General features: G+C 59.4%; 47 protein-coding genes (2 of these 47 only partly in view). 19 read left to right on the forward strand and 28 right to left on the reverse strand.

Going from position 1 to position 57,671, the window contains the following annotated elements; all coding sequences use genetic code 11:
* Both K3819_RS14555 and tssI read right to left on the reverse strand, forming a co-directional pair.
* Positions 1-464, reverse strand: partial view of a lytic transglycosylase domain-containing protein gene (locus tag K3819_RS14555; protein ID WP_064596421.1) — the 5' portion only. 112 nt of this gene lie to the left of the window's left edge; only the first 464 of its 576 coding nucleotides appear in the window; it begins with the start codon at positions 462-464; the stop codon falls past the left edge of the window.
* Position 465: 1 nt separating this feature from the next.
* Positions 466-2,661, reverse strand: coding sequence for a type VI secretion system tip protein VgrG (tssI, locus tag K3819_RS14560; protein WP_221397290.1), 2,196 nt, complete (start codon positions 2,659-2,661; stop codon positions 466-468).
* Between the two features lie 265 nt (positions 2,662-2,926).
* Here tssI and K3819_RS14565 point away from each other — a divergent pair, with 265 nt between their 5' ends.
* Positions 2,927-4,228: an OprD family porin gene (locus K3819_RS14565; protein ID WP_221397291.1), complete on the forward strand. Its 1,302-nt coding sequence runs from the start codon at positions 2,927-2,929 to the stop codon at positions 4,226-4,228.
* A gap of 155 nt (positions 4,229-4,383) precedes the next feature.
* On the opposite strand, the gene K3819_RS14570 is transcribed toward K3819_RS14565, so the two are convergent.
* From K3819_RS14570 to K3819_RS14625, 12 genes are all read right to left on the reverse strand, one after another.
* Positions 4,384-5,004, reverse strand: a complete 621-nt coding sequence (locus K3819_RS14570; protein WP_085610228.1) for a hypothetical protein — start codon at positions 5,002-5,004, stop codon at positions 4,384-4,386.
* A gap of 44 nt (positions 5,005-5,048) precedes the next feature.
* Positions 5,049-5,987, reverse strand: a complete 939-nt coding sequence (locus tag K3819_RS14575; protein ID WP_221397292.1) for a carbohydrate kinase — start codon at positions 5,985-5,987, stop codon at positions 5,049-5,051.
* Positions 5,988-6,000: 13 nt separating this feature from the next.
* A complete protein-coding gene (gene xylB, locus K3819_RS14580) occupies positions 6,001-7,497 on the reverse strand; it encodes a xylulokinase (RefSeq protein ID WP_221397293.1) in 1,497 nt (498 codons plus the stop codon).
* 69 nt (positions 7,498-7,566) lie between these two features.
* Positions 7,567-9,039: a mannitol dehydrogenase family protein gene (locus K3819_RS14585; RefSeq protein ID WP_221397294.1), complete on the reverse strand. Its 1,473-nt coding sequence runs from the start codon at positions 9,037-9,039 to the stop codon at positions 7,567-7,569.
* A gap of 16 nt (positions 9,040-9,055) precedes the next feature.
* A complete protein-coding gene (locus tag K3819_RS14590) occupies positions 9,056-10,159 on the reverse strand; it encodes an ABC transporter ATP-binding protein (RefSeq protein WP_221397295.1) in 1,104 nt (367 codons plus the stop codon).
* 23 nt (positions 10,160-10,182) lie between these two features.
* Positions 10,183-11,013: a carbohydrate ABC transporter permease gene (locus K3819_RS14595; RefSeq protein ID WP_007957423.1), complete on the reverse strand. Its 831-nt coding sequence runs from the start codon at positions 11,011-11,013 to the stop codon at positions 10,183-10,185.
* Positions 11,014-11,021: 8 nt separating this feature from the next.
* Entirely contained in the window at positions 11,022-11,948 is a 927-nt protein-coding gene (locus K3819_RS14600) for a carbohydrate ABC transporter permease (protein ID WP_221397296.1), read from the reverse strand.
* 169 nt (positions 11,949-12,117) lie between these two features.
* Complete coding sequence (locus K3819_RS14605) at positions 12,118-13,428, reverse strand: sugar ABC transporter substrate-binding protein (protein WP_221397297.1); 1,311 nt, start codon at positions 13,426-13,428, stop codon at positions 12,118-12,120.
* 226 nt (positions 13,429-13,654) lie between these two features.
* The gene (locus K3819_RS14610) at positions 13,655-14,560 is read right to left on the reverse strand and encodes an AraC family transcriptional regulator (protein WP_085610235.1); all 906 of its coding nucleotides are present in this window, start codon (positions 14,558-14,560) and stop codon (positions 13,655-13,657) included.
* Between the two features lie 75 nt (positions 14,561-14,635).
* On the reverse strand, positions 14,636-15,481 hold the full coding sequence (locus K3819_RS14615; protein ID WP_221397298.1) for a phosphatidylinositol-specific phospholipase C domain-containing protein: 846 nt from the start codon (positions 15,479-15,481) through the stop codon (positions 14,636-14,638).
* A gap of 153 nt (positions 15,482-15,634) precedes the next feature.
* A complete protein-coding gene (locus K3819_RS14620) occupies positions 15,635-16,924 on the reverse strand; it encodes a glycosyltransferase (protein ID WP_085610237.1) in 1,290 nt (429 codons plus the stop codon).
* Positions 16,925-17,089: 165 nt separating this feature from the next.
* A complete protein-coding gene (locus K3819_RS14625; protein WP_085610238.1) occupies positions 17,090-17,455 on the reverse strand; it encodes a response regulator in 366 nt (121 codons plus the stop codon).
* Positions 17,456-17,719: 264 nt separating this feature from the next.
* On the opposite strand from K3819_RS14625, the gene K3819_RS14630 reads away from it, so the two are divergent.
* Genes K3819_RS14630 through K3819_RS14650 form a run of 5 tightly spaced genes read left to right on the forward strand, consistent with a single transcriptional unit; the run spans position 17,720 to position 24,264 of the window.
* Positions 17,720-21,211 carry a response regulator gene (locus K3819_RS14630; protein ID WP_221397299.1) on the forward strand — a complete coding sequence of 1,164 codons (3,492 nt, stop codon included), beginning with the start codon at positions 17,720-17,722 and terminating at the stop codon, positions 21,209-21,211.
* Positions 21,211-22,044 carry a protein-glutamate O-methyltransferase CheR gene (locus K3819_RS14635; RefSeq protein ID WP_064596454.1) on the forward strand — a complete coding sequence of 278 codons (834 nt, stop codon included), beginning with the start codon at positions 21,211-21,213 and terminating at the stop codon, positions 22,042-22,044. The genes K3819_RS14630 and K3819_RS14635 overlap by 1 nt, the downstream gene beginning before the upstream one ends.
* The gene (locus K3819_RS14640; protein WP_064596456.1) at positions 22,041-22,634 is read left to right on the forward strand and encodes a chemotaxis protein CheB; all 594 of its coding nucleotides are present in this window, start codon (positions 22,041-22,043) and stop codon (positions 22,632-22,634) included. Before K3819_RS14635 ends, K3819_RS14640 begins: the two co-directional genes overlap by 4 nt.
* Positions 22,628-23,842, forward strand: a complete 1,215-nt coding sequence (locus K3819_RS14645; RefSeq protein ID WP_064596458.1) for a hybrid sensor histidine kinase/response regulator — start codon at positions 22,628-22,630, stop codon at positions 23,840-23,842. Before K3819_RS14640 ends, K3819_RS14645 begins: the two co-directional genes overlap by 7 nt.
* Positions 23,843-23,886: 44 nt before the next feature.
* Positions 23,887-24,264, forward strand: a complete 378-nt coding sequence (locus K3819_RS14650) for a response regulator (protein ID WP_007954537.1) — start codon at positions 23,887-23,889, stop codon at positions 24,262-24,264.
* Between the two features lie 38 nt (positions 24,265-24,302).
* Here the strand turns inward: K3819_RS14650 and K3819_RS29460 are convergent, their stop codons facing one another.
* The 4 genes from K3819_RS29460 to K3819_RS14670 all read right to left on the reverse strand — a co-directional run bounded on the left by K3819_RS29460 (position 24,303) and on the right by K3819_RS14670 (position 29,791).
* Positions 24,303-24,884 (reverse strand): hypothetical protein, encoded by a 582-nt coding sequence (locus K3819_RS29460; RefSeq protein WP_260328915.1) that lies wholly within the window; start codon positions 24,882-24,884, stop codon positions 24,303-24,305.
* Positions 24,885-25,437: 553 nt separating this feature from the next.
* Positions 25,438-27,108, reverse strand: a complete 1,671-nt coding sequence (locus K3819_RS14660; protein WP_221397301.1) for an ATP-binding protein — start codon at positions 27,106-27,108, stop codon at positions 25,438-25,440.
* Positions 27,105-28,607 carry an ATPase domain-containing protein gene (locus tag K3819_RS14665; RefSeq protein ID WP_085610243.1) on the reverse strand — a complete coding sequence of 501 codons (1,503 nt, stop codon included), beginning with the start codon at positions 28,605-28,607 and terminating at the stop codon, positions 27,105-27,107. The genes K3819_RS14660 and K3819_RS14665 overlap by 4 nt, the downstream gene beginning before the upstream one ends.
* A 128-nt stretch (positions 28,608-28,735) precedes the next feature.
* Entirely contained in the window at positions 28,736-29,791 is a 1,056-nt protein-coding gene (locus K3819_RS14670; RefSeq protein WP_085610244.1) for a tetratricopeptide repeat protein, read from the reverse strand.
* Positions 29,792-29,983: 192 nt separating this feature from the next.
* Here K3819_RS14670 and K3819_RS14675 point away from each other — a divergent pair, with 192 nt between their 5' ends.
* From K3819_RS14675 to K3819_RS14685, 3 genes are read left to right on the forward strand one after another with little or no spacing between them, the layout of a single operon-like run.
* Positions 29,984-32,119 (forward strand): FUSC family protein, encoded by a 2,136-nt coding sequence (locus K3819_RS14675; RefSeq protein WP_221397302.1) that lies wholly within the window; start codon positions 29,984-29,986, stop codon positions 32,117-32,119.
* Positions 32,109-32,309, forward strand: a complete 201-nt coding sequence (locus K3819_RS14680) for a DUF1656 domain-containing protein (protein ID WP_039768281.1) — start codon at positions 32,109-32,111, stop codon at positions 32,307-32,309. Before K3819_RS14675 ends, K3819_RS14680 begins: the two co-directional genes overlap by 11 nt.
* 4 nt (positions 32,310-32,313) lie before the next feature.
* Positions 32,314-33,294 carry an HlyD family secretion protein gene (locus tag K3819_RS14685; RefSeq protein ID WP_085610246.1) on the forward strand — a complete coding sequence of 327 codons (981 nt, stop codon included), beginning with the start codon at positions 32,314-32,316 and terminating at the stop codon, positions 33,292-33,294.
* Positions 33,295-33,354: 60 nt separating this feature from the next.
* On the opposite strand, the gene K3819_RS14690 is transcribed toward K3819_RS14685, so the two are convergent.
* The 4 genes from K3819_RS14690 to K3819_RS14705 all read right to left on the reverse strand — a co-directional run bounded on the left by K3819_RS14690 (position 33,355) and on the right by K3819_RS14705 (position 40,315).
* Positions 33,355-34,776, reverse strand: a complete 1,422-nt coding sequence (locus K3819_RS14690) for an efflux transporter outer membrane subunit (protein WP_039768284.1) — start codon at positions 34,774-34,776, stop codon at positions 33,355-33,357.
* The gene (locus K3819_RS14695) at positions 34,773-37,964 is read right to left on the reverse strand and encodes an efflux RND transporter permease subunit (RefSeq protein WP_064596472.1); all 3,192 of its coding nucleotides are present in this window, start codon (positions 37,962-37,964) and stop codon (positions 34,773-34,775) included. The genes K3819_RS14690 and K3819_RS14695 overlap by 4 nt, the downstream gene beginning before the upstream one ends.
* A 15-nt stretch (positions 37,965-37,979) precedes the next feature.
* Positions 37,980-39,233 carry a multidrug efflux RND transporter periplasmic adaptor subunit MexE gene (gene mexE / locus K3819_RS14700; RefSeq protein WP_221397303.1) on the reverse strand — a complete coding sequence of 418 codons (1,254 nt, stop codon included), beginning with the start codon at positions 39,231-39,233 and terminating at the stop codon, positions 37,980-37,982.
* Positions 39,234-39,499: 266 nt separating this feature from the next.
* A complete protein-coding gene (locus K3819_RS14705; protein ID WP_085610248.1) occupies positions 39,500-40,315 on the reverse strand; it encodes a helix-turn-helix domain-containing protein in 816 nt (271 codons plus the stop codon).
* Positions 40,316-40,454: 139 nt separating this feature from the next.
* Here K3819_RS14705 and K3819_RS14710 point away from each other — a divergent pair, with 139 nt between their 5' ends.
* The 6 genes from K3819_RS14710 (at position 40,455) to K3819_RS14735 (ending at position 46,209) form a co-directional block, all read left to right on the forward strand.
* The gene (locus K3819_RS14710) at positions 40,455-40,643 is read left to right on the forward strand and encodes a DUF1656 domain-containing protein (protein ID WP_085610249.1); all 189 of its coding nucleotides are present in this window, start codon (positions 40,455-40,457) and stop codon (positions 40,641-40,643) included.
* A gap of 12 nt (positions 40,644-40,655) precedes the next feature.
* Entirely contained in the window at positions 40,656-41,564 is a 909-nt protein-coding gene (locus tag K3819_RS14715) for an HlyD family secretion protein (protein WP_085610250.1), read from the forward strand.
* Complete coding sequence (locus tag K3819_RS14720) at positions 41,564-43,567, forward strand: FUSC family protein (protein WP_221397304.1); 2,004 nt, start codon at positions 41,564-41,566, stop codon at positions 43,565-43,567. Before K3819_RS14715 ends, K3819_RS14720 begins: the two co-directional genes overlap by 1 nt.
* Before the next feature lie 42 nt (positions 43,568-43,609).
* Positions 43,610-44,515, forward strand: coding sequence for a transcriptional regulator GcvA (gcvA, locus tag K3819_RS14725; RefSeq protein ID WP_221397305.1), 906 nt, complete (start codon positions 43,610-43,612; stop codon positions 44,513-44,515).
* 75 nt (positions 44,516-44,590) lie between these two features.
* A complete protein-coding gene (locus K3819_RS14730) occupies positions 44,591-45,418 on the forward strand; it encodes an EamA family transporter (RefSeq protein WP_064596476.1) in 828 nt (275 codons plus the stop codon).
* A gap of 29 nt (positions 45,419-45,447) precedes the next feature.
* Complete coding sequence (locus K3819_RS14735) at positions 45,448-46,209, forward strand: SDR family oxidoreductase (RefSeq protein WP_221397306.1); 762 nt, start codon at positions 45,448-45,450, stop codon at positions 46,207-46,209.
* Between the two features lie 37 nt (positions 46,210-46,246).
* Here K3819_RS14735 and K3819_RS14740 read toward each other — a convergent pair whose 3' ends face one another.
* Complete coding sequence (locus tag K3819_RS14740; protein ID WP_221397307.1) at positions 46,247-47,215, reverse strand: AraC family transcriptional regulator; 969 nt, start codon at positions 47,213-47,215, stop codon at positions 46,247-46,249.
* Positions 47,216-47,316: 101 nt separating this feature from the next.
* On the opposite strand from K3819_RS14740, the gene K3819_RS14745 reads away from it, so the two are divergent.
* A complete protein-coding gene (locus tag K3819_RS14745) occupies positions 47,317-48,567 on the forward strand; it encodes an MFS transporter (protein WP_221397308.1) in 1,251 nt (416 codons plus the stop codon).
* A 74-nt stretch (positions 48,568-48,641) separates the two neighbouring features.
* On the opposite strand, the gene hxsA is transcribed toward K3819_RS14745, so the two are convergent.
* From hxsA to K3819_RS14770, 5 genes are all read right to left on the reverse strand, one after another.
* The gene (gene hxsA / locus K3819_RS14750) at positions 48,642-49,250 is read right to left on the reverse strand and encodes a His-Xaa-Ser repeat protein HxsA (protein WP_221397309.1); all 609 of its coding nucleotides are present in this window, start codon (positions 49,248-49,250) and stop codon (positions 48,642-48,644) included.
* Positions 49,247-50,482, reverse strand: a complete 1,236-nt coding sequence (gene hxsC / locus K3819_RS14755; RefSeq protein ID WP_221397310.1) for a His-Xaa-Ser system radical SAM maturase HxsC — start codon at positions 50,480-50,482, stop codon at positions 49,247-49,249. Before hxsC ends, hxsA begins: the two co-directional genes overlap by 4 nt.
* Positions 50,482-51,969 carry a His-Xaa-Ser system radical SAM maturase HxsB gene (hxsB, locus tag K3819_RS14760; protein WP_221397311.1) on the reverse strand — a complete coding sequence of 496 codons (1,488 nt, stop codon included), beginning with the start codon at positions 51,967-51,969 and terminating at the stop codon, positions 50,482-50,484. Before hxsB ends, hxsC begins: the two co-directional genes overlap by 1 nt.
* A complete protein-coding gene (gene hxsD / locus K3819_RS14765) occupies positions 51,966-52,265 on the reverse strand; it encodes a His-Xaa-Ser system protein HxsD (protein ID WP_221397312.1) in 300 nt (99 codons plus the stop codon). Before hxsD ends, hxsB begins: the two co-directional genes overlap by 4 nt.
* Before the next feature lie 345 nt (positions 52,266-52,610).
* On the reverse strand, positions 52,611-53,525 hold the full coding sequence (locus tag K3819_RS14770) for a LysR family transcriptional regulator (RefSeq protein WP_074690647.1): 915 nt from the start codon (positions 53,523-53,525) through the stop codon (positions 52,611-52,613).
* 270 nt (positions 53,526-53,795) lie between these two features.
* On the opposite strand from K3819_RS14770, the gene K3819_RS14775 reads away from it, so the two are divergent.
* The 3 genes from K3819_RS14775 to K3819_RS14785 form a co-directional block, all read left to right on the forward strand.
* Positions 53,796-54,818 carry a zinc-dependent alcohol dehydrogenase family protein gene (locus K3819_RS14775; RefSeq protein WP_064381679.1) on the forward strand — a complete coding sequence of 341 codons (1,023 nt, stop codon included), beginning with the start codon at positions 53,796-53,798 and terminating at the stop codon, positions 54,816-54,818.
* Between the two features lie 544 nt (positions 54,819-55,362).
* Positions 55,363-56,817: a hypothetical protein gene (locus tag K3819_RS14780; RefSeq protein ID WP_221397313.1), complete on the forward strand. Its 1,455-nt coding sequence runs from the start codon at positions 55,363-55,365 to the stop codon at positions 56,815-56,817.
* 49 nt (positions 56,818-56,866) lie between these two features.
* A protein-coding gene (locus K3819_RS14785; protein WP_221397314.1) for a PLP-dependent aminotransferase family protein crosses the window boundary here: on the forward strand, positions 56,867-57,671 show its 5' portion. The gene runs 626 nt beyond the window's last position; only the first 805 of its 1,431 coding nucleotides appear in the window; its start codon is at positions 56,867-56,869; its stop codon lies off the right edge, out of view.

Consider the following 57,671-nt stretch of genomic DNA (forward strand, 5'->3'; position numbering starts at 1 on the left):
TTGTACGCTTCAGCAATCGGATCGGCTGCGCCGTTTTTTTTCTGGCGTTGAATCAGCAATTCCAGATATCGGGTGCCAGCACGAATGTTGGTGGCTTCATCCAGAAAACCGGGGCTGTCATGGAATTTGTCGGCCTCAAGATACAGTTTTGTTTCCGGCGAACGCTCTGCTCTGGGCTTGCTCAGATCTTCTATTCTGTACAACTCCCGAACAGCCCCCTTCAATAACTGCATCAGTCCCCGCGCCGTGCTTTCGCTTGATTCGGCTTTGGCATCAAAACGAGACTCCATGTAAATCTGGCAAATGATGGTGTCGTCATCGATCGACGATTGATTGTTCTTGGCGACCAGTGCCCGGATCTCTTTCAGGCGTGCACTGTCGTCCACCGGCAGCGCAGCAGACTTTTGCACGGTCGTGGGCGTCAGCACGGCTTTGCTGGTGGCCAGCGGTTGGTTCTTTGCCACGTCAGGCATCCCAGTGTGGATTGAGGGGAGGTACGTCATCGTAGACTTCGATTGTCGCGGTCTCGGCTTCGAGGCTGCTGATCTTGCGCGTCTTGCCATGCTCATCCGTTCGCCCGACGAGGTTCTGACCCGAAGTGGTTTTGATCACATAGGGAAAGTTGCGCAAGGGCAGACCGCTGTTCTGATCCGTGATGATGAAATCCATGTCGTATTCGATGGCTTCCAATACTTCCTTGCGGGCGAGCAGGTTTCCGCTTTTATCGCTGGAGGCCGGTAAAGGAATCAATGGCGCCAGAATCGCAACTCCGGAACCCACACCCGGCGCACCGCCGGTATTGGCCTTCACCTCGGCACCACTGATTGTCACACCACCGGCATCGACCTTGACGAAACTGCCGCCAGCCTTGGCCGTCAGCTCCATACCACCCTCGATCACGACCTTGTCGCCGGCGTGGTAATGAATCTCCGAGCCCGCTTCAACGAACTGACCGGTGCCGACCTTCACATGCTGGGTCACGCCGACGGTGAGGTGATCGTTAGCGCGCATTTCGCTCTTGCGATCCAGGTGGGTGATGCGGTGTTCCTCGACTTTGAATTCACTTAAAACATTGGCTTCGACCGTGTCATGCCGTTCGTTGCCGACGCGAATCTTCTGATCGTGTTCAATGTTCTCGTCCCAGTCGCGCTGGGCGTGGATGTAGATCTGTTCCGCGCCTTTCTTGTCTTCGATGCGAAATTCGTTATAGCCCTTGCCGCCCGGTGAGCTCAGGGTCTTGAAGGTGCTGCGGGTCTTGTTCGCCGGCAGATCGTACGGAACGACGTTTTCCTTGTGGTACAGGCAGCCGGTCACCAATGGTTGGTCGGGGTCACCTTCGAGGAAGGTCACCAGCACTTCCATGCCGATGCGTGGGATGGCGATGCCGCCGTACGCTGCGCCGGCCCAGCCGCTGGCGACGCGCAGCCAGCAGGTGGTCTTGTCGTCGGCCTGGCCGTCGCGATCCCAGTGGAATTGCACCTTTACGCGGCCGTACTGGTCGCAGTGGATTTCTTCGCCGGCGGGGCCGGTGACGATGGCGGTCTGGCTGCCGAGGACTTTCGGTTTCGGGTGTTCGAGGGCAGGGCGGTAGTGGGCGTCCCACGGGGTGGCCACGAATGAGTTGCGGTAGCCCTGGTGGAAATCGGTCTTGTTGTCGGTGACGTCGCTGGTGACGTTTTCGCCCAGCACTTGCGGCTGTTTGCCTTCGTGGAAGACTTCCAGCAGCAGCCACAAATCGTTCCACTCGGCGCGCGGGTGTTCGGCCAGGGTCATGAAGTGGCCGCTGGTCAGGGTCGGTTCGTCACCTTTGCCTTCGGCGAGTTTGTAGTCGCTGCGATGGCGTTCCAGCGCGCGGGTCGAGAGGAACTTGCCGCGCTCACGCGTGGTGAAACGGCCGGGGTAGTCGTAGTCTTCCAGGTCCGGCATGAACGCGGATTTGACGGCACTTTCGGGCAGGATCTTCGGTTTTTCGAAATCGTAATCGCGGCGGCTGACGCGGGTGGTGCGGGTTTCCAGGCGCAGGTTGAAACGCTTGATCACCGGTTTGTCGGCGGTCATGCCGGAGTCTTGCTGGTAGTTGACCGGTTTCAGTTTGCGGAACACGGTCTGGTCATCGCCGAACACCAGCTTGTGGCCGCTGCTGCTGTGCTGGAAGTGAAAGTGAATGCCTTCCTCTTCGCACAGGCGCTGGATGAAATGCAGGTCGGATTCGTCGTACTGCACGCAGTAGTCGCGTTCCGGGTATTCGGCGCCGAGCTGGAAGCTGTAGGCATCGGCCAGGATGCCGCGATCTTCCAGAACGCGGGCGATGATCTTCGGCACCGTCAGTTGCTGGAAGATCTGCTGGTCATGGTTGTGCCGCAGGTAGGCCAGTTGCGGCACCAGGCTGAGGCTGTAACGGGTCAGGGTCTTGCCGGAATCGCCTTGCTCGATGCGATACACCAGACCATGAATCTTGCCCTCGCCAGTGGCGCCGAAGGTCAGGCAGCCAGGCTTGTGCAGGAGTTCTTCAAGGTTGAGGTCGGGACGGGCGCTGACCAGTTCGAGGTCGAAACGGAACGGCTCGTTGAGGGCTTCGCGACCGGTGAAGCTGAGGACTTGCAGGTCGGCCGAAGCGCCTTCAATGGCAAACCTGATGTGAGTGGCATTGGCGTCCAGCATGCTTTGAATTCCATCCTTGAATAAGCAAGAAACAAATGTAGCGGGATTCACGCATTTCGCACAATCGGAAAATCCTGCGCACGGATGTCAGCGGAACAACCAGTCAGTTTCAGACTAAAGTCGCCTGTAGCACGTCAAAGCCATCTGCCATCATTGCCGTTCACCCCCGCGTATTCACTTCCTCCCGGTTCTTCACTGGTCCGGGACGGGAGCTATTTCTGGTTGTTTGCGCCTCTGCGCAATCGTTGTTCTGTTGGAGTTTTCAATGCGTCCCCCATTTCCCCTCATCACCCCGCGCCAGTCGCTTGGCTTCGGAGCCTTTGTGCTGTGCGCCGGTTTTACCGCGCAGGTCCAGGCCAGCGGTTTTTTCGAAGACACCACGGCGAAGATCGAGTCGCGCACGGTGTACTTCAACCGCGATTTCCGTGACGGGCACACCTCGAGTGATCAGGGCGCGTCCAAGCGCGAAGAGTCGGCGCAGGGCTTTATTCTCAATCTGCAATCGGGCTACACCGAAGGCACTGTCGGTTTCGGGATCGATGCGCTGGGCATGGCGGGTTTCCAGCTCGATTCCAGCCCGGATCGCAGCAACAGCGGCCTGTTGCCGTCCAGTGGCGAGAACCCGCGCGGTTCGAAAGGTCAGTACGCAAAAATGGGCCTGACCGCCAAGGTCAAAGTCTCGGATACGGTGCTGAAATACGGCGCGTTGCTGCCGGATCTGCCGCTGCTCAAGTACAACGACGGCCGTCTGCTGCCAACCATGTTCAACGGTGCGATGCTGACCTCCAAAGAGGTGAAGGACCTGACCTTCATGGCCGCGAGGCTGGACAAGTACACCGCCCGGGATTCGAGCGATTCGCAAGACATCCGCGTGCACTGCAAGAACAAGCGCTATGCCTGCAACACCACCGCCGATCATTTCGACATGTACGGCTTCGACTACAAGATCAACGATCGCCTGACCGCGCAGTACCACTACGCCGAGCTGGAAGACATCTATCGCCAACACTTCGTGGGTTTGTTGGCCAATCAGCCGCTGGGTGACGGTGTGCTGAAAGCCGATCTGCGTTTGCTGAAAAGCGCCGACAGCGGTGATGCGAAAGCCGGTTCCATCGACAACCGGGCGCTGAGCGGCATGCTGTCCTACGGCATCAGCGGCCACACCTTCAGTGCCGGTTGGCAGCGCATGAACGGTGACAACTCGATGCCGTATCTGGATGGCAGCAACCCGTACCTGGTGAACTACGTGCAGGTCAACGACTTCGCCGCCGCTCAGGAACGCTCCTGGCAGCTGCGTTACGAGTATGACTTCAAGGCGATCGGCATCAACGGTTTGAGTTTCCTGACCCGCTACGTGAACGGCGATCACATCAAGGTCCCGGGCAGCGATCAGGAAGGCAAAGAGTGGGAACGCGACAGCGAGTTGAAATACGTGATTCAGAGCGGGACGTTCAAGGATGTCAGCCTGCGGTTGCGTAATGCGACTTACCGGACGAACTACGAGAAGTTTGCCCGGGATGTGGATGAGACCCGGTTGATCGTGAGCTACAACTTTTCGGTGTTGTAACCCATAGGTTGGCGGTGTCTGAACTGACGCCTTCGCGGGCAAGTCGAATCGTCGCACCGCCGCTCCCACAGGGATCTACGGTAACCACAAATTTAGTGAATGACGTAGAACCTGTGGGAGCGAGCCTGCTCGCGAAGGCGTCATTGCGAGCTCCGCTATAGCCAATGCCAGAACCGGCTCCAGAATCCGCGATTCAGATCATCCTTGCACGCTGCGTATTGCTGACCGTACATGTCCGAGCGGTTCTGCACCTTGCGCGCCACCGGCATCAGCCACGCCTTGCTGGCATAGGTCTTCTGGCGAAAACCGCCCCAGCCTTCGTGGTAGTTGAGGTACTGGTTGTAGGCGTCGTACTTGTACACGCCGTTGATCGAGGTGGTCTTGTCCATGTACCAGCCGACGAAGTCGATGGCGTCGTCGAAGTCTTCGCGGTCGGCGCCGTACCGGCCGGTGCTTTTCTGGTAGTCGGACCAGACTTCATCCTTGGCCTGCGCATAGCCTGACGCCGTCGAAACCCGGCCCCACGGGATCACCCACAACAGGTATTTGCGCGGCGTCTTGGCGTCATAGCGGTAGCCGGACTCCTGATACATGATGGCGAACGGCACCTGGATCGGCACGCCCCAGCGCTTTTGCGTGACTTGCGCCGCGTCGTACCAATCACTTTTTTCGCGGAAAATCTCGCAGAGGTTTTCCGGCGAACGCGGCGGCGATGTCCCGCAACCGGTCAACAGTGCCGCCAATACCAACAGTCCAACCGTGCGCCGCGAATTCAAAAGCCGTCATCCCATCGTGCAAAAAAGGGCGCCAGTCTACGCGGTCAGGTCAACTGGTGGCGATAAGGCAAATCCGGACCTGTTTTGCTGCATGTAAGGGCGGCGGCCTGTACGGCAAACCTGAGCATGCCGTCGATCTGCTCGCGGTTAAGGTGCTGAACACCTTCCACCGAGTCCAGTTCATGTTCGGTCAGCCAGGTGATCAAAGCGGCCTGGAAGGTATCGCCGGCACCGACGGTGTCAGCGATCTTCACCGAAGAGGCCGGCACCGACCATGAGCCGTGAGCGCGACTGAAGACTGTTGCACCTTCACCGCCACGGGTCAGAAACACCACTTGGCAGCGATGCTGCAGCCAACCTTCGATAACCCGCGCCGGATCCTGCTCGGGGTACAGCAGGTTCAAATCCTCGTCGCTGACTTTGATCAGGTCCACCAACGGCACCAGCGTGGCGATCCGCTCGCGCCACAGGTCGATGTTCGGCTCGGGGTTGAGGCGCACGTTCGGGTCGAGGCTGATCAGGCGTTTACCGCTTTCGCGTTGCACCAGCGCAAGCAACGTATCGGCAACCGGTTGCACCACCAGCGAGAACGAACCGAAGTGCAAGCCGCGCACTTCCGGGCCCAGCGATGGCAGATGGGTCAGGCTCAGTTGACGGTCGGCGCAGCCTTCACCCCGGAAGCTGTAATGCGGCGAGCCGTTGGCACCCACCGCGACCATCGCCAGGGTGGTCGGCGCAGCGAAATCCACCAGATAGTCCGGGCGCACGCCTTCATCCCGCAGCACTTGATGCAAGCGTCTGCCGAGGTAGTCGGTGGACAACCCGCCAAACAGCGCCGAATTCACGCCCAGACGGCGCAAACCCACCGCCACGTTGAACGGCGAGCCACCGGCAATCGCCTTGAAATTGACTTTCGATGCCTGTCCGCCGGCATCGTCTTCGCTGAAGAAGTCGAACAGCGCTTCGCCACACACCAGGTACATAGTTGTTTGCTCTTTATAAGGTTGCGACATGCAGTCGATAGCGTTCATAGGCCTGCTGGAAGGCCGCGACATTCGCGGCAACCGGCAGGGTTTCACTGTTCAGGTCGAGCTTCACGCAGCGCTGACACAGGTCGGCCAGGGTGTCTTCGTGGCCGTTCGACCACGATTTGCACCACGCCGCCTGAATCGCCGCGCCCAGGGCTGCGGCTTCGCTCTGCTCGGTGCAGATCACCGGGGTGTTCATGATGTCGGCGACGATCTGCCGCCACACCGCGCTTTTCGAGCCGCCGCCGATCAGGCAAATGCTGCGGCTTTGTAAACCATTCTGGCGCAACAGATCCAGTCCATAACGCAGGCCGAAGGTGGTGCCTTCCACGGCGGCGCGGCACAGATTGGCCTGGGTCAGGTTATCGATGGTCAGGCCATGCAGGCTGCCGGTGGCGTGGGGCAGGGGCGGCACGCGTTCGCCGTTGAGGAATGGCAACATGCTCACGCCCTCGGCGCCGATCGGAACCTGGGCCACCAACGCGTTGAAGGCGTCGAGATCGAGGTTGAACAGTTCGCGGATCGCGCCGGTGGCGTTGGTCAGGTTCATGGTGCAGATCAATGGCAGCCAGCCGCCGCTCGAGGAACAGAAGGTCGCGACCGACGCATCCGGGCTGACTTTCGGTGCCTCGGCGTAGGCGTATACCGTGCCGGAAGAACCGAGGCTCATGGTGATCGCCCCCGGCTGAATATTGCCGGTGCCGATGGCGCCCATCATGTTGTCGCCGCCACCGCTGGACACCACCGCGTTGGGGTTGATGCCCAGCTGTTCGGCAATGGCGGGAAGGATCGTGCCGACCGCTTGATGGGCGTCGATCAGTTCCGGCAGCGCGGATTGCAGACGACCGCTGGCGTCGATGTCGCGCAGCAGCTGCAAATCCCATTGGCGGGTGCGCACATTGAAATAGCCGGTGCCGGATGCATCGCCGTATTCGCTGCACGCACGGCCGGTGAGCCAGAAATTCAGGTAGTCGTGGGGCAGCAGGATCCGTGCGATGCGGGAAAACACATCCGGATGTTGCTCCTTGGTCCACAACAATTTGGAGACGGTGTAACCCGGCGCGATGACCACGCCGAGGCGTTCCAGCGAACCTTGTTCACCGCCCAGATGAGTCAGCAGGCGATCGTTTTCAGGCGTGGTTTCGGTGTCGCACCAGAGCTTGGCCGGGCGCAGGACCTGGCCTTGATCGTCGAGCAACACCAGGCCGTGTTGCTGGCCGGAAACGCCGATGCCCTGGATTGACTGACCGTCGACATTTGCCGCCAATAAAGCGCGGCGGGTGGCGAGGGCGAAGGCTTCCAGCCATTGCGCGGTGTCTTGTTCGCGACGGCCATTGGCGCCGCTGATCATCGTGTGGGCGGCGGCGCCCTGGCCGAGAACCTGACCGCTGACAGCGTCGAGGATAATGGCTTTGGTGCCTTGGGTGCCGCAGTCGATGCCGAGGAACAGTTGCTGTGTTGTCATGTGCGCTCCACACAGATCGAGGGACGCGGAGCGTCCCGTGCTGCATTCCCACGCAGAGCGTGGGAACGATCAGGTCAACAGGTGTTCGAGGGTGCGAGTCACGCCTTCTTCTCGCAAGCTGTTCAGGCACCACTCAAACGCTGCCACAAACTCCTTCGAACGCGGTATCGCCGTACCGAAGATTTCTTCAACCCCCAACAACCGCTCAGTGATCAAAGCATCCTCCGCCACCAACCCCTGACAGAACGCCGCCCGAGGATCCGGAATCGAGTAAGTGTCGCCATTCTCGTCCACGCCCTTCAAGTAAAGTGCCCAAGCCGCCACCACCAACGCCGCACGCTTGGTCTCCTGCCCATCGGCAATCAACCGATTGATCGTCGGAATGGTGAACTTGGGAAACTTCGACGAGCCATCCGAGCAAACCCGCTCCAACTGATCGGCAATCGCCTGATTGGAAAACCGCGCCACCAGCGTGTCCTTGTACTCGGTCAGGTCGATGCCCGGCACCGGCGCCAGTTGCGGGGTCACGTCCAGGTCCATGTAGGCGCGCATGTAGCGCACGAACAACGGGTCGTTCATGGTTTCGTGAACGAAGCGGTAGCCCTTCAAAAAGCCCAGGTAAGTCAGCGCCAGATGGCTACCGTTGAGCAGTTTGATCTTCATCTCTTCGTAGGGGGAAACATCGTCGGTGAACTGCACGCCGACCTTTTCCCACGCCGGGCGGCCGTTGACGAACTTGTCCTCCAGCACCCATTGCACGAAGGGTTCGCAGACCACCGGCCAGGCGTCGTCGACGGCGTGTTTGTCCGCCAGTTGCAGGCGATGCGCGGTGCTGGTCATCGGCGTGATGCGGTCGACCATGGCGTTGGGGAAACTGACGTTGGCGTCGATCCAGCCACGCAGGTCCGGATCGAGCAGCGCGGCGAAGGCCAGCAGCGCCTTGCGGGTCACCGCGCCGTTGTGCGGCAGGTTATCGCACGACATCACCGTGAACGCCGGAGTGCCCGCCGCACGCCGCTTGGCCAACGCCGCACAGAGGAAACCGAACACGGTTTTCGGCTGTTGCGGGTGCGTCAGATCGTGCTGAATCTGCGGCAGGTGCGCCATGAATTCGCCGTTGCTGTCGTCGATGCAGTAACCGCCCTCGGTGATGGTCAGCGAGACGATGCGGATCTGCGGATCGGCGAGTTTGTCGATCAGCACCTGGGCGCTGTCCTCGGCCAGCAGCATGTCGCGGATTGCGCCGATGACGCGGACTTCGGTGTCGTCGCTGTCGCCCAGTTCGAACAGGGTGAACAGGTAGTCCTGCTCCTTGAGATCGTCGCGGGCGCGGCGGTCTTCGCCGCGCAGGCCGACGCCGCAGATCGCCCAGTCCAGCGCTTCGCCGGTGTTCATCAGCGCGTCGGTGTAATACGCCTGATGCGCGCGATGGAAACCGCCGACGCCAATGTGGGCGATGCCCTGGCGGGTGTCGCTGAGGCTGTAGGCCGGCAGTTGCACTTCGGCGGCCAGGCGGTTGAGGTTTTGCTTGTTCAGTTTCATCGGGTCAGTCTCGAAATCAGGCGGCCGCACGCAACGGGCGGGTCAGCGCCACGCCGTCGGCATCGAACAGATGGCAGTGGGCAGCGTCCAGGTGCAGGTTCAGTTGTTCGCCGTAACGGCTCGCCAGATCACCACGCACACGCATGGTCAGGGCTTCGCCGGCGTTGGTCTTGACGTGGCAGAAGGTGTCGCTGCCCAGCCGCTCGCTGACGTCGGCGATGACTTGCAGGGTGCAGTCGCCCGCTTGTGCCAGCTCCAGATGTTCCGGGCGAATGCCCAGGGTCACGGCGCTGCCGACACTCAGGTTCGCCGCGTTGAAGGGCAGGGTGATGCGGGTGCCGGCATCCAGCGAGACTTCGCAACTCGCGCCGTCGATGCGCGCGATCTGCCCTTTGAGAAAGCCCATTTTCGGCGTGCCGAGAAAACCGGCGACGAACAGGTTGGCGGGGTTGTGATACAGCTCCAGTGGCGAGCCGACCTGTTCGATCTTGCCGCCATTGAGCACCACGACCTTGTCGGCCATGGTCATGGCTTCGACCTGATCGTGGGTCACGTAGATCATCGTGGCTTTGAGGTCCTTGTGCAGGCGCAACAGTTCCAGGCGCATCTGCACCCGCAGGGCGGCGTCGAGGTTGGACAGCGGCTCGTCGAACAGGAAGATTTTCGGGTTGCGCACGATCGCCCGGCCGATAGCCACGCGCTGACGCTGGCCGCCGGACAGTTGTTTCGGCTTGCGTTCCAGCATCGGGCCCAGTTCCAGAATGCGCGCCGCTTCGCCGACTTTCTTCTCGACTTCGGCTTTCGGTACGCCGGCCAAGTCGAGGGCGAACGACATGTTTTTCTTCACGGTCATGTGCGGGTACAGCGCGTAGGTCTGAAACACCATCGCCAGATCGCGCTTGGCCGGGCTGACTTCGGTGATGTCGCGCCCATCCAGTTCGATGGTGCCGCCACTGACTTCTTCAAGGCCGGCGATCAGGCGCAGCAGGGTGGATTTGCCGCAGCCCGACGGGCCGACGAACACCACGAATTCCTTGTCGTTCACCTCAAGGTCGATGCCCTTGATGATGGAAAAACCTTCGAAGCCTTTTTGCAGATTCTTGATTTTCAGGTTGGCCATGGTGGCGCTCCTTTTGCGAATTCTTATTTGACGGCGCCGAACGACAGGCCGCGCACCAGTTGTTTCTGGCTGATCCAACCGAAGATCAGGATCGGCGCGCAGGCCAGGGTCGAGACGGCCGACAACTTGGCCCAGAACAATCCTTCAGGGCTTGAGTAGGAGGCGATCAGCGCGGTCAGTGGCGCGGCTTTGGACGAAGTCAGGTTCAACGACCAGAACGCCTCGTTCCAGCACAGGATCAGCGACAGCAGCACGGTCGACGCGAGGCCGCCCTTGGCGATCGGCAGCAGCACGCGGAGCATTTCCTGAGCCAGGGTGGCACCGTCGAGGCGGGCGGCTTCGAGGATGTCTTTGGGGATGTCCTTGAAGTAGGTGTAAACCATCCACACCACGATCGGCAGGTTGATCAGCGTGTAGATCACAATCAGCGCGATACGCGTGTCGAGCAGGCCGAAGCTCTTGGCCAGCAGGTAGATCGGCATCAGCACGCCCACCGGCGGCAGCATCTTGGTGGAGAGCATCCACAGCAGCGTGCCCTTGGTGCGCTGGGTTTCGTAGAACGCCATCGAGTAGGCCGCCGGCACCGCGATCAGCAGGCAAAGAGCCGTGGCGCTGAAGGAAATCACCACCGAGTTCCAGGCAAAACTGAAGTAATCGCTGCGCTCGTTGATGTGCAGGTAGTTCTCCAGCGTCGGCGTGAAGATGAACTGCGGCGGCGTGGCGAAAGCGTCGATTTCGGTCTTGAAACTGGTCAGCACCATCCAGAAGATCGGGAAGAAAATGATGATCGCGATGGCCCAGGCCAGCGTGCCGAGCAGCAGGCTTTGCAGCCGGCGGGATTGTTGAAGAGTCATGGCAGGCCTCAGGCTTTGTCAGTCAGGTTTTTGCCGATCATCCGCACCAGAATGATCGCGGCGATGTTGGCGATGACCACGGCGATCAGGCCGCCGGCCGAGGCCATGCCGACGTCGAACTGCACCAGCGCCTGGTTGTAGATCAGGTAGGCGAGGTTGGTCGATGCGTAGCCGGGGCCGCCGTTGGTGGTGGTGAAGATTTCGGCGAACACTGACAGCAGAAAGATGGTTTCAATCATCACCACTACCGCAATCGGCCGCGCCAGATGTGGCAGGGTCAGGTGCCAGAAAATCGCGATCGGGCCGGCGCCGTCGAGGCGGGCGGCTTCCTTCTGTTCCTGGTCGAGGGACTGCATGGCGGTCATCAGGATCAGGATCGCGAAGGGCAGCCATTGCCACGACACAATGATGATGATCGACAGCAGCGGGTAGTGGGCGAGCCAGTCCACCGGTTGCGCGCCGAACAACTTCCAGATGTAGGCGAGGATCCCGGACACCGGATGGAAAATCAGGTTCTTCCAAATCAGCGCACCGACGGTGGGCATGATGAAGAACGGCGAAATCAGCATCACTCGCACGATGCCGCGACCGAAGAATTCGCTGGCCTCCAGCAGCGCACTGATCAACACGCCGAACACCACGCTGATCAGCAGCACGCTGCCTACCAGCAGCAACGTGTTGGTGGCGCCGGGCATGAAGCCGGAGTCGGTCAGGAAGTAGGTGAAGTTTTCCAGCCCGACGAACGCGTTGGTGCCCGGGTCGAGCAGGTTGTAGCGGATCATCGAGAAATAGACGGTCATGCCCAGCGGCACGATCATCCACAGCAGCAACAGGGCCACCGAAGGGCTGACCAGAAACCAGCCGGGATTGGCCACGCGGCTTTTGCGCCGGGGCTGCGACAGGTCGATGTGGGCTTTGGCAGTTGAAGTATTCATGGCGTTTACAACCGAGTCATACAGACCTATGGAGATCCCATGTGGGAGCGACGGTGCGACGATTCGACTTGCTCGCGAAGGCGTGGTGTCAGACAACAAATGTTTCACTGATACACCGCTTTCGCGAGCAAGCCCGCTCCCACAGAAGGCAGGAGAGGCTTTCGCAGGATTACTTCGGATAACCCGCGCGCTTCATCTCGCGTTCGGTGGTTTGCTGCGCGGCGGTCAGTGCCTGGTCGACCGTGGTCTGGCCGATCAGCGCCGCCGAGAACAGCTTGCCGACCTGGGTGCCCACGCCCTGGAATTCAGGAATGGTTACCAGCTGGATACCGATGTACGGCACAGGCTTGAGGGTCGGTTTGCTCGGGTCGGCCGATTTCAGCGATTCCAGCGTGACCTTGGCAAACGGTGCGGCGCTCATGTAAGCGTCACTGTAGGTCGAGGCGCGAGTGCCCGGCGGTACGTTGGCGATGCCGTCGGTCTTGGCGACCAGTGCGCCGTACTCTTTTGAGGTGGCCCAGGCGCTGAATTCCTTGGCGGCATCCTTGGCCTTGGAGCTGGTAGGGATCGCCAGCGCCCACGAGTACAGCCACGCCGAGCCTTTGTCGGTGACCTGATGCGGCGCGTAGGTGAAACCGACGTGATCGGCGACCTTGCTTTGGGTCTTGTCGGTGACGAACGAGCCGGCGACGCTGGCATCGACCCACATTGCGCACTTGCCGCTGTTGAACAGTGCGAGGTTTTCGTTGAAACCATTGCTGGAGGCGCCCGGTGGGCCGGACTTCTTCATGGTGTCGACGTAAAAGTTCAGCGCGTTTTTCCACTCCGGACCGCTGAATTCGGGTTTCCACTGCTCATCGAACCAGCGTGCGCCGTAGGCATTGGCGATGGTGGTGATCAACGCGATGTTTTCACCCCAGCCGGCCTTGCCGCGCAGGCAGATGCCGTACTGTTCCTTGTCCTTGTGGGTGAGTTTTTCGGCGAAGCCAGCGATCTGTTCCCAGGTCGGACGCTCGGGCATGGTCAGGCCGGCGTCCTTGAACAGGTCGGTGCGGTAGTAGGTGATCGAGCTTTCGGCGTAGAACGGCAGGGCGTACAGCGAACCTTTGACTGACAGGCCTTCGCGCACCGACGGGAACACATCGTCGAGGGCGTAGCTGGCCGGCAGATCCTTCATCGGTTCAAGCCAACCTTTTGCACCCCAGAGTGCGGCTTCGTACATGCCGATGGTCAACACGTCGAACTGACCGCCCTGAGTGGCGATGTCGGTGGTCAGGCGCTGACGCAGGACGTTTTCTTCCAGCACCACCCAATTGAGCTTGATGTCCGGATGCTCGGTCTCGAAGGTCTTCGAGAGCTTTTGCATGCGGATCATGTCGCTGTTGTTGACGGTGGCGATGGTCAGGGTCTGGGCGCCAAGGCTGACGCTGCTGAGGGTCATGCAGGTGAGGGCCAGCAGAGCTTTTGCAGTGGGTTGCATCGTGCACTCCTTTTCTGCACCCGGCGGGGGCAGAAGGACAGTTATTGTTTTTGTGTTCTTCCAGCGGGGGAAGAATGTGCACTGATTACAGCCTTCTGACGCAGGGCTGACAAATCATCCCTAGCACTTGAGTCGATACTTTTTTGCACTCGGGATTGATGCGGCAAACGCAGGGAAGGGCGTTTCAGAAGGACGGCCTGCATTAATCCGTACAGGATTTCCGGCGTCAGCCGTGGTTTTGCTCGGTCAGGCGCTGTACCACCAGTCGCCGATAATGCGAAGGCGTCATGCCTTTGAGCTGCTGAAAACGCCGGTTGAAATTGGAAATATTGTTGAAGCCCGACTCGAAACACACTTCGGTGACCGGTTTGTCGCCGTCCGCCAGCAGTTCGCAGGATTTGCTGATGCGCAGGCGATTGACGAATTCGATGAAGTTGCGCCCGGTGGCCTGCTTGAACACGCGGCTGAAATAGGTCGGCTTCATGCCCAGGTGCTCGGCGACTTCCTCCAGCGGCAACTCACGGGCGTAGTGGGCGAAGATGTAATCCACTGCGCGGTTGGTGCGGTCAATGTTGTGCTCGTCGGCCAGTTGCGGGGTGGTTGCGCCGGACAGCAGCTGGTAGTCGTCGCAGGCCGCCAGCAATTCCATCAGGATGAAAAAGTGCCCGAGACGGGTGATGCCGTTCGAATCGGCGATACGTTGCATCAGGGTCATGGCCTGGCGGATTGTCTGCGGGGAGCGGAATTCGATGCCGTATTGCGCACGCTCGAGCAGCGGCGCCAGGGTCTTGAGTTCGGCGAACACCTGATGACCGCTTTCGAACAACTCATCGGTGAAGTTGACCAGCATGTCGCGTTTCTCGACCACTTCGTCTTCGGCCACCTGGCTGATCCAGTTGTGCGGCAGATTGGGGCCGGTGAGAAACAGGGTCTGCGGGTAGAAGTTGCCGATGTAGTCGCCGATGAACACCTTGCCCGAACTGGCGACGATCAGGTGCAGCTCGTACTCCTTGTGAAAATGCCAGCGCACCAGCGGGCAGGGGAAGCCATGCTGGCGATAGATGATGGACAACCCGTTGTGGTCATCCATCAGCTCATAAGAAGGGTCGGTGACGCGGGCGGTTCGGGTCATGGCAGAGCGCTTTTATTGTTATCGCCCGGTGATCATGCCTCTTGTCACGTCGGTTGCGCCAGTTTCCATTGCGGCTCAGAGCGAGCGTTGTTCGGCCTTAATCACGTTGGCGACTCGGCAAAACTCCATCAGGTCGGACTCTTCCATGAAGTCGACGTTAATGATGTTGCACTTCAATGCCCAATCACTTTTATCCAGGTCGAACCACTCATTCAGTTGGTCATGAATGTCGACGGGACCACCAATGGAGGTAAAACTGGTGGCGGATAACGACCAGGTATTCCACGTGCCTGGAGGGTTTTTCATCACTTTTTCAATGAATTGGCGCAATTCATCAGGACTGGTGATGTCGTTTTCCGACCATTTATGACTGATTTGATCGTGAAACACTCTGTAGTCGAGTTTCCAGTGCGATCTTGCAGCCGCAAAAACTCGCTGTTTCGGGCTGACGCGTTTTAGTTCTTGAAGAGTGAGAGACTGGTTGATACGGGGTACAAGGCGGTCTCCCAGCAAGTTGATGATCGTGTTGTTGAAGTATTCGAAATCGAAGTCATTACCCTTCAGTTCGTGAAAGTCCAGGATGATGAACTCATCCGGGTTCTTTGCAAGGAAGTTGTTTATGTCATTGGCCAGGTCTTCCAGTGTTCGGGAGTTTGTATAGCCGCCGTGGTGCATGACGAACTTTCGCGCACCTTTACCATTGGCTTCATATTTCAGACGAATGTCGAGCGCACGGGCGCCGTGGTTCAGTTGCGCGTGAAAAGTATCGTGCTGACACGCCAGCCAGTGACGTGGAGGGCTAAAAAGCGGATAGGTGGCGCGCCAGTCACTGCCCGCGTTGTGAGTGCCGGGCAGTGTCAGTTCGCAGATGTTCAGCGAATCGATGTCGGGGGTCGTGCTCATCCAGTTGTAAGTTGCCATTAATGCGTCCTGCATAAGTGATCGAAAAGAGTGGCGATATGCTGATTGTTTAAAGAGCCACTTGCAGGATGTTTATAAAGTTTAAATCAGTGACGGGCTACGTGAGTGTTGATGCAATTTATTGACGATTGTTTGTAGAGTTTTCCGATGGTGCTATTTATTCCGGTTTTTAGCCTCGATCCACTGAGACATGTATTGTGTGCTCTTGTGTAAATGATGGCGCAACATGCTGCCGGTGAAGTTGTCGAGTCTTCGTTGTTGAATGTTTTTTCGGCATTCAAGCAACTTGTCGATCAGTGCCGGCCCATGAACGGCTCGCTGATAAATGTCTTCGAGCAGCGTTTGTCCACGGGATTGGGTTGCTTGCCAGAGTATTTCGTCGCGATAAAGCTGGACCGCGGCATTGGCGAAATCCTGCGCGGTGCGGCAGATTGCCCCCGGCCAGGGTTGGTGGGTATGCATGCCTTCAGCCCCTGTCGGCGTCGTGACACTTGGCGTTGCGCAAAGCATTGCATCGATCAATTTGCCCTTGATTCCCGCGCCGAAACGCAGGGGGGCCAGACAAACACGCGCATCAGACATGACCTGCAAGGCGTCTTCCGCCCAGTTCATGATATGGAACCCCTGTGAGGGATTGTGCAGGGCTGCTGCCTTGGGGGGCGTGTAAGCCCCGTAGATACGTAGCTGCGCCTTGGGCAGTTGCTCGCGGATCAGCGGCCAGATTGTCGATTTCAGCCACAACACGGCATCCCAGTTCGGCGCGTGACGGAAATTGCCGATACTGAGGAAGTCGACGCGTTCATCAAACTTTTTTGGCGATGCGCTGGGCGGTTCGACCATCAACGGGCACCAGTGCAACAGTTCGGGTGGCAACTTGAATTGCTGTACGAGCAGGTCGATTTCCACTGGCGAGATCATCAGATTCAGATCACAGCGATACAGCGCGGCAATCTCGCGCCTGGCCAGGTCGGTGTCAGCCATCAGCCTGAACTCTTCATGCAGTGCAGGCGCGAACAACGCATTAAAGTCGTTCGCGTCATCGCTGGCCTTCAACCGGTCCCTCAAACGCTGATGCCTGGCATGGCGCAAGCTCTGCAAATCCGAGGTTTCCAGAACACGCAACGCGTCGGGACAGTGTTTTTCTACCCGCCAGCCGAATTGTTCTTCAATCATGAATTGATCGAAGAGCACGATATCCGGGCCAAGTTCGCTGATGAATGTGTCGAAACTGCTGTTGTTCAGTTCGATCGGGACCGTATGGATCCCAAGTTCGCCCAAATCGGCCGGATGTTCGCCAACGCCGGCAGGGCTGGCAAAGGTGATTTGCCAACCCTGGTGCAGGAACGTTTCGAGAATTTGCATCACATGCCCGCTTGCCGCAGAGGAACGAGGTTCCGGCCAGACGTAACCAATGACGAGGACTTTGGTTGCGGGCTGACTCATGAGAAACGGTTCCTGGAACGAAGTGACGGAAAAAAGGCGCGCGGATTAGACCATAACCCAGGCATCGAGTGATCCGTTTTTATCGGGTTTGCATCGGATGAGGCCGAGGGAGAAGGCGATCGACAGGGCGCGTGAAAGCTTCATTCAGACATTGAAGTCTCGTGCTCAGGATTGCCCGAGAACGGCTTTGACCTTGTCTCGCAGTTGATCAATGGAAAATGGCTTGCCGATCACATGCATGTCCACCGGTACTTCAATGGTCTCGGCATAACCGCTGGCAAACAGAATCGGCAGTGCGGGGCGAATATTGCGGGCTTCGGTGGCCAGTTGACGGCCATCCATGATCGGCAAGCCGACATCGGTCATCATCAGGTCGATGTGCTGATTCGTATCCTTGAGGATTTCCAGCGCCTGCTCGCTGCCATCTGCCTCCAGAACCTTGAACTCCAGCTCCTCCAGCACATCGACGATCAGCATGCGCACGATGGCATCGTCTTCTACTACAAGGATGGTGGACACAGGGTTGGACATAATGGCGGCTCTCAAGAATGGGGGACGGGGCGCCGGTCGATCAAAAATGCCGGGCTCTTGCATGAGTAAGTGGCGCATAGCCACAAGTTCCCGACTGCATACAAAAAAAGGATAGGCGCAAACGGGCGGGCAAGGATAACTGTTGGGCCCCGATTCGGCGTAGGCAAATGTAGGAAAACAGTATTAAAGCTGTGAGAAAAATGGATCCATGGTGCCGTTTTGGGGCAAACTCCCTGGTTTTCAACAGTTCGACAAGGCTGCCACATGTCCTCTCCGTCTTCGGTTGATGAGCAACGGTTTCGCAAACTCCTGAGCCGCAACGTCAGTTTGCCGTTGGGCGTCGGCGTCATCAGTGCCGTGTTCTTCATTTCATTGATCACCTATTTGTTGTCTGTGATCCAGTGGGTGGAGCACACCGACCGGGTGATCAATAACGCCAACGAAGCGGTGAAACTCACCGTGGATCTGGAAACCGGCATGCGCGGGTATCTGCTCAGCGGCGACGAGCATTTCCTCGATCCGTACGAAACGGCCAAGCCTCGCATCGCCGTGGCTCTGAATACCTTGCTCGAACTGACTGCGGACAATCCGGCTCAGACCGATCGCCTGCGTCGACTTCAGGCGCTGCAAATCGAGTGGGCGACCTATGCGCAGTCGATGATCGATCTGCAACGCGCCAGTGGCGATTACAAATCGGCGGTCAAAGCGGGGAAGGGCAAGCGCCTGACCGACGAAATACGTAAACAGTTCGAAGATGTGATTGAAACCGAACAGTTGCTGCGTGCCTCCCGTAATGAGGATGTGCGCCGCACCACGGTCTGGAGCATCAGCCTTTATCTGCTGTTCGTGGCGGGCATCAGCGGTCTGTTGGCCTATGTCGGTCGGCGCGATCTGCTCAACCTGTCGCAAAGCTATGGCGCGACCCTGGCGGCGCAAGAGGCCAGTGCAAAGCGTCTGGAACAGCAAGCCTGGTTGCGCAACGGCCAGACTCAGCTCGCCGAGCAAGTGCTGGGGCAACTGACGGTCAATCTGCTGGGGCGCAATATCCTGCAATTCTGCGCCCAGTACCTCGGCACCGCCGTGGCCGCGTTGTATGTGCGCGAGGAACATGGCGGCCTCAAACGTGTGGCGAGTTACGGTTTCTCCCGCGAACAGGAACAACAGGATCAATTGATCGGCAGCGATGAAGGCATCGTCGGGCAGGTCGCCCAGCAGGCTCGGCTGATCCGTCTCGACTCGGTGCCATCCGATTACTTCAAGGTCAGCTCCGGTCTGGGCGAAGGCCTGCCGCACAGTGTGCTGGTGGTGCCGACCAGTGATGACGACCGGGTCAACGGCGTGATCGAACTCGGGTTCCTGCGTCCGCTCACCGACCGTGATGTGGCGCTGCTGGAACTGATCGCCGGCAACATCGGCACGTCCATCGAAGCGGCGCGTTATCGCCAGCGTTTGCAGGAAGTGCTGGCCGAAACCCAGCAACTGAATGAAGAGTTGCAGGTGCAGCAGGAAGAGCTGAAGACCGCCAACGAAGAGCTGGAGGAACAGTCGCGGATTCTCAAGGAGTCCCAGGCTCACCTGGAAACCCAGCAAGTCGAGCTGGAGCAGACCAACGAGCAACTGGCCGAGCAGGCGCAGACCCTGGCCGAGCAGCGCGACGCCATGGATCAAAAGAACAACGAGCTCAATCGGGCCCAGGTGCAGCTCGAAGAGCGTGCCGAGGAACTGCAGCGTTCGAGCAAATACAAGTCCGAGTTCCTGGCCAACATGTCCCACGAACTGCGCACGCCGCTGAACAGTTCGCTGATCCTGGCCAAGCTGTTGGCAGAAAACCCGCAGGACAACCTCAGTGCCGAGCAGGTGAAGTTTGCCGAGTCGATCTATTCCGCCGGCAACGATTTGCTCAACCTGATCAACGATATTCTCGACATTTCCAAGGTGGAAGCCGGCAAACTCGAAGTGATCCCGGAAAACACCAGCGTGGCACGCCTGGCCGACGGCTTGCGCGGTATGTTCGAACCGCTGGCGGCAGACAAGCAACTCGCATTCAGCGTCCAATTGCAGCCCGATGCGCCGATTACGCTGTTCACCGACCGCCAGCGTCTGGAACAGGTGATCAAGAACCTGCTCTCCAACGCCGTGAAATTCACCGAGCAAGGCGCGGTCAGCCTGACCATCGCCGGCCAGCCGGACGATCACATTGCCTTTATCGTGCGCGATTCGGGGATCGGGATCGCAGCGGATCAACAGGAAAGCATTTTCGAGGCCTTCCGTCAGGCTGACGGCACCACCAACCGCAAATACGGCGGCACCGGCCTGGGTCTGTCGATTTCCAGGGATCTGGCGACGCTGCTGGGTGGTTCGATCAGCGTCACCAGTGCGCCGGGGCAGGGCAGTGTCTTCACCCTGGTGCTGCCGCAGCAATACCGCGAGCCGGGCGACGCGCCGGTCGCGCCGCTGACGTTCAGCCCGCCCGCTGCCGCTCCGGTCATTGCACCCGCCGTGACGGTTTCGCCGCTGGCCTCTGTCGACATTCCGCGTTTCAACGATGACCGCAATAAAGCGCCGTTTGATACCCGCTGCATTCTGGTGGTGGAAGACGAGCCGAATTTCGCCCACATCCTCTATGACCTGGCCCATGAACTGGGCTATCAATGCCTGGTTGCCCACGGTGCCGACGAAGGTTATGACCTGGCCAAAGAGTTCGTGCCGGACGCGATCCTGCTGGACATGCGCCTGCCGGATCACTCGGGCCTGACCGTCCTGCAGCGTCTGAAAGAACACGCCGAAACCCGGCACATCCCGGTGCACGTAATTTCCGTGGAAGACCGCGTCGAAGCGGCCATGCACATGGGCGCCATCGGTTACGCGGTCAAGCCGACCACTCGCGAAGAGCTCAAGGACGTGTTTGCCCGTCTCGAAGCCAAGCTCACGCAGAAGGTCAAACGTGTGCTGCTGGTGGAGGACGACGATCTGCAGCGGGAAAGCATTGCCCGCCTGATCGGCGACGACGACATCGAAATCACCGCTGTAGGCCTGGCGCAGGACGCACTGGAGCTGCTGCGCACGACGATCTTCGATTGCATGGTCATCGATCTGAAGCTGCCGGACATGCTTGGCAACGATCTGCTCAAGCGCATGTCCACCGAGGACATCTGCTCGTTCCCGCCGGTCATTGTCTACACAGGGCGCAATCTGACCCGCGACGAAGAAGCCGAACTGCGCAAGTATTCGCGTTCGATCATCATCAAGGGCGCACGCTCGCCGGAACGTCTGCTGGATGAGGTCACACTCTTTCTGCACAAAGTCGAATCACAGTTGTCCCATGAACGGCAGAAGATGCTCAAGACCGCCCGCAGCCGCGACAAGGTCTTCGAAGGACGCAAGGTGCTGCTGGTGGACGACGATGTACGCAACATATTCGCCCTGACCAGCGCGCTGGAAACCAAGGGTGCCGTTGTGGTGATCGGCCGTAACGGCCGCGAAGCGATTGAAAAACTGAATGAAGTCGAGGACATCGACCTGGTGCTGATGGACGTGATGATGCCGGAGATGGATGGTTTTGAAGCCACCATCGAAATCCGCAAGGATCCGCGCTGGCGCAAGTTGCCGATCATCGCGGTGACGGCCAAGGCCATGAAGGACGATCAGGAGCGCTGCCTGCAGGCGGGCGCCAATGATTACCTGGCCAAGCCTATCGACCTGGATCGTCTGTTCTCGCTGATTCGCGTGTGGTTACCCAAGATGGAACGCATTTAGTGGAACGTAGTAATTCCGTTGAGCGGAACAGTGAAATCGAACTGCGGTTGCTGATCGAAGCGATTTATCTCAAGTACAGCTACGATTTTCGCGATTACTCCGGCGCCTCGATCAAGCGCCGTGTGCAACATGCGTTGAGCCAGTTCGAGTGCGCGACCATCTCGGCCTTGCAGGAGAAAGTCCTGCATGACCCGACGGCGTTCATGCAGTTGCTGCAATTGCTGACGATCCCGGTCAGTGAGATGTTCCGCGATCCGTCGCACTTCCTGGCGATCCGTCAGGAGGTGGTGCCGCTGCTCAAGACCTATCCGTCGATCAAGATCTGGATCGCCGGCTGCAGCACCGGCGAGGAGGTCTACTCGATGGCGATCCTGCTGCGCGAAGAAGGCCTGCTTGATCGTACGATCATCTACGCCACCGACATCAACCCGCGCTCGCTGGACAAGGCCAAGCAAGGGATCTTTTCGATGGAAAACGTGCGTGCCTACACCGCCAACTATCAGCAGGCAGGCGGCCAGCGTTCGTTCGCCGACTACTACACTGCGGCCTATGGCTACGCGATTTTCGACAAGAGCCTGTGTGAGAACGTTACGTTCGCCGATCACAGCCTGGCGACCGATAGCGTATTCTCCGAAACTCAATTAATTTCATGTCGTAATGTATTGATTTACTTCAATAAAAAACTTCAGGATCGAGCTTTCGGGTTGTTCCATGAATCGTTGTGTCACCGTGGATTCCTGGTGCTGGGCAGCAAGGAAACACTCGACTTCTCAGGCTATGCCAACCAGTTCGAACCCCTGGTTAAACAAGAACGGATTTACCGCAAATCATGAACAGTGCCGCGGATTTGCCTCGGGTCGAGGCGATTGTGGTCGGAGCTTCCGCCGGTGGCGTCGAGGCGTTGCTGACCTTGCTTGGTTCGCTGCGGGCCGGGTTCGGGCTGCCGATCATCATCGTGCTGCATCTGCCGGAAGAGCGTCGCAGTCAGCTCGTCGAGGTATTCGCCCGGCGGCTGGCGCTGCCGGTCGCTGAAGCCATCGACAAACAGGACATCATGCCCGGCACCGTGTATTTCGCCACGCCGGGTTATCACCTGTCGGTGGAGCAGGATCGCAGCCTGTCGCTGAGCCTTGAAGACCGTTTGCATCATTCGCGGCCTTCGATCGATTTCCTGTTCGAATCCGCCGCTGATGCCTACGGGCCGGCGCTGGCCGCCGTGCTGCTGACCGGCGCCAACCATGATGGCGCGCGAGGCCTGGCCCAGGTCAAACGCCGGGGCGGCCTGACCGTCGTGCAGGATCCGGATGACGCACAGGTCGATACCATGCCTCGCGCGGCACTGAAAACGCATCAACCGGATTACATACTTCCCATACACGGCATCGGCCGTCTGCTTGTCGAGCTGGAACGAATCGCATGCTGAGTAATATCCAGGCAAAACTGCTGATCGTCGACGATCTGCCCGAGAACCTGCTGGCCCTCGAAGCGCTGATCAAACGTGAGGATCGCACCGTCTACAAAGCATTGTCGGCGGACGAAGCACTGTCGCTGCTGCTGCAACACGAATTCGCCATGGCCATTCTTGACGTGCAAATGCCCGGCATGAACGGCTTTGAACTGGCCGAATTGATGCGCGGTACCGAGAAAACCAAGAACATTCCAATCATCTTCGTCAGCGCCGCTGGCCGCGAACTCAATTACGCGTTCAAAGGCTACGAAAGCGGGGCAGTGGACTTCCTGCACAAGCCGCTGGATATCCATGCGGTAAAAAGCAAGGTGAACGTGTTTGTCGATCTGTACCGCCAGAGCAAGGCGATGAAGCAACAGGTCGAAGCGCTGGAGCAGAGTCGTCGCGAACAGGAGGCGCTGCTTCAGCAACTGCAAAGCACCCAGGGCGAACTGGAGCAGGCGGTACGCATGCGTGACGATTTCATGTCGATCGTCGCCCACGAAGTGCGCACGCCGCTCAACGGTCTTATCCTCGAAACTCAACTGCGCAAGATGCACCTGGCCCGGGACAACGCTGCCGCGTTCACCCTCGACAAGATGCACGCGATGGTTGACCGCGACGAGCGCCAGATCAAAAGCCTGATCCGCCTGATCGAGGACATGCTCGACGTGTCGCGGATCCGCACCGGCAAGCTGTCGATCCGACCGACTCGTTTCGATCTCGCGCAGTTGGTGAGCAACTTGCTGCAAAACTTTGCGCAACAGATCGAGGCGGCGGAAACCACCGTTTCCTTCGAAGCGGAGAGTCCGGTCGAAGGCTGCTGGGACGAGTTTCGCATCGAACAGGTGATTTCCAACCTGCTGACCAATGCCTTGCGTTATGGCGCTAGAAGCCCGATTCAGGTGCGCGTCTATCGCCAGGGCAACCACGCACGGGTCGAGGTTCAGGATCACGGCATCGGCATCAGCGAGGAAAATCAGAAACGCATTTTTCAACAGTTCGAACGGGTCTCCGCCAAGACGGTGGTGGCCGGCCTCGGACTGGGTCTGTTCATCTCCGAACAGATCGTCGCCGCCCATGGCGGCTTCATCGTCGTCGAAAGCAAGATCAACGAGGGCGCCCTGTTTCGCGTTTGTCTGCCGCTCCAGGAAAACGGCGAAACAAACGCAACCTCTGAGTGACCGCACGGTCGTATCAGCAGCTATTGACCGAACAAAGGCTTCCCATGAGCGTAGATGCACAAGATGTAGTACTCGTCGTCGAGGACGAACCGGTGATCCTGATGGTGCTGACAGACTATCTGTCAGGGCAGGGCTATCGCGTATTGCAGGCCGAGAACGGCGAGCAGGCGTTCGAGATTCTGGCGAGCAAGCCGCATCTGGACATGTTGATTACTGATTTCCGCTTGCCTGGCGGAATCTCTGGCGTGCAGATCGCCGAGCCCGCCGTCAAATTGCGCCCTGATCTGAAGGTGATCTTCATCAGCGGCTATCCGCAGGAAATCCGCGAGACCGGCAGCCCCATCACCCGCCGGGCGCCGATCCTGGAAAAACCGTTCGATCTGGATGTGTTGCAGGAGAAGATCCAGGAACTGCTGGCCTGAGGCGTGCTGCGATGCAAGATCGCAGCACGCCAGTATTGCTAATGAAACTGATCCGCAGCGCTGTAGGTGAACGCAGCATCGGCATCAGTCGTAGCGGGTAACGTCAGCTTTATGATCGGGACGACTTTCCCTCCCGTCTTGTTGAAGAAATCCTTTTGATCATGCTGAGCGCCCGCCAGTCCACCTGGCAGGTAGTAAAACGCCTCAATGGGAAGTTCTTCCGGGATATTTTGTGGCCAGTTGGCGAGAATCAATTCACTGTAGTCGTATGCACCTGCGAAGTAGTTTTTCAGGTTGTGCGCGCGAATGGTCTGATAAAACGAATCGGCCGCCAGGTTGTTCATTGAGTCTTGAACATCGAATGGACATATGTTCCATTTTCCAGAGTTGATATTGGCCACCCACTGCTCTGCGGTGGTGATGCCGATGGTTTGGCAACGACGACTCCTGTCAGGTGAATAAGGGTGTGCTCCACAACCAGGCTTTTCTCTCAACTGCGTTGCTCCATCCCGCGGGTAGGCACACAAAATTTGAATTTGTCGGCTGCCTACCGGACGGGACAGAACCGGGTAGAAAATAAACCCGCTGGTTTGTCCAAAAACGAGGCTTTTGAACTTCATGTCTTTTCTCAGGTAGGTAAACGACACGCCTCCACTTGTTTGTGAGTGGGGGCTAGGATTCCAGGTGGAATATGCGTTTGTGAACGAGGGTACGGTCGAACGCAGGACAATCCCTGTGCATAGAAAGGAGGGCATCGATTCGGAGCCACAATTGCGTCTGAGGTCGTTGTAACGTGCGGTCAGATCAGACGCAACCTGTCTGCCTGTTTGCGCAGAACTGGAAATCGTATTGACAGCACCCATTGTGCTTTCAGGTTCTTTTACCTGTGCTTGTTCCCGGCTCTCACACCCCCCCAAAGTCAATACAAACACCAATGCCAGTAAACAGTGCTTGTTCATTTTTTTGCCTCTCATGCTATAGGGCGTTTTTTGAGAGAACAGCTCTCTCGAAGGGAGAACCAAAAAGCATTTAGGTGAGTGATTCAAACAGGGGCAAGTGCAGTTGAACAGCTGTCAAAGTTGACAGGTTTCAAGCATGAAAAAGCGGCCTATGCTGCACAGTTGGCCGCTTATGAGAATTTACCGTCCGTCAGGATGGACAAGCAGCAAAGCGTCACCCGCGAATCATCTCCCGCACCTTCGCCGTCAGCAGATCGAAGGTGAACGGCTTGGTGATCATCTGCATCCCGGAATCAAGGAACCCGCCGCGCACAGCGGCGTGTTCAGCGTAACCGGTAATGAACAGAACCTGCAGGTCGGGCCGGTATTGCCGGCCGATTTCCGCCAGTTGCCGGCCGTTCATGCCCGGCAGGCCGACGTCGCTGATCAGCAGATCGATGCGTTGCTCCGAATCCAGAATCGGCACGGCACTGTCGGCATCGCTGGCCTCGACAAATCCATAACCCAGTTCGCTCAACACTGCACTGACCAGCACCCGCACGGCCGGATCGTCTTCGACGATCAATACGGTTTCGCCTTCCACGGCGTCGGGCGCCTGCTCCGCGTGCGTTGGCGCGTGAGGCAACGATTCGCCCTGGAAGCGCGGCAGATAGAGTCTGACGGTAGTGCCCTCGTCGATTTTGCTGTCGATCGAGACGTGGCCACCGGATTGCTTGCTGAAACCGTAGATCATCGACAGACCCAAGCCGGTGCCCTGGCCGATCGGCTTGGTGGTGAAAAATGGGTCGAATGCGCGATTGATCACGCTCTCGGGCATGCCGCAACCATTGTCGGTCACGCTCAATAGGACGTAATCGCCGGGCTTCAGGTTGCTGTAAGCGGCGGTGAAATCGCTTCCCAGCACCTGATTGCTCGTCTCGACTACCAGATTGCCGCCGTCGGGCATAGCGTCGCGGGCATTGATAACCAGGTTGAGCAGGGCGCTTTCCAGTTGATTGGGGTCGGCCTCGGCTACCCATAGCTCCTGGTGCAGGCGCATGTCCAGATGAATGCTTTCGTTGAGGCTGCGTTGCAGCAACTCGCCCATCGATTGCACCAGATCGTTCATTTTTACGGCTTTGGAGTCCAGGGACTGGCGTCGGGAGAAAGCCAGCAGGCGATGAGTCAGGCCGGCGGCGCGGTTGGCCGAGGTCACGCCGAGATCGATCAGGCTGTCGAGATCCTCCGTCCGGCCACGCGCCAGTCGACGGCGGATCAACTCGAGGCTGCCGATAATGCCGGTCAGCATATTGTTGAAGTCATGGGCGATACCGCCGGTCAATTGCCCGACCGCTTCCATTTTCTGCGACTGGCGCAGCGCTTCCTCGTTGTGCCGCAGCTGGGCGGTGCGTTCTTCGACTTGTTGCTCGAGGGTTTCCAGAGTCGATTGCAGGCGTCGTTCACTCTCGCTCAGATCGATCAGGCGATCGCGGGCTTCGTACTGTCGTCGTCGACCGCGAAGGGCGGTGGAGATCAGGCTGACCAGGGTCACCGGATGGAAAGGACGTTCAAGAAACGTCACGTTGCCCAGCAATTTGCTCAACTGCGACGAGGGTCCCTGTTGGGATCCTCCGTGGTGGGTCAACAACACAATCGGCAGATCCGACCAGGCGGGCTGTTGATCCAGATACGCCAGCAGGGTTTCCAGATCCGGGCCCAGCAAGGCTTCGGAAGCAATCAACAGCAACCCGGCACCGGGTTCGAGTTCGGTGCAAAGCGTTCTGAGGTCGGGAGTGATCAGGCCACCGTAGCCCGCTTCGTTGAGGATCATCAGCGCAACCTGACTGTCGCGCCCGAGGGGGGCGAGGATCAACGCCCGTTCCGACAGTGGTACGGTGACTGTCACAAGAAATCGTCCTTAAGCAGCGGATTGCTCGCGCCGAGGTAGGTCGGTACGCCGCGCAGCACCCCCTGAAAGGCTTCCAGTGGTTCGCCGATGGTCATGCCTTTCGTGGAAATGCGGTATTCGCGAATGGTCGATTCATGGCTGCCGGTACGTTTCTTGATGATCGAGATGGCTCGGCGCACCTTGCCGATCGCTTCGAAGTAGCGCAGCAGGATTACGGTGTCGGCCAAATAGGTGATGTCCACCGGCGCCTGCATGTCGCCAACCAGACCGTGTTGGGCGACGGTCATGAAGGTCGCGGCGCCCTTGCGGTTCAAGTACAGCAACAGTTCGTGCATGTGCAGCACCAAGGCGTTTTCTTCCGGCATCGCGGCCTGATAACCGTTGATGCTGTCGATCACCACGGTCTTGATGTCTCTTTCGTCGACGCAGCGCCGCACACGATGGGAGAACTCGCCGGGGGAAAGTTCGGCCGCGTCGACCTGTTCGATCAGCAGGTTGCCGGACGCTCGCAGAGCCTTGAGGTCGATGCCGATGTTTTTCATGCGCTCGAACAGCTGCTCCAGCTCTTCATCAAAGATGAACAGGGCGGCTTTTTCCCCGCGTGACACCGCTGCGGCCGCGAAGATCATCGAGATCAACGACTTGCCGGTGCCTGCCGGGCCCAGGATCAATGTGCTGGAGCCGGTTTCGATGCCACCGCCCAAGAGCGCGTCCATCTCTTTTATTCCGCTGGACAGCTGCAGACGCGGGTAATCGCCCCGATGCTCGGCCGCCACCAGACGGGGAAAAACATGCACGCCATCACCCATGATGGTGAAGTCATGATAGCCGCCGCGGTATTTTTGGCCGCGATACTTGACCACCCTGACGCGACGGCGTTCGGCGCCGTAGTTGGGCGTTAATTCCTCGAGCCGGATCACGCCGTGGGCAACACTGTGCACGGTCTTGTCGAGGGATTCGGTGGTCAGGTCATCCAGTAGCAGCACCGTGGCGTCATAGCGCACGAAGTAATGCTTGATTGCCAGAATCTGTCGACGGTAGCGCAGGGAGCTTTGCGCGAGCAGGCGAATCTCTGAAAGGCTGTCGAGTACCACCCTGGTCGGCTTGAAGCGTTCGACCACCTCGAAAATCTGTTTGGTCGCCTCGCCCAGCTCCAGATCCGAAGAATACAGGAGACTCTGCTGATGCTCGGCGTTGAGCAGGTTTTCCGGGGGAGTCAGCTCGAAAATTTCGATATTTTCGCCCAGCTCCCATCCGTGGGAGGCCGCGCCCTGACGCAGCTCATGCTCGGTTTCGGAGAGCGTAATGTACAAAGATCGCTCACCGGCACGGGCGCCGGCCAGTAAAAAATGCAACGCGACCGTGGTTTTACCGGTTCCAGGCTCACCCTCCAGCAAGAAAACGTGACTGCGGGACAGGCCACCGGCGAGGATATCGTCCAGCCCTTCGATGCCGGTGGCGGCTTTTGCACTGATCAACGCGTTCGATGTAGACAAAAAATGCCCTCTCATGACTAGGGAAAACGAGGCAGCGGGCGCCGGACGCCGTTTGGCACTGCCTGATTACTTGACCTTTTGCCGAGTCGGCGGTTCCGAGTTTCTTGCTGGATGTGTCTTGAAAGGCGCTAGAGGCCTTGCTGCAACGAGGGATCGTCAGGGTTCATCTGTTCGAGTTGGGCCAGCAGAATCTGCACGTTCTGCAACTGACCGCTTTCTTTCCAGTAGTTGATCAGCAACACCCGCGCCTTGCGGTCGGCGGGGTGACGCTGGACGATTTCCTGCAACTGCTTTTGCGCCGCCTCCAGTTCTTCGGCGCTGTGCAGGGTGGTAGCAAGGTCGTAGCGGTAGTCCTTGTTGTCGGGCTCGAGTTCTACGGCTTTGGACAAACCGAGCAGGGCGTACTCGCGTTGATCGTGATGCAGCAGCCAGAGGCCCAGGGCATGTTGCAGATAAGCCGAATCGGGCTGGGCCTTCAATTGTCGGGCGAGCAACTGACGCGCGGCGTCGCTCTGGCCCTGGCGATCGAGTACTTCGATCTGCATCACCAACGCCGGCAGATTGCCGGGATCCAGGCGCAGGGTCTGCTCCAACGCTTGCTGCGCCTGCTTGAACTCCGCATTGTGCAGATACAGGCGCGCCAGTTGGGCATAGTTGGCGGCGCTTTCCGGCTGGCTCTTGAGCGCCTCTTTCCACATGTCGATGCCTTGCTGCAACGGCGCGAAATACAGGCCCAGTTGATCCGGAGACAAACCGAGCAGGGCGTTGATTGCAGCAAAGCGTACGGTTTGATCTTCATCATCGAGCAACGGGCCCAACAGCAAACTGCGCTGACCGCCAGGCACCAGGCCCGTCACGCTTTTGATTGCGGCCAGTCGAACGTCCGGCGATTCGTTTTGCAGATCGGCGTCCGCCAGTTTCAAGGCCTGCGGGCTCGGGTAGTTGGGCAGCTCGGCGTGCAGCCAGACACGCCGTTTGACCGACAGATCCGGGCGCCCCAGCTGTTGGTATAAAACCCGCGCAGCCCCCGGTTGACCAGCACGCGCGGCGGCCAGCGCTTCGCTGTAACCGTGTTTGATCGCTTCCGGCACAACCGGCGCAGTGCTGCGCAAAGACAGCCAGGCGACGATCAGGACCAGCGCAAGGCCGAGGCTGATGAGCAAATAGCGGCGAGACTGAGGCATGCGAATTTCCGAAACTTTCGTTTTGCAGCGGAGGTCGCAAGCTTCTGTCAGCTCGCGCCGTGAGTCAAACACTGTGCCTGATATGACCTACTACAAGTGCTGAAACGCCCTACGAGCTTTGTGGCTCCCGTAAACCATCAAATCCTTAATACAGTGACTACGCTTGCAGAAGTTGTTTCGACGAGGCTATCCATGCAGTCCCTGCTCATTTATTTCAAGGCGCTGATCCACCCCGGTCAGGCAGTGCTGCTGTTTGGTCTGCGCACCATCGTCGCCGGATTGCTGACCTTGTACCTGGCGTTTCTGTTCGATCTGGATCAACCGAAGTGGTCGATCATGGCCGTCGTTATCATCAGCCAGCCACTGGCCGGGATGGCGCTGGCACGCAGCTTCGGGCAAATCATCGGGACGACCCTTGGCGCGGTGGTGGCGGTGGTGCTGATGGCAATTTTTCCCCAGGCGCCGTTGCCGTTCATCACGACCCTGGCCTTATGGCTGGCGCTGTGCACGGCGGGCGGCACGCTACTGCGCTACACCAGTTCCCAGGCGTTCGTGCTTAGCGGATATACCGCTGTGGTAGTGGCGCTGCTGGCGATTCCGGATCAGGACGGCACCTTTTTGCTGGCGGTGACCCGGGTCACCGAAACCTTGTTGGCGGTAGCGTGCGTGTGCGTTGTCAGTCTGTTGACGGCGCGGCCCGAGGCGGTGTCGCGCAACTATTTTGCAAAGGTCGATCAGGTGATCAGGCTGATTGCCACCCATGCCGCCGCTGTACTTCGCACCGAAGAAAGCGAAGCGGACTTTCAGCGCCGGCAAATGCAGTTGTTGGGGGAAATCAGCGCCCTTGAAGGCCTGCGCCGGCATTTGTATTTCGACGCCCCGCGTCTGCGCAGTGCCAACAATCTGGTGCTGTTGCTGGGTAATCAACTGATGCTGCTGACCTCACGCCTGACCGCGCTGCGTCACCAGCGGGAGCTGCTCACCGAGCGATGGGAGGGCGATCTGCCGCTGGAGATCCAGCAATTGCGTGCAGAAGAACTGGCACTGCTCGACCAGCTCGCACTGCAAGGGCGCTCATTGCCGGCAGAGGCGCGGCACCAGTTCGTCGCGCTGCAACAGCAGTTCGAAGGGCTCGCCTACAGGGCCGAACAACTGACCGAAGACATGAGTGCAACCCTGCGTTCGCTGGCGTGGGCACTGCGCTGGGAGCAGGCGCGGCTGTTGCAGCAGTTGGAGCAGATTCTCGAACTGAGCGACGCGATACAGGAAGGACGCGAAGCCAGTTGCATGTTTCGTGGCCAGTCCAGCCCCTTGCACCTGGATTTCACCCTCGCGACGATGAATGCCATCCGCGCTTTCAGTGCGTTGCTGGTGGCTGGGCTGATCTGGATCGAGACCGCTTGGGACGGCGCGCGCGGCGGGATGATTCTGGTGGGGATTCTGTGTTCGTTGATGGCGACATTTCCGCGTCCCTTGATCGCTGCACAGAGTTACGCCCGAGGATTGGGACTGGCCTTGGTCGTCTCAGCGTTCTATCAATTCATGCTGGTCCCGGCGATCAGTGATTTCGAAATGCTGGCCTTGCTGCTCGCGCCTCTGCTGTATGTGATCGCGGTCGGACTGGCCAACCCGGCCACCACCGGTATCGGCATGGGCCTGGGGCTGTCGAGTTTCCTGATGCTCGGGCCGCAGAACGTCGGCACCGGGCAGAACACCGCCATTCAATGGTTCGAATTTGCCGGAGCCTACGTGAGTGCGGCGATGCTGGCTCTGATTGTTTATGCCTGGATTTTCCCGTTCCGCCCGGCTCTGCGCATCCGGCGCTTTTACAACGAAGCGCGGGAGCAGGTCTACCAACTGACCAAGAGCCCGGCCACCGATGAACAGCAATTCGCCTTCGAAAGCCGCATGGTTGATCGCCTGACCTCGATGCTGGGCGTGTTGCCGGCCGCCAACGAACGGGACATGCAGCGCCTGTATGAAATCAGCCTCGCCTGTGTAGCGCTGGGCGTGGCCATGCACCAGCTCAGGCAACAGGCGCAAAACAATGCTCTGCTTACGGACGATTTGCATAGGCAGCTGTCGACGGCATTGCGTCAGACCGGCCGTTTCGTCGCCGGCCGACCGGATGTACGCCTGACACCTTTACTGGCTACGCTGCATGCGCTCGGCGATGAGCTGGATGCCTTGCATGTCGCCACCCATGAGCACTTGTGGTCGGTATTTCGCATGCGCGTGGCCCTGTTGATCGTGGTGTCGTTTCTGGAACGACATGGCGAGCATTTGCAGCCCGACCGTTCTGAAGGAGAGCCCATTCTTGCCCATTGATTTCGAGATCGGCGGCGTTTACCTGCCGCCAATCGCTCAGGCCTTGTTGCTGGCCATACCGGTTTTTCTGCTGCTCGACTGGGGTTTGCGCCGGCTCGGCGTCCTGCGTTTTGTCTGGCATGAGGCGCTGTTCGAAGGCGCCCTTTATGCCTGTGTGTGCGCCGCACTGATTCTGCTGATGGGAGCCTGAAACCTTGAAGACGTTGCTCACTCGATTGACGACATTGGCGGTGGTGCTGCTGGCCATCGTGCTCGGCTGGTTTGCCTGGGAACATTACACCCGGGCCCCGTGGACTCGGGATGCGCGGGTGAGGGCGGATGTGGTGACACTCTCGGCGGATGTCTCGGGCCGCATCGTCACGCTGGCGGTGCAGGACAACCAGTATGTCGTCAAGGGCCAGTTGCTGCTGGAAATCGATCCGGCTCGCTACAGTCTGGCCGTCGAGCATGCGAAACGCTCGGTGGAGGTCTCCAAGGCTACGCTTGGGCAGTCGCAAGCGGCCATTGTCGCCAGCGAGGCATTGCTCAAACAACGCCAGAGTGAAGAGCGCCGGCGACGTACGCTCAAGCAAGGGTTCGCGATTTCCGGGGAAGAGTGGGAGAAGTCCAGCACCGATGTGGCGGTGGCCCAGGCCGATCTGTTGCGCAATCAGGCCAATCTCGGTCTCGCCGAAGCCAACGTGCAATTGGCGATTGCTGCATTGACCCAGGCTGAACTGGATCTGCAACGCACCCGCGTCGAAGCACCGGTCAGCGGTTATGTCACCAATCTGCTGACCCGGCAGGGGGATTACGCGGTAGCCGGCAGTGCCTTGCTGGCGCTGGTGGATAGCGACTCCTTTTACGTCAGCGGCTATTTCGAGGAAACCAAGCTGCCACGGATCGAGGAGGGCGACCGGGTGCGTATCGAACTGATGAGCGGGGAAAAATTTGGCGGCACCGTGCAAAGCATCGCCTTCGCCATTGCTGATCGGGAGAACGCGCCGGGCAGCCGATTGCTGGCCAACATCAACCCCAGCTACACCTGGGTGAAACTGGCGCAACGGGTGCCGGTGCGGATCGGCATCGATCCCGATTACGCGGGCAAGGACCGACTCAGAGCCGGTACCACCGCGACGGTCACGGTGCTGGAAAACCATGAAAGACAGAGACAAAAAAGCCCCGCGACCGAATGATACGCGGGGCAAAAAATTTGGTTGGTTGCGGCCAACCAAAGGAGCTCTTTAAAAAAACGATTACTTGCTGGCGACCGTTTCTGGCTGCCAACCGCCACCGAGGGCCTTGTAGATCGCGACGATGCCGCGATACAGATCCACTTCGGCCTGGGCCTGGCTGTCTTCAGCGTTCAAACGCTCACGCTGGGCGTCGAGCAGGACCAGGAAATCGGTGGTGCCTTCGCGGTAGCGGATTTCAGCCAGATCGGCAGCCTTGCGGCTCGATTCGCTCTGACGGATCAGCGAGATCAACCGTTGCTGACGTTTGCCGTAATCACTGAAGGCGTTTTCCGACTCTTCCAGCGCCAGCAATACTTGCTGTTCGTAGGTCGCCAGTGCGCCTTCCGCATCGGCATCGGCGCCGCGCAGACGGGCCCGCACGCTGCCAAGGTCGAACGCCGCCCAGGTGATGCTCGGGCCCAGCGCCCAGGCGTTGGCCGCCGAGGAACCGATCTGCGAACCACGCCCGGCTGTCCAGCCGAGGAAACCGCTGAGGCTGACCCGTGGGAACAGGTCGGCCTTGGCCACACCGATACGCGCCGTGGCCGAAGCCAGTCTGCGCTCGGCGCTGAGGATGTCCGGACGACGCTGCAGCAGTTCGCCCGGATCACCGATCGGCAAGGCCTTGGCAATCGCCGGCAGGTCTTTCGGACTCAGGTCGACGGTCAGCTTGTCCGGACGCTCGCCCAGCAGGGTGGCGATGCGGTTTTTCTGCCGGGCCTGTTCTGCCTGCAGCTGCGGCACGCTGGCTTCGACCGATGCCAGACGTGCATCGGCACGTTCGACATCGAGCTGATCGCCAACGCCGGCGTCACGCAGGCTGATGGTGATCTTGCGCGATTCCTGCTGGTTGTTCAGGTTGGCCAGCGCGATCTTTTCCCGCAGTTGAGCACCGCGCAGTTGACCGTAAGCGTCCACCAGTTCGGCAATCATGGTGACTTGCAGTTGGTACAGATCGGCTTCGGCCGCTTGCTGGTCGGCGTCGCTCGCTTCCAGATTGCGCTGGATACGTCCGAACAGGTCCAGTTCCCAGGCCATGTCCAGGCCCAGGTCATAGCGTTCACTATTGACCCGATTGGTGGTCTGGCCCGGGATCTGACCTTTGGCCAGATCGCTGCTGGCGCGGCTGGTGATGGTCGGCATTGCATCGTTGCTGGCGTCGTCGCGGATCGCCCGGGCGGCTTTCCAGCGGGCGAATGCCACGCGCAGTTCACGGTTGCCTTGCAGCGATTGAGTCACCAACTGGTTAAGGGTCGGATCGTCGAACTGCTGCCACCAGATGCCTTCGAATTTCGAACGGTCGAAGTTCTTCTGGCCGGCGGCGCCGTCGGTGGCGGACGTAATGTTCGCCGCCTCCGTCGTCGGGGTCTTGTAGTCAGGGCCGACGGCGCAGGCACTCAGGGCCAGCACCAGCAGGCTCGGCAGGAAGACTTTCAGACTCATTGGTGCGCCTCCAGTGGCTTTTGAAGATTTTGCGCCTTGGCCGCTTTGCGAGCTTCGCTGCGCTCCACGAAGTTGCGGATCAGCACATAGAACACGGGGGTCAGCAGCAGACCGAAGAAGGTCACACCGAGCATCCCGGAGAACACCGCCACACCCATGGCATGACGCATCTCGGCACCGGCACCGCTGGAGAACACCAGTGGCACCACACCCATGATGAACGCGAACGAGGTCATCAGGATCGGCCGCAGACGCAGACGGCAGGCTTCCAGTACGGCGGCCAGCGGATCGAGGCCTTCTTCCTGCTTATCCTTGGCGAACTCGACGATCAGAATCGCGTTCTTGCACGCCAGGCCCACCAGTACGATCAGGCCGATCTGGGTGAAGATGTTGTTGTCGCCGCCAGAGATGATCACACCGGTGATGGCCGACAGCAGGGTCATCGGTACGATCAGGATCACCGCCAGTGGCAGGCTCCAGCTTTCGTATTGAGCCGCGAGCACCAGGAACGCCAGCAATACGCAGAGCGGGAACACGAACAGCGCTGTGTTACCGGACAGAATCTGCTGGTAGGTCAGGTCGGTCCACTCGTAGGTCATGCCGTTCGGAAGTTCATCCTTGAGCAGTTTCTCGATGGCTTTTTCGGCCTGGCCGGAGCTGTAGCCCGGGGCTGCTGCACCGTTGATTTCAGCGGTGATGAAGCCGTTGTAGTGCATCACACGATCCGGGCCCGAGGTGTCGCTGACCTTGATGAAGGTCGCCAGCGGGATCATTTCGCCCTTGTTGTTGCGTACTTTCAGCTGGCCGATCTGGTCGGACTCGAGGCGGAACTGCTGCTCGGCCTGAACGTTGACCTGATAGGTACGACCGAAGCGGTTGAAGTCGTTGGCATACAGCGAACCCAGGTAGATCTGCAGGGTGTCGAAGATGTCGCTGACGGCCACGCCGTGGGTCTTGGCTTTTTCCCGGTCGATGGCGGCATCGACCTGCGGCACGTTCACGGTGTAGCTGGTGAACAGGTTGGCCAGTTCCGGAACGTTATGGCTCTTGGCAATAATGTTCATGGTCTCCTTGTACAGCTCTTCGTAGCCCAGGTTGCCCCGGTCTTCGATTTGCAGGCGGAAACCACCGATGGTGCCCAGCCCCTGTACCGGCGGCGGCGGGAAGATCGCCATATAGGCTTCCTGAATCCCGGCGTACTGGCCGTTCAAGGCACCGGCAATCGCACCGGCGGACATGCTCGGGTCTTTACGCTCGTCGAACGGTTTCAGGGTCACGAACACGATGCCGGCGTTCGGGCTGTTGGTGAAGCCGTTGATCGACAGCCCCGGGAACGCTACGGCGCTTTCCACGCCTGGCTGTTTCAGTGCCAGGTCGGACATGCGCTTGATGACGTCTTCGGTGCGGTCCAGGCTCGCGGCGTCCGGCAGTTGCGCGAAGGCCACCAGGTATTGCTTGTCCTGGCCGGGTACGAAGCCGGTCGGGGTGCTGGAGAAACCGAAGAAGGTCAGCACCATCAAGCCTGCGTACAGGAAGAGGGCGATGCCGCTGCCACGGATGACCCGGCGCACGGTACCGACGTAACCGTGACTGGCGCGGTCGAAGAAACGGTTGAACGGACGGAACAGCCAGCCACCGAAGATCTTGTCCAGCACTCGCGAGAACCGATCTTTCGGCGCGTCGTGGCCCTTGAGCAACACGGCGGCCAGTGCTGGTGACAGGGTCAGCGAGTTGAACGCCGAGATCACCGTAGAGATCGCGATGGTCAAAGCAAACTGCTTGTAGAACTGACCGGTCAGGCCCGAGATGAACGCGGCGGGTACGAACACCGCACACAGCACGAGCGCTGTCGCAATGATCGGGCCGGTCACTTCACCCATGGCCTTTTTGGTCGCATCGAAGGGGTTGAGCCCCAGTTCAATGTTCCGCTCGACGTTCTCCACCACCACGATGGCGTCGTCCACCACGATACCGATCGCCAGTACCAGGCCGAACAGCGACAGGGCGTTGAGCGAGAAGCCGAACAGGTGCATCACCGCAAACGTACCGATCAACGATACCGGCACCGCCACCAGCGGAATGATCGAGGCGCGCCAGGTCTGCAGGAACAGGATCACCACCAGAACCACGAGAATCAGTGCTTCGAAGAGGGTGTGAACCACCGCCTCGATGGAGCCGCGCACAAAGATCGTCGGGTCATAGACGATGCTGTAGTCCATGCCTTGCGGGAAGCTTTTCTTCAGCTCTTCCATCTTGCCGCGAACTTCGTTCGAGATTTCGATGGCGTTGGAGCCCGGACGCTGGAAGATCGGGATCGCTACGGCTGGCTGGTTGTTCAGCAACGAACGCAGGGCGTACTGACTGGAGCCCAGTTCGACGCGGGCGATGTCCTTCAGGCGAGTGATTTCACCGTTGTCGCCGGCGCGAATGACGATGTTCTCGAACTCTTCCTCGGAGACCAGACGGCCTTGAGTGTTGATCGACAGCTGGAAGCTTTGCGCAGTCGGGGCAGGGGGCGCGCCCAACTGGCCGGCGGCCACCTGACGGTTCTGTTCGCGAATGGCGGTCACCACATCAGTCGCGGTCAGATTGCGCGAAGCGGTCTTGTTCGGGTCGAGCCATACCCGCAGCGAGTAGTCGCCCATACCGAACAACTGCACGTCACCGACACCACCGAGGCGAGCGAGCTCATCCTTGATGTTGAGAATCGCGTAGTTGGACAGGTACAGCATGTCGTAGCGTTTGTCCGGCGAGGTCAAGTGCACAACCATGGTCAGGTCGGGCGAAGCCTTGTCGACGGTGATACCGATGCGCGTCACTTCTTCCGGAAGCTTCGGCTCGGTCCGGGTCACGCGGTTCTGCACCTGCACCTGCGCGTTGTCCAGGTCAGTACCCAGGGCGAAGGTGATGGTCAGGGTGATCTTGCCGTCAGCGGTGGATTGCGAGGACATGTACAGCATGTTCTCGACGCCGGTGATGGCTTGCTCCAGTGGAGCCGCCACGGTTTCACCGATGACTTTTGGGTTGGCGCCCGGGAAGTTGGCACGCACCACCACGGTCGGTGGCACGACTTCCGGGTATTCGCTGATCGGCAACTGGAACAGCGAAATCGCACCGGCGATCAGGATCAACAGCGACAGCACCGCTGCGAAGATCGGCCGTGAAATGAAGAATTGGGAAAAATTCATCGGAGTTGTCGTCCCTTAACCGCGTGGGGTCGCAGCAGCCAGTTTTACAACCGAACCCGGCGCGCCTTTGGCAGGTGCGACTTTGGGCAGGTTGCTGGCTTCCAGCGCTTGTCGTTGTTGAGCGAGAGCGGCAATGGTTTGCTCGCTGGCCATCGGGATCACTTCAGGCGTAACCGGGGAGCCAGGGCGAACCCGTTGCAGACCCTTGACGATGATCGTGTCGTCCTTGTTCAGGCCGCTGCGCACGATACGCAGGCCTTCGATCTTCGGACCGAGTTCAACGGCGCGGTAGACGGTCTTGTTGTCGCCATCCATCACCAGCACGAACTTCTTGCCGAGGTCGGTACCGACCGCTTCATCGTTGATCAACATGGCGTTGTAGGTGCCGCTGCCGACCAGTTTCAGACGTGCATACAGGCCCGGGGTGTAAGTGCCGTCGCTGTTGTCGAACACGGCGCGACCACGGATGGTGCCGGTTTTCGGGTTGACCTGGTTGTCGACGAAGTTCATTTGGCCCAGGTGCGGGTTGCCGTCTTCATTGGACAGGCCCATGTACACCGGGGTGGTGGCGCCGCGCTGACCCTGACGGGCGAGCTGGGTGTATTTGAGGAACACACGCTCGTCGGCGTCGAAGTAGGCGTAGACCTTGTCGGTGGACACAACGCTGGTCAGCGGGGTGGTGTCGGCGGTCACCAGGTTACCGGCGGTAATCTCGGCACGGCTGACGCGGCCACTGATTGGCGCAGTGACGCGGGTGAAGCTCAGGTTCAGTTTGGCCAGATCCAGTTGCGCTTGCAGCGCGCCGACAGCGGCTCGGGCTTCTTGTGCAGCGCTGGTGCGCGAGTCGGCCAGTTCGGCGGAAATGGCGTTGCTGGTACGCAGACGCTCACCGCGTACGGCTTCGTTTTCACTGCGAGTGGCGTTGGCACGGGCCTGGGCAACCAGGGCTTCGAGGCGGCGGACCTCGGCCTGGAACGGACGCGGGTCGATCTGGAACAGCAGGTCGCCTTTCTTGACCAGAGCACCTTCGGTGAAGGCGACTTCGTCGATCTGGCCGGAGACCCGCGGACGGATTTCAACGGTTTCCGGCGCTTCGAGGCGTCCGGTGAATTCGTCCCACTCGTTGACCGGTTGTTCCAGCACCTTGGCCACGCTGACCTTGGCAGCAGGCATGGCCGCCGCGGTTTCCGGAGTCTTGCCGCAGGCGCTCATCACCAGCATGGCCAACAGAGCCAACGGGAAGCGCAAATGTTTGAGTGATTGTTCCATGGATGCATCCGCCAATGTATTGAAGATGGGCGGATGATGCTCGGCGGGTCGATAGCAAAACGAATCGAATGACACGAAGGTAACTATCATTCGGAATGATATAAGCCGAGCGAAAGCCCCCTAGCATGCGCCTTTCGTTAGGGGGCTATCAATTGGCTTGATGACAATTCTGTGTTGCGCGATCGGCAACTGTCGCGATGAAATTGCGCGGTGAGGATTACGCGCCGATTAAATGCCCGGCCGAAGTGACCAGGCCTTGGCGTCCCTCACGCTGAACGCTCAGCCCACGCTGATGTTTGCGTGCTGCGCAGATAGCGTGCGGGTGAGCTACCCAAGGTTTTGCGAAACATGCTGATGAAGGAACTGACGGATTCGTAGCCCAGCGCTTCCGCCGTCCTTTGTACTGATTGCCCCTCGGCCAGGTTTTGCAGCGCGACGATGATCTGCCATTGCTTGCGCCACTGGCCAAAAGTGAGCCCGGTTTCGGCTTTTATAAGCCGGGCCAGCGAGCGTTCGCTCATCGCCACCTGCTGTGCCCAACTGGCCATGGTGGCGCGGTCGGCGGGGTCCTGGGCCAAGGCCCGAGCGATCGCGCGCAGCGGTTTTGAGGCGGGCAGCGGCAGGTAAAGCTGTTCGGTCGGCGCCTGTTCAAGCTCTTCAAGCAGTACACCGGCCAGCCGCCAGGTGCGCGAGTCAGCAGGGTAATCCTGCGCCTGATCGCTCAGGTGCAGGATCAACTGCAGAATCAGCGGCGACAGCGCCAGAGTGCAGCAGTGATGGGGCATTGATGCGGCGCCGGGTTCGATGAACAGGAAACACACCTGACCATTGGCAGTAACGCGGTTGCTGTGCGAAATGCCACCGGGAATCCAGACGCCGAACCCTGACGGGACCATCCACACACCATCTTCTCCCGTACAGACAATGCCGCCGCGATACGCCACGACCAACTGGCCTTTGCGGTGCTTGTGTTCGGCGGACTCACTGTCGTTGCGCTGGGGTGCGAGCATCAAGGCGACGGCAGGTTGCGCGAGGTTGTCGTATTCGAATTGATCGACTTGCAAGAGGTGAGCTTCGGCCATGGGGGAGGTCGCCGGTTGTCTGGATTTGATTATCTTTTGGCAGTCTACTCAATATCGGCAAGCGCGGTGATTCCTTAGCATTTTCAACACGCCCGACACGGCCGGGCGAACGCTGAAAATCTGGATTCGGGTGCTTGCCATGCTTAATGAAGTTTCTATTGCCAACCTCTACTTTCCTCCGTTGTTCATATACCTCGGCGCGACATTTCTGGCCTACAGAGTCATTGATCGTGTAACCCGTCATTGGCTGGACAGCGTGTGGCACCCCGCGCTGGCACGTTTCTTCGTCTCGCTCATCGTTCTCTCGGCGCTGGTCGTCCATTACTGAGCGAGGGTCACCATGTCTATCGTCAAAATTCTCAAACCTGCCGCTACTCTCGTTCTGGGTTCATTGGCGCTGATGTTCTGCCTGCAACTCTGGCGCGCCTATGTACTGGCGCCCTGGACGCGGGACGGGCGCGTGAGTGCGCAGGTTGTGCGGATTGCACCGGAGGTGTCCGGGCAAATCAATCAATTGGTGGTCAGCGATAACCAATGGGTGGCCAAGGGCGATTTGCTGTATCGCATTGATGCGCGCTCTTATCGACTGGCACTGCAGCAGCGCATGGCGGAGTTGGCCGAATCACGCAGTGTGTTCGACCAACGCAACGCTCAATTCAAGCGTCGTGCACAACTGGCCGGGGCCATCGCTCGTGAAGAGGTCGATAACGCCGCGCGTGACCTGGCGGTGGCCCAATCGCGGCTGGACGCGGCACGCAGCCATCTTGCCCAGGCGCAACTCGACCTTGCGCGCACGACGATCCGTTCGCCGGTCGATGGCTACGTCACGCAACTGCGACTGCACCCGGGCGATTACGCAGAGGCTGGGCATACCAACCTGTTTGTGGTCGACGGTCACAGTTTCTGGATCACCGGTTATTTCGAGGAGACCAAGTTGCCGGGTGTGCGTATCGGTGCGCCGGTGTCGATCAAACTGATGGGCTTCGCGCCGTTGCTCGAAGGCCATGTCGCAAGCATGGGCAGGGGAATTGCGGACTCCAATGAGGTGCGCAACGACAGCGGTTTGCCCGAGGTGAGCCCGACCTTCAGCTGGATTCGCCTGGCCCAGCGTGTGCCGGTGCGCATTGAACTGGACAACGTACCGGAGGGCGTGGAGTTGGCAGCGGGCATGACCGCCAGCGTCGAAGTCACGCAGCCCGACGAGGTGCCGCGCTGGCGCCTCATCCATTGGTTGCAGGCATTTATGTGATGACCAGTCTGGTAATACGGCTGTTCGCGGCAATCCCCCGACCCTGGACGTCTGCCACTTTCGCCTACGTATCGCGCAGCGTCCTGGCGGCAGGATTGGCGCTGTGGCTCGGCTTTGAGCTGCATCTGGACTCGCCGTTCTCGGGCGCTTCCACGGTGTTGTTGCTGGTGCAGCCGGTACAAGGCGCGGTTCGCGGCAAGGGCTTCTACCGGATGCTGGGGACTTTGGCAGGTTTGTTCGCGGCTTGCGTCCTGACCGGGCTGTTCGCCCAACAGATGTTGCTGTTCTTGCTCGGCATCGGCCTGTGGCTGGGCTTGTGTGTGGCGGCGATGACCGTGTTGCGACATTACCAGGCCACCGCCGCCGTGGTGGCCGGATATACCGTCTGCCTCGCGTTGGGTCCGGCCATCGTCGCGCCGCAAAAGGCCTTCGAGCACATCGTGACCCGTGGCACAGCGGTGGCACTCGGCGTGCTTTGCCTGAGTCTGGTGGTCACGCTGTTCAGCTCGAGGACCATGGAGAACAAAGTCAGACGCACGCTCGCCGAGGTCTGTGCCCGCAGCGCCAGGCTGCTCGCGATGCGCCTCTCGGGCGAACAGCGCGCCGAGCGGTTTACACAGGCTCATGAGCTCGCCATCGATATCGGCAAAGTGGACGATCTGTTGGGGCTCGGACGCGGTGAGTCAGCGCTGCTTCGCGCGCGGCAATCGGCGATTCAGGCAGGGCTGGCGCATTTACACGCCGTGGTGCTCGACATGCATTACGACCGTTACCGTATGGAAACCGAGCCGCCGTTGCTCGTCCAAACAAGCGCAGCGTTGCTCGCGCTGAGTAACCGGATAAGCGCCGACGATGACGACTATCACGCCTGTGCCCAGACCGTGAGCCAGCTGCGTGTTCAGGTGGAGGCTTGCGCGGAGGCAACCCCCGGCGTACGACCATTCTGTGACCAACTGGACGAAAAACTGGCCGACCTGAGCGAAGCCTTGCAGCACTTTTCCAGCCTCGATCACCCTCGCCGGCAACCGGTAAGGCTCGTGAGTTTCCACCGCAACTACGCCGATGCCGCGCGCAACGGCTGCAGGGCATTGCTCGCCATACTGGCCGCCGGCGCCATCTGGTATTTCAGTGGCTGGGACCAGGGACCCACGCTGCTGGCGGTCGTTGGACCCTGCTGCACACTGCTGGCGACCGTTTCCGCGCCTGAACAAGGCATGGCCGGTTTTATCCGGGGTACGTTCTACGCCGTGGTCGCAGCTGCGCTGTGCAAGTTTCTGCTGCTGCCGCAGATCAACGATTTCCCTCTGTTGCTGCTGATGCTTGCGGCATTCTGGTCATTCGGGATTCATGCGACGAGCCAGCCTCGCCACGGGCTGCAAGGGGTTGCTTACCTGATCGGCTTCAACACCTTGGTGAGTACTGGCGGTACGGCGGTCTATGATTTCGCTGATTTTGCCAATCAGTCACTCGCCTGGTTCGTGGCCATGGCCGTCTGCCTGTTGGCGTTTCAGTTGATGCCGAGAGACAGAGCACGGGATATTCAAGCCCTGAAGCGCTCGATTCACAGGGGCATCCGGTCACTGCTGCGTCGTGCAGGCACTATCAATCACCCGCAATGGCAAGCGAAACAGCAACATCGGATCGTTACATTGAAAAATCTGCTTGGCACCGACACCACGCTTGATGACCGAGCTGGATGGCTGTCGCTGCAATTGAGCAAGCAATTGAACCGGATTCAACGGAGCACGGACGACATTGCCCCTGATTCTGCCGTCGCCCAATGTGCGCGGGCCGGCATTCGGCGGATGGCTCGATGCGCGGGTGAACCGGGGATCAATGCGGTACAGGCACGGCGCACAGCAAAAGCGATGAACCGGCTCGGTGCGGAACATCTGGCGATTGTTTACAAAGAGCTCGCCTGGCTGCTGGAGCAATACGCACTCATCGCGAGTCCCGTTATACGCAGGAAGCAACCAGCGAACTTTCGCTCTAACATGACTTGATATTCATACCTCGATGTTTTGCCAATCCCGGACCCTTTGTTTATGAGAGATCTGCCCCCGACCGCGACCTTGCGGGCTTTCGAAGTATCCACCCGGCACCCGACTTTCACCGCCGCCGCGCAGGAACTGCATGTAACCCAGAGCGCGGTCAGCCATCAGCTGCGGCATCTGGAAGAACTTTGGGGCCTGCAGCTGTTTGAACGGGGCAAGTCGTTACGCCTTACGCCTGCGGGCGCTACCTTGGCGCCGATTGTGCGCGAGTTCTTTATGAGCCTTGAGGCGACGCTGGCCGACTTGCGTGAGCAAAAGGGCAGGGTCCGGCTCAGCGTCAGCACGACCTATTCCTTTGCTTTGAAATGGTTGCTGCCACGCTTGCCGAGCCTGGCCCGCCAGCACCCGGAACTGTTGGTGTCGCTGGACACCACGGACAAGGTCATCCATTTCGCCAGCAGCGAAGCCGATGTCGCGATCCGCTTGGGCAAGGGCAACTATCCCGGTCTGTATTCACAGTTTTTGTTCGGTGAGCAGGTTTTCCCGGTGGCCAGCCCCGAACTGCTGCAACGCGTCGGAATGCCGAGCAGTCCCGCCGATTTGTTGCAGTTGCCGCTGCTGGCTCGTGACGGCGCCGAACTGGCGCCGAAATGGGAAGCGTGGTTCCAGTCCGTCGGGCTGGCATTTTTGCCGCTACGGGAAAGCGTCAGGTTTGGCGATACCAATATGACGGTGGAGGCGGCTTTGCTCGGCCATGGCATTGCCCTGGTACGCAGCGGGCATGTCGAGAAGGAAATCGGCGATGGCCGTCTGGTGCGGCTGTTCGATGTGCCTTTTCAGTCACCGCTCGCCTATTACTTCGTTTGCCCCAAGGGCGTTGAGACGCAGCCGCACATTGAGAGTTTTCGCGAGTGGTTGCTCGGTGAGGCGCTCAAAGTGCAAGGCGGGCAGGTTTGAGGCATGAAGAATCGCTCATGGTGCAATGAGGAGCCTTCTCTGTAATCCGGCCGTTCGGGCTGCCTAAAATGGCCAATGCCTACTCATCTCGTCCTCCTTGTCCTGTTCGCCGCGCTGCTGCACGCCGGCTGGAATGCATTGCTGCGCGGCGGTGCCGATCGGCTCTGGTCGATGACGGTGATGTGCGTTGCAATCGCCATAGTCTGTGCAGTTGCCGCGATGTTCATGGTGGCGCCTGCGCCTCAGAGCTGGGGGTATGCGCTGCTGTCGGCATTGCTGCACGTTGGCTACAACCTGTTTCTGGTGCGCAGTTACCGGGTCGGCGATCTGGGACAGATTTATCCGATTTCGCGCGGTTCATCACCCGCGTTGATTACGCTCGGCGCCGCGTTGTTTGCCGGCGAAACCATCACCCCGGGCGAAATGCTCGGTATTGCGCTGGTGTCAGGCGGCATCATTTCGCTGGCTTTCCGGGGACGCAGCCTGTCAGTGCCCAGCCTGCCTTACGCATTGGGAACCGGTTGCTTTATCGCGGCTTATAGCGTGGTCGACGGCATTGGCGCGCGGCTGTCCGGTGCGCCGCTGGCCTACACGGTGTGGATGAGTGCCTTGTGGGGCGTGCTGATGCCGGTGGTCTACATCGGTCTGCGCGATGCCCGCAGCCTGTTTTCGATTCGGCCCGGTATGTTCGCTGCGGCAATGGGCGGGCTGGTTTCTCTGCTTGCCTACGCAATCGTTATCTACGCGATGAACGAAGCCCCGCTGGGCGCGGTGTCAGCCCTGCGTGAAACCAGCGTGCTGTTCGCGGCGTTGCTTGGCTACCTGTTCCTCGGTGAAACACTTACCGTCCGCCGGATGCTGGCCTGTGTGGTGATCGCCAGCGGCGCGATCATCATCGGCTGACTCGGCATCATCTGCTAAGGAGTAGTTTCATGGTTAACGTCTCGCAAGCTCCGCTGATTCTGATCACGGGTGGCAGTCGTGGAGTAGGCGCCGCCACCGCCCGACTCGCCGCTGCACAAGGCTACGACGTCGCGATCAGTTACGTTGCCAATGAGTCCGCCGCGTTGACGGTGGCGGCAGATGTCGAAGCGCTGGGGCGCAAGGCGTTGGCGATGCGCGCCGACAGTGCCGATCCCGAGCAGGTCGCGAGTCTTTTTACCGCGATCGACCGCACGTTCGGGCGCATCGATGTCCTGGTCAATAACGCTGGCGTGCTGGCGCAACAGTCACGCCTGGAGGACCTGGGCTTCGCCCGCATGCAACGCATCTTTGCGGTCAATGCTCTCGGGCCGATACTGTGCGCCCAACAGGCCGTGAAGCGCATGTCCCTGCGGCACGGCGGTGCGGGCGGCGTGGTGATCAATGTGTCGTCGGCCTCGGCGCGTCTGGGCAGTCCGAATGAATATGTCGACTACGCAGCATCGAAAGGCGCACTGGAAACGTTCACCATCGGGTTCGCCAAAGAGGTGGCCCGTGAGGGCATTCGCGTCAACTGTATCCGCCCGGGGCACATCTATACCGACATGCACGCCAGCGGCGGCGAGCCGGGGCGGGTCGATCGGGTCAAGGACTCGATCCCGATGGGGCGTGGCGGGCAGCCGGAGGAAGTGGCGCGGGCCATTTTGTGGCTGGCTGGTGCAGAGGCATCATTTGTTACCGGTACATTCCTCGACGTAACGGGTGGTAAATGAGTCAGAGGCACGGATCGTCGACTCCTTGCGCTCGACTTCAAGTAATCGCGGGCTGCCTCGCCTTGCGACTCAAGCCCGGTGTCCTGCCCGTAATGCGCTTGAATGCACGACTGAACGCAGCCTGGGAGGTATAACCCAAACGCTGCGCCACCTCTTCGATCGGCAGCCTTTCGAGCGTCAGCCACTGGCTTGCAAGCCGCATCCGCAGTTCGGTCACGTAGCGCAGTGGAGTCATGCCAATCGTGACCTGGAAGCGCTCCGCAAATACAGAGCGCGAGGTATTGCAATGCTCTGCCAACTGCGCAACGGTCCATTCGCGGCCCGGTTGTTGGTGGAGCGCAAGCAATGCACCGGCCAAGCGTGGATCGCGTAAGGCGGCGATCAGCCCGGAAGCATTGCCGCAGGCGCACTCCACCCAGCCGCGAACGACCATGGCGGCCACCACGTCGGCCAACCGCGCGAGGATACCGGCGAAGCCGACACGGGCGGCGCTGACCTCCCGTTCCATAGTGGTCAGGATCGGCACCAGCCCGGGGTAACGCTGGCCACCGGCATCAATCAGCATCAGGCCAGGCATCAGCCGGCCAAGGCCATGGATACTGCCCAGTTCGAACTCCATGCAACCACTGAACAAAAGAGTGCTCGGCGTTGGGCTGGCATCGGCTCCGGTATCCACCGCGCTGACGGTGTCACCCAAGGTTTCGCCGTCTAGACCGTCGATGTCTTGAACAGGCGCGTCCGGATGGGAAAACAGTTGATGAGCCGCGCCATGGGAGATGAACACGGCGTTGCCGGCAGACAGCGCGTACCTGTTGCCGTCCTCCATTCGCAATTCCGCATTGCCGACGGCCATAAAGTGGAACCAGGCGTGCCCAGGTTTTTCCGCGAAGCTCAATCCGAACGTTGGACCCGCCTGGATACGCCGGTATTCAACGCCTCGCAGGCGCATGCCACGCAACAGCTCGTTGATGAGGTCCGAGGAAAGAGCAAACTGGTCTGCAGACATCGTTCAGGGGTTTTGATCAAAAAGTAGAGACTTTGGATCATAGATCATCCAGTTTTCAGCGCCTAGACTCGGCTCGCAATGAACATTGGGAGATCCGTGCAATGAATGACTGTGTATGTAACGCCGTATCCGACCGCCATTGCGGCGTCGGTGCGGATGTAGAGCCTGCGACGCCCGCGTGGATGGCCGTCTTCTCATTGGCAATGGGTGTGTTCGGGTTACTCACCGCTGAGTACCTTCCCGCGAGTTTGTTGACGCTGATGGCTACCGAACTGGGAGTGTCCGAAGCGCTGGCTGGCCAGGCGGTGACGGTAACAGCCGTGGTGGCGCTGTTCGCTGGCTTGTTGGTGCCAGGTCTGACCCGCAGCATCGACCGACGTTGGGTGTTGCTGGGCTTTTCCACGTTGATGGTCGCCTCGAATCTGTTGGTCGCCGTTTCTTCCAGCTTCGTGGTGCTGTTGTTGATGCGCATCTTGCTGGGTATTGCCCTTGGCGGGTTCTGGAGCATGGCGGCAGCGGTAGCGATGCGCCTGGTGCCGAATGCTCTGTTGCCTCGGGCGTTGTCGATCATTTTCAGCGGCATAGCCATAGGGACGGTCGTGGCAGTGCCGCTGGGCAGTTATCTGGGTGGATTATATGGTTGGCGCAGCGCGTTCCTGGCAGCGGCGGCGGTAGGCATGGTGACCCTGGCTTTCCAGTCGCTCACTCTGCCGCGCCTCGCGCCGCGCCGGCCGGCAAGACTGCGCACCGTTCTGGAGGTATTGCTGCGCCCGGGCATCGCCATGGGCATGTTCGGTTGTGTACTGGTGCACAGCGGGCACTTTGCGATGTTCACTTATGTTCGGCCATTCCTTGAAGGGACTACCGGCATCGGCCCGCAAGGGTTGTCGCTGATGCTGCTGGGGTTCGGTGTGGCGAACTTCGTCGGCACGTTGTTAGCCGGGAGGCTGCTGGAGCGCTACCCGCTGGCCACTCTGGTGTTGATGCCCGCGCTGGTCGGCGTCGCAGCATTGGCGTTGGTGCTGTTGCCGGCGTCGGTGCCGGGGCAGGCGGTATTGCTGGCGATCTGGGGTCTGGCCTTTGGTGGTGTGCCGGTGGCGTGGTCGAACTGGGTCGCCAATGCGGTACCTGATCAGGCGGAAAGCGCCGGAGGCATGGTGGTGGCCTCTGTGCAGTCCGCTATCGCAACAGGCGCGGCCGCTGGCGGTGCGGTATTCAGCCTCGGTGGCAGCGCAGGCGTATTCGTCGCAGCGGCCGCGCTGATGCTACTGGCCGCGTTGCTGATTGCGCTGCGGGTCCGCGTCCCTTCTGGCCATGACGTTCGCCAGGCCAAACCCGCGTTGCACCTTTGATCCGGTTTGCCAAACCGTTTCGAACGCGTTCGTAATCAGGAGATACAACAGAATACGATGTCTCACGGAGCGATTTATGGAATCTTGATACCCAACGCATTCAACGATGGCGTATCCATCCGGCCATTCACGGTCAGCCCACTGTCCATCTGAAAGGCCATCAACGCACCACGTGTCGCCTTGCCCATCACCCCATCAATGGTGCCTTGGTAATACTGGCGCACCATCAGCGCGGTCTGCACACGGGTGACCAGGTTGCTTTTCTGCTCATTGGTCGCGCGGCTCTTTGAAGTGCTCGAACTTGTCCCGCTGGTAGTGCCAGACGACTGATAAAGGCTGTTGCTGCTTGACGTGCTGCTCGAAGCACTCGGCGCGCTGTAGCTTCGGGTACTGGTAGCGGGTGGGCTGTAGTAGCGAGGTGCGCTATAGCCACTCGAGCCGCTGTAGTGAGAACTGTGCGAACTGTGGGATCGGTGCGAACTGTGCGAGCGATGTGCCGCATAGATGTTGACGGTGTCTGGCGCATTGAGCGTATCGGCAAATACCGGGGGCTGTAGCTTGTCTTTGGGTTGCCAGTTCGCATCGGCGAGCGACAGATGGCCCGCCTGTGCCAGGGTGGTACCTGCCATTGGCAGCAAGCTGATCCCACTGATCAGGACTTTCCAGCGGTCGAGCAATTTCACTGTGCACTCCTTGCATAGGCGCTAAAGGCCTCGGTCGATAGTAGTTGGACGCCGCGGCTCTGCCAGCGGTCAGTGTGGGATCTGAAGAAGCCAGAGCAATGTTTGACGGCAGCGCATTGCTGGCAGGTATCGATGAACAGGTTCTTCCAGTCCGAGATGCTTTGGCGGGCGAAACGCGAGAGGTGGGCCGGGATCAGGCACAGGGGCAAGTTGTAGATCGAAACCGGCCCTCCGCGGTTGAACAGGAAATACACGGCCTGGCTCAACGACTCTTGATAGTCCAGCGGGTCAACCCATAGTTCTTCGTAGTTCTTCCTGGCCAGGCCGGTACTTTCGATACCCATCAGCGCAACATGCCGCACGAAGGGCAGGTTCCTGAACACGTAGTGGGCGAGTTCGGGCAAGCGTGGCGTGGTCAGGCGATTGAGCACCACGCGTATCTCGATGATCTGGTTTGCGCGCGCCAGGTTGTAAAGACCTTGCAGGGTTTCGCTGAACGCGCCTGGAGCCTGCACCACATGGTCATGGTCTTCGGCATTGTCGGCATACAGCGGGATGCCCCAGCTCAACTGAGGGTGGCCGATGGCAGAGAGCGCTGCGATCCAGCTCGGGTCTTGGAACAGACGCCCGTTGCTGAGCACATGAATGGGTTTCTGCGGCAAAACGGCTTTGCACTTGGCCAGGATTTCGAGCAGGCCGTCGCGATAAAGCGTTGGTTCTCCGCCGCTGATTCCCAGATTTTCCTCGCCCGGGTCCATCAGGTCGATCAGCCGTAGGTTCTCCTCGATGTGCCAACGGTCATCGATATCTTTGGGCGGCTGCGAGCACATCAGACAGAGGCTATTGCAACGATCGGTCATGAACAGCAGGTTGCTGTCTGAGCCTCGTCGATAGAGCACTCGCACCATCGCGTTGCCTGGTGTGATGGCAATGACATCGCCGGGCTGCACGACATCCGCATCTTTAGGGGTGTGCAGGTGTGGCCGCGCGCTGTCGAAGTCGCCAATCAATGGCTCCGGGATCAGGAATCCACCCACTGGTAATGAGAGCAGATGCGGGTTCCGTAGCCGTTCTTCGTTTGGCAGCCAAAGCAGCAGGTCACCGAACTCAGCGCTTCCGGCACAAACAGCCAGGCCTTGTTCGATGAACTCATCCAGAGTGATGACCTTGAGCAGTTTCGGCTCATTCAGGTGATGGATTTCGAAGTGGGTATCTTTGCGCAGCATCGCCATCAGCCCCTGTAACCCGGGAACCGGACATCGTTGTAAGAGCGCCTGTTCAACCAAGACAGCAACACTCTCTGCACGTTGTCGTCGCCATCGCAAAGCAGGCCGAAAAGATGCTTCAGCAGCCCCATGTTCTTCTTGCAGAAGCTGCTGAACACTCGGTGTCCGATCGGGTCAGCTTGGCGGGCATAGTGTTCGACGGGATCAGCACCACAGTACGGGACAAGTGCGCAATCGGAGCAGCCCGGCAGCGCCTCTGCTACACCACTGGCGAGCAACGCATTCATAACGGGCGATGCGAGTAATTCAGACAAGGGTTGCTGCACGGTGCCGAGCCTCAAGCCGTCTTCACCCATCTCCAGCAACATTCGGGCTTCGTCCGAGGGATAGACGTAACCATCATAGTTGTAGACCAGCGCCGCAGTGCCTGCGCCAGTGGGGGAGCGCAGGTCTACATAGCCGGAGGAGAAGGGTGTCAGGATATTCTTCAGCAACAAGCTCGTATAACTCTCTGAGAGGTATACGCCCTGTTGGTTGATATGCAGCAAATAGGCCAGCGCCTTCTTGTAGAAGGCCAGGTATCGCTCAATAGGGTAATCAAGTCGATGGGCACTCTTGGTGGCAAACCCATAAGGGCTCAGAGGCCGAAGCGAGATGCTGGAGAAGCCCTGGCTTACATACTCATCGATGATCGCTTCAGGTTGTTCGAGGCTTCTTGAAGTCAGCGTGGTCAGCGCGGAAACTGCATCATGGCCAAGGCGCTCACGGACCCACTGGATGCCTTTTACAGTGCGTTCGTAGGAGTCTCGTGACGGGGTAGGGCGGTTGGCATTGTGCAAGGGCGCCGGCCCATCGAGCGAGGTCGAAAACTGGATGCGATTTTGTTCTGCGAAATCGAGTATTTCCTCCGTCAGGTGGTGCAGCGTGGTGGTGATGACGAACTGGATATCCCGTTGTTCGACCACGTTCCGTTCAACGACCCATTCGACAATCTGGCGGACGCGCTCGAAGGCCAGAAGCGGCTCGCCACCCTGAAACTCCACAGTCAGGGCGGGAGCGTTCGATTCGAACAGGCGATCGACCGCCGCCAGTGCATCCGCTTCCGACAGGTCGTGGCCGGATCCTCCCAGAGGGGCCCGCGACACCTGGCAGTACAGGCAGGTGTGGTTGCAGCGCAATGTAACCACGAACAAGTGCAGTACAGGGCCCTGGAAGATGAAGTCCTTGCGGCTGCGATACTGCGCGGCCATTTCCGGGAACGGGTCGTGGCGGCCTGGTTCGTAGATGAAGTGGCGGGCCAGCAGGTCCTTGTAAAAAGGCGTACTTGCTTGAACGTCGAAGTAACTGAGGGCTCGTAATTGCGCGTCGTTCACGTGCATGTACTCACCGGTATCGGAGGTGAGTAGGATGTCACGGTCATGTCCCGTGTTCATGCGCATGAAACGAAAAGGCAGCAAGCGGTAGTGCTTGGCGTCTGTCGCAATCAGTGTCACTGCGAAACCCCACATCCAGCGAGCGCGGCTCGGGCCAGGACTTCGCGCAGCCCTGCTGTTTCGCGGTTGATATGGTCGCGGAGGGCGAAGTCGTTCAGATGCTGAAGGATCAGCGAGTGAGCCTGCTCCGGGGAAAGCGTTAGCCTTGCTTCAGCGGGGTGGGCCGTGAGGCTTATCTGATTGGCTTCAATACCGACCTGGATCGTGACAGTGTCGGCCAGGGAATAAGCGGCGCGTTGCACCACGCTGAGCGGGTAGGCTGCGTTGTCGAGTTTCAGCGTGACTGGCCATGTCATCGGAACCGGTCCTTCAAATCCGTTGGGAACGTGTGGATATTGCCGGTTTCCGAGGCATTGTGCCATCATAATTTTTTACATTTGCACGCATTTGTCCAGCGTGGTGGGTGGTGCGCTAACTACGGCTCGGAATGATACGGGGTAGGGTCGAGGGTTCATATCTCCCTCAGTCAACCCATCCTCATCTATAGCCTGCTTGGCCTTCAGGCTGGGGGCATCCTTTTCAACCCATCCAAAGCATGTCCTCAGATATGCCCCCAATGTAGCAATCCATTGGAAGTGAATGGAGCTCCATGGTTTGTGGAAAGGCAGAAATGATCAGCCGAACAGCCTATCAGGCGGCGCCTAAAGACTATCCGGATCCCCGAAAAACATCTGAATCCGCGACCGTAACCAGCGCTCACCCGGATCGTTGTCCTGCGACCCACGCCAGGCCATGTGCAGTTCAAACGTGCGCGTCGGCAACGGTGGATCTTCCGCGCGAAGACCACCAGCCGCCGTCAGTGCTTCCGCTGTGTAATCGGGGACGGTCGCGACGATGTCGGTGCCCGCCAGCAGCGTACCCAGTCCATTGAACTGCGGCACCGCCAGGACCACATGCCGTTTACGTTCGAGTTTTTCCAGTTCTTCATCGACGAAACCACTGAGATCGCCGGCAAACGACACCAGCGCATGCGGTCGGGCGCAGTAATCGTCCAGGCTCAGTGGGCCCGGCACAGTATCGGCGCGCAGCAACTTGGGGGCGCTGCGGCGCAGGACCTTGCGTTTGGCGTTGGCCGGCAGGTCGGTGGTGTAGCTGACGCCGATGGAGATTTCGCCGGAGGCGAGCAGGCCGGGCATCAGGATGTAGTTGACGCGACGCACCACCAGCACGATGCCAGGCGCCTCGGCGCGCAGGCGCTTGAGCAGCATCGGCAGCAATGCGAATTCCACGTCGTCCGACAGGCCGATGCGGAATACCGAAGTGCTGGTGGCCGGGTCGAATTCCGCTGCACGGCTGACGGCCGTCGAAATCGAGTCCAGGGCCGGGGAGAGCAGGGCGAAGATTTCCACCGCGCGGGCGGAAGGCTCCATGCTGCGCCCGGTGCGCACGAACAAGGGATCGTCGAACAGGCCGCGCAGGCGTGAAAGCGCCGCGCTGATCGCCGGCTGGCCGAGAAACAGCTTTTCCGCCGCACGGGTCACGCTGCGCTCGTGCATCAGCGTTTCGAACACGATCAACAGGTTGAGGTCGACACGACGCAGGTCATTACGATTCATCTGGAGTCCTGGCAGAGTCATCAAGCTTGACGAGAGCGACCATATGAGAACAATGGCCGGCATGAATCTTACGGGGAAAGGCTGGTACTCTGCACCGGGTAATTCAGCTTTACTGAGAAGGCGGCAGCAGATTTTTCATGGATTTTTTCAATGCTGGCCATGCTGCGGAATCAATGACAGGCATGTCGACTATTAATAGCCACTGATAGTCTTGGCTGGAAAGCCCAGATAGAGTTCAGGGCATTAGAGGTTACTTTGACGAGGTTTGCGATGTCCCGCACGATCCGTTTTCACAAGTTTGGTCCGGCCGAGGTGCTCAAATGCGAAGAGCATGCGGCTGCTCAGCCAGGTCCTGGCGAAGTGCAGGTGCGTGTCGAGGCAATCGGCATCAGCTGGTATGACACGCTGTGGCGCCAGAATCTGGCGTCGTCACAGGCGCGTCTGCCTTCAGGCCTGGGTCATGAAATGGCTGGCGTGGTCACGGCCATCGGCGACGGCGTCGAAGATCTGGCCGTGGGCGACAAGGTGGCCAGCTTCCCGGCCGAGAGCCCCAATGATTATCCGGTCTACGGCGAACTGATCGTTCTGCCGCGCACCGCGCTGACCCGTTATCCGGACGTGCTCAGCCCGATTGAAGCCAGCGTGCATTACACGCCGCTGTTGATCGCCTATTTCGGTTACGTCGATCTGGCACGGGTCAAGCCCGGACAGTTCGCCCTGGTGACCGACGCCAGCCACTGTGCCGGTCCGTCCTTCGTCCAGTTGGGCAAGGCGCTGGGTGTGCGGGTGATTGCCGCTACCAAAACGGCGGAAGAGCGTGAGTACCTGCTGTCGCTCGGTGCCGAGAAAGTGATCGTCACCGAAGAAGAAGACCTGTTGATGCGAATCAACAAGATCACCGACAACCGGGGTGTCGACGTGGTGTTCGACGGGCTCGGCGGGCCACAGATGTCGCTGCTCGGTGATGTGCTGGCGCCCCGTGGCAGCCTGGTGCTGTACGGCTTGCAGGGCGGCAACCAGACGCCGTTCCCGGCCTGTGCGGCGTTCCAGAAGAACATTCAGTTCTTCGTGCACTGCATCGGCAACTTCACCGGCAAGCCAGAGCTGGGCATCATCCAGGACCACGTCGCCTTGCAACGTGCCTTGCGTGATATCAACCAGCTCACCGCCGACCGTGTGCTGCTTCCGCTCAAGACCCGGGTGTTTCCGTTCAACGAGTTTGTCGAAGCTCACCGCTACATGGACGAGTGCCCATGCCGCGAGCGGGTTGCCCTGCAAATCGAAACTGCCTGACCTTCCAATTAGAGTCCGTGGCCCCACGGACTCTTGTGCGTTTTCTCCTTCAGACATCGAGAAACCCTGGGCCAGACGCCTGGGGCTGTTCAGCAACTGAACTGGTTTTTGCTCTCGATCTGTATCTTCTAATTGCCCTTAAGACCCTGATAATTGAATGACTACTTTCATCTCAAGGAATGAGCTATGTCTGTGCATTCTATTTGCTCCGTGCAATATCAATCAGCTGTTTATCATCGCGCCTCAAACTTTTGTTTAATGTTTGTAGGGGCGCTATGTAATCCCTTCTTTTTTTCTTGTGCTCATCGTGCGCAGGGGCTTGTAAGAAGTTTCCTAGGAAAACTCACTTTCTCGAAGAGCCCAGCTACGACGGGGCTTTCGGTCATGCTGCTCGCAAATCCGAGACGCCGCGCGCTCAACTGTTTCAAATAACTACGAAAACTTAAGTGTTAGCATTTCAGCGTCTATTAATTAATGAAGAATGATTGTGCGTTCGCCATTCGTGGCCGCGCGATATAAACCTTTGATACCGGGTGAAGTACTGATGAGCACGATCCATGATCAGGCAATGAATTATGTCTACCAGCAAGTATTGCAACGCCTGCTGAGTTTCTTTTCACGTGCCGAACGCACGGCATTGCAGCTGTTGATCCAGCGCCTGGCGGTTGCTGCGGGGGGGATGGAGCGCATCGGTGAATTCAAGGTATTGGTGACTCAATCCGGTACCCGTGATTGCTGTTACAGCCTGGCCCTGTTACGCGCCGCCCAGTTGAGCATCGCCGGCCGTGCGCCCGCCACATTTCAGTTGCGGGTCGCCACCCTGCGTTGCAATGGCGTACCGGATTCCGCACTGCACAACATGCATCGCAGCTTCAGTGCTCTGTTCCTGCATGACGACCCAAGGGTCGAGCTTCTGATGGTGGATCATCGCGAGATCCTGCCTTTCAACCATCTGGCGCCTGTCAGCGATGAGGGGCGAGAGGCCGGCAGACTCAATCTGCTGATGGTGGGTCATCGTCGTGGACGGGATGAGGAGCTGACACTGTGGGACGACCTGTATCTGACCACTTCCGAGTTCTACGGCCAGGTTGCCCGCTGGAACAACGGTGTCGACGCCTTGATCAGCAGCGACAACGCGCGCCGTCAGGAGCAGTTTATCGACGGTCTCGACCGGGCGGTGCGCAAGGCCGGCATTGGCGAGCTGGTGCGAAGGGGAGTGGGGTTCGATGAACTGTTCGGATTGCTCGATAGCATCGGTGGCGATTGTTATCGCGAGCTCTATTCCGAGGAAGACCGGGTGCCATGGCGGCCGCAGGGTGAGTTCGAGGCCTGTCGCCGCACCAGCTATATCGGCATCGACGATATGGTGGTCGGCAAGATGGAGGAGCGCTGGCCTTTGCTCAGCGATTTTCTTGGGTTCCAAGCCGATGAACTGATGTTTGAAGCGCGTGCCGGTGAATGTAACGACCCCTTGCTCGGTGCCTACCTGAAGGGGCTGCAAGCCAGTTACACGGAAGGCCGCAGTTACGAGGCCGGTGTATCGGACTATCTGCAGCAATGCCTGGCGATGATGCGCCGCCGGAACACGCCTGAACAGGTTTGCGAACGCTTCATATCCCGGTTCGGCAATCTGTCCGATCTGGACGGGCAGCGGTCGCTGGCTGCGGCGGCGCTGCAAAAGAATTTCGGCCTCAACGAGGCACAGGTGGTTTGTCTGTTGTTCGCGCCCTTCATCGATGCCGGCGCCGGCCTTGAACGATTCTTGCGCACTTGCCATCCGGGCATGCTGGTCGCCATGCCCGATCTGCACCGTGCCATGCAGGGCCTGCACGCGCCAGAGCAGGTTTTGCAATGGATGACCGATGTCAGCGGTTTACCCCTGCGACTGATCTGTCGGTTGTATGCAATGGATGCTATCCGGATGGGTGAGCCTTTCGCCAAAACGCAGGAATTGCCCGAGCACGAGGTCACTGCGAGTGATCGTTCGGCGGAAGGTTGAATGTGATCTTGCTGCCCGGCCACGGGGAAGTATCTACGGGCACCGGCTCATGAATGAGTCGCAAACCTCCGATTTTGCCTATCAGGCGGTCTACCGCTACCTGACCCAACTGATCAGCGAACCGGGCAATCAGGGAGCCATTCGATTGCCATCGTTGAGGCAATTGGCCGAACGGTTGAACGTATCGATCTCGACCGTTCAGTACGCCTACGCGCTGCTGGAGAGAGAAGGCCGGGTCTATTCCGTGGCCAAGTCCGGATACTTTGCACAGGCGACATCGACGGTCATGCCGCCAGGACGCGGCAGTGATTTGCTGGAAACGGTCTACGTCAATGCCAGATGCGCTGGCATGCAGGTACTGAGTGCCGATGAGCCGGCGTTGGTTCAGCCCCTGGATCGTCCCTTGCTGACGCTCGAGCGAGAGCTGCTGCGTCAGTATCCCCAGCACTTGCAGACGCCCGCCCAGCCTTGCGGCGAATTGGAGCTGCGCACGTTGCTGGCGGCCCGCTACACCTCGTCGGCGACACATTGCTGGCACGCCGAAGATGTCTATATCGGTGCCGATCTGAGAGGGGTGCTGGAAATCCTGATCGTAGTTCTCGGGCTGCGCCACTCAACCGTAGTCGTCGAGTCGCCGTGTGACTGGATGATCCTGCGCTTGCTTAAGTCTGCCGAAGTCCGGGTCATTGAACTCCCGATTCAGCCAGACGGGGCGCTCGATCTGCAGACACTGCAGAGGCTGCTCGAAACCGAGCGGGTGCGGCTGATCCTGTTGTCCTCGAAACTGAACATGCCCCACGGCAGCCGTCACCCTCCGGACAGTCGCCAAGCCGTGGCACAACTTCTTGCAAATC

Origin of the sequence: Pseudomonas sp. 3-2, from assembly GCF_019710535.1 — a bacterium.
GTDB classification, from domain to species: Bacteria; Pseudomonadota; Gammaproteobacteria; order Pseudomonadales; family Pseudomonadaceae; genus Aquipseudomonas; species Aquipseudomonas pharyngis.

Coding starts and splice junctions, on each gene's coding strand:
- K3819_RS14775 (WP_064381679.1), top strand. CDS start 53,796: ATGTCCCGCACGATCCGTTTTCACAAGTTTGGTCCGGCCGAGGTGCTC.
- K3819_RS29460 (WP_260328915.1), bottom strand. CDS start 24,884: ATGAAGTTCAAAAGCCTCGTTTTTGGACAAACCAGCGGGTTTATTTTC.
- K3819_RS14645 (WP_064596458.1), top strand. CDS start 22,628: ATGCTGAGTAATATCCAGGCAAAACTGCTGATCGTCGACGATCTGCCC.
- K3819_RS14780 (WP_221397313.1), top strand. CDS start 55,363: ATGAGCACGATCCATGATCAGGCAATGAATTATGTCTACCAGCAAGTA.
- K3819_RS14585 (WP_221397294.1), bottom strand. CDS start 9,039: ATGAAACTGAACAAGCAAAACCTCAACCGCCTGGCCGCCGAAGTGCAA.
- K3819_RS14575 (WP_221397292.1), bottom strand. CDS start 5,987: ATGTACCTGGTGTGTGGCGAAGCGCTGTTCGACTTCTTCAGCGAAGAC.
- K3819_RS14740 (WP_221397307.1), bottom strand. CDS start 47,215: ATGTCTGCAGACCAGTTTGCTCTTTCCTCGGACCTCATCAACGAGCTG.
- K3819_RS14640 (WP_064596456.1), top strand. CDS start 22,041: ATGAACAGTGCCGCGGATTTGCCTCGGGTCGAGGCGATTGTGGTCGGA.
- K3819_RS14610 (WP_085610235.1), bottom strand. CDS start 14,560: ATGACCCGAACCGCCCGCGTCACCGACCCTTCTTATGAGCTGATGGAT.
- K3819_RS14720 (WP_221397304.1), top strand. CDS start 41,564: ATGACCAGTCTGGTAATACGGCTGTTCGCGGCAATCCCCCGACCCTGG.
- K3819_RS14695 (WP_064596472.1), bottom strand. CDS start 37,964: ATGAATTTTTCCCAATTCTTCATTTCACGGCCGATCTTCGCAGCGGTG.
- hxsC (WP_221397310.1), bottom strand. CDS start 50,482: ATGGCGATGCTGCGCAAAGATACCCACTTCGAAATCCATCACCTGAAT.
- tssI (WP_221397290.1), bottom strand. CDS start 2,661: ATGCTGGACGCCAATGCCACTCACATCAGGTTTGCCATTGAAGGCGCT.
- K3819_RS14605 (WP_221397297.1), bottom strand. CDS start 13,428: ATGCAACCCACTGCAAAAGCTCTGCTGGCCCTCACCTGCATGACCCTC.
- K3819_RS14650 (WP_007954537.1), top strand. CDS start 23,887: ATGAGCGTAGATGCACAAGATGTAGTACTCGTCGTCGAGGACGAACCG.
- gcvA (WP_221397305.1), top strand. CDS start 43,610: ATGAGAGATCTGCCCCCGACCGCGACCTTGCGGGCTTTCGAAGTATCC.
- xylB (WP_221397293.1), bottom strand. CDS start 7,497: ATGACAACACAGCAACTGTTCCTCGGCATCGACTGCGGCACCCAAGGC.
- K3819_RS14735 (WP_221397306.1), top strand. CDS start 45,448: ATGGTTAACGTCTCGCAAGCTCCGCTGATTCTGATCACGGGTGGCAGT.
- mexE (WP_221397303.1), bottom strand. CDS start 39,233: ATGGAACAATCACTCAAACATTTGCGCTTCCCGTTGGCTCTGTTGGCC.
- K3819_RS14670 (WP_085610244.1), bottom strand. CDS start 29,791: ATGCCTCAGTCTCGCCGCTATTTGCTCATCAGCCTCGGCCTTGCGCTG.
- K3819_RS14625 (WP_085610238.1), bottom strand. CDS start 17,455: ATGTCCAACCCTGTGTCCACCATCCTTGTAGTAGAAGACGATGCCATC.
- K3819_RS14730 (WP_064596476.1), top strand. CDS start 44,591: ATGCCTACTCATCTCGTCCTCCTTGTCCTGTTCGCCGCGCTGCTGCAC.
- K3819_RS14710 (WP_085610249.1), top strand. CDS start 40,455: ATGCTTAATGAAGTTTCTATTGCCAACCTCTACTTTCCTCCGTTGTTC.
- K3819_RS14770 (WP_074690647.1), bottom strand. CDS start 53,525: ATGAATCGTAATGACCTGCGTCGTGTCGACCTCAACCTGTTGATCGTG.
- K3819_RS14675 (WP_221397302.1), top strand. CDS start 29,984: ATGCAGTCCCTGCTCATTTATTTCAAGGCGCTGATCCACCCCGGTCAG.
- K3819_RS14745 (WP_221397308.1), top strand. CDS start 47,317: ATGAATGACTGTGTATGTAACGCCGTATCCGACCGCCATTGCGGCGTC.
- K3819_RS14630 (WP_221397299.1), top strand. CDS start 17,720: ATGTCCTCTCCGTCTTCGGTTGATGAGCAACGGTTTCGCAAACTCCTG.
- K3819_RS14590 (WP_221397295.1), bottom strand. CDS start 10,159: ATGGCCAACCTGAAAATCAAGAATCTGCAAAAAGGCTTCGAAGGTTTT.
- K3819_RS14620 (WP_085610237.1), bottom strand. CDS start 16,924: ATGAGTCAGCCCGCAACCAAAGTCCTCGTCATTGGTTACGTCTGGCCG.
- K3819_RS14595 (WP_007957423.1), bottom strand. CDS start 11,013: ATGACTCTTCAACAATCCCGCCGGCTGCAAAGCCTGCTGCTCGGCACG.
- K3819_RS14705 (WP_085610248.1), bottom strand. CDS start 40,315: ATGGCCGAAGCTCACCTCTTGCAAGTCGATCAATTCGAATACGACAAC.
- K3819_RS14565 (WP_221397291.1), top strand. CDS start 2,927: ATGCGTCCCCCATTTCCCCTCATCACCCCGCGCCAGTCGCTTGGCTTC.
- K3819_RS14690 (WP_039768284.1), bottom strand. CDS start 34,776: ATGAGTCTGAAAGTCTTCCTGCCGAGCCTGCTGGTGCTGGCCCTGAGT.
- K3819_RS14600 (WP_221397296.1), bottom strand. CDS start 11,948: ATGAATACTTCAACTGCCAAAGCCCACATCGACCTGTCGCAGCCCCGG.
- hxsD (WP_221397312.1), bottom strand. CDS start 52,265: ATGACATGGCCAGTCACGCTGAAACTCGACAACGCAGCCTACCCGCTC.
- K3819_RS14615 (WP_221397298.1), bottom strand. CDS start 15,481: ATGGCAACTTACAACTGGATGAGCACGACCCCCGACATCGATTCGCTG.
- K3819_RS14715 (WP_085610250.1), top strand. CDS start 40,656: ATGTCTATCGTCAAAATTCTCAAACCTGCCGCTACTCTCGTTCTGGGT.